This is a genomic window from Polyangium sp. 6x1, from assembly GCF_029946515.1.
Classification (GTDB): domain Bacteria; phylum Myxococcota_A; class Polyangia; order Polyangiales; family Polyangiaceae; genus Polyangium.
Genome location: NZ_JARZHH010000056.1, coordinates 1 through 56,065 on the forward strand (window position 1 = coordinate 1; position 56,065 = coordinate 56,065).

At 68.3% G+C, this 56,065-nt stretch carries 51 protein-coding genes (1 of these 51 cut by a window edge); 25 read left to right on the forward strand and 26 right to left on the reverse strand.

The genetic code is table 11. The annotated features are described in order from the left end of the window. The coding region (locus QHF85_RS36575; protein WP_281332041.1) for a hypothetical protein at positions 1–1,812 on the forward strand (1,812 nt) is incomplete at its 5' end. Positions 1,813–1,857: 45 nt separating this feature from the next. Further along, complete coding sequence (locus tag QHF85_RS36580; RefSeq protein ID WP_281332042.1) at positions 1,858–3,036, forward strand: hypothetical protein; 1,179 nt, start codon at positions 1,858–1,860, stop codon at positions 3,034–3,036. Between the two features lie 4 nt (positions 3,037–3,040). Here QHF85_RS36580 and QHF85_RS36585 read toward each other — a convergent pair whose 3' ends face one another. After that, positions 3,041–3,715, reverse strand: a complete 675-nt coding sequence (locus QHF85_RS36585) for a hypothetical protein (protein WP_281332043.1) — start codon at positions 3,713–3,715, stop codon at positions 3,041–3,043. A gap of 87 nt (positions 3,716–3,802) precedes the next feature. Between QHF85_RS36585 and QHF85_RS36590 the strand changes: the two genes are divergently transcribed. The 4 genes from QHF85_RS36590 to QHF85_RS36605 all read left to right on the forward strand — a co-directional run bounded on the left by QHF85_RS36590 (position 3,803) and on the right by QHF85_RS36605 (position 8,362). Then, the gene (locus QHF85_RS36590) at positions 3,803–4,291 is read left to right on the forward strand and encodes an MYXO-CTERM sorting domain-containing protein (RefSeq protein ID WP_281332044.1); all 489 of its coding nucleotides are present in this window, start codon (positions 3,803–3,805) and stop codon (positions 4,289–4,291) included. Between the two features lie 32 nt (positions 4,292–4,323). Further along, positions 4,324–6,009 carry an amidase gene (locus tag QHF85_RS36595; protein ID WP_281332045.1) on the forward strand — a complete coding sequence of 562 codons (1,686 nt, stop codon included), beginning with the start codon at positions 4,324–4,326 and terminating at the stop codon, positions 6,007–6,009. Between the two features lie 479 nt (positions 6,010–6,488). Then, entirely contained in the window at positions 6,489–7,709 is a 1,221-nt protein-coding gene (locus QHF85_RS36600) for an FtsX-like permease family protein (RefSeq protein ID WP_281332046.1), read from the forward strand. Further along, the gene (locus tag QHF85_RS36605; protein ID WP_281332047.1) at positions 7,709–8,362 is read left to right on the forward strand and encodes an ABC transporter ATP-binding protein; all 654 of its coding nucleotides are present in this window, start codon (positions 7,709–7,711) and stop codon (positions 8,360–8,362) included. Before QHF85_RS36600 ends, QHF85_RS36605 begins: the two co-directional genes overlap by 1 nt. Here the strand turns inward: QHF85_RS36605 and QHF85_RS36610 are convergent. Together QHF85_RS36610 and QHF85_RS36615 are read right to left on the reverse strand one after the other, a co-directional pair. After that, positions 8,295–9,395 carry an acyltransferase gene (locus QHF85_RS36610; protein WP_281332048.1) on the reverse strand — a complete coding sequence of 367 codons (1,101 nt, stop codon included), beginning with the start codon at positions 9,393–9,395 and terminating at the stop codon, positions 8,295–8,297. The two genes, QHF85_RS36605 and QHF85_RS36610, sit on opposite strands and share 68 nt — an antisense overlap. After that, on the reverse strand, positions 9,395–10,369 hold the full coding sequence (locus QHF85_RS36615; RefSeq protein ID WP_281332049.1) for a hypothetical protein: 975 nt from the start codon (positions 10,367–10,369) through the stop codon (positions 9,395–9,397). Before QHF85_RS36615 ends, QHF85_RS36610 begins: the two co-directional genes overlap by 1 nt. A 214-nt stretch (positions 10,370–10,583) precedes the next feature. Between QHF85_RS36615 and QHF85_RS36620 the strand changes: the two genes are divergently transcribed. Next, positions 10,584–10,928, forward strand: coding sequence for a BPSL0067 family protein (locus tag QHF85_RS36620; RefSeq protein WP_281332050.1), 345 nt, complete (start codon positions 10,584–10,586; stop codon positions 10,926–10,928). A gap of 78 nt (positions 10,929–11,006) precedes the next feature. Here the strand turns inward: QHF85_RS36620 and QHF85_RS36625 are convergent, their stop codons facing one another. Then, complete coding sequence (locus QHF85_RS36625; RefSeq protein WP_281332051.1) at positions 11,007–12,479, reverse strand: FAD-dependent oxidoreductase; 1,473 nt, start codon at positions 12,477–12,479, stop codon at positions 11,007–11,009. Between the two features lie 239 nt (positions 12,480–12,718). Here QHF85_RS36625 and QHF85_RS36630 point away from each other — a divergent pair, with 239 nt between their 5' ends. Then, complete coding sequence (locus QHF85_RS36630; RefSeq protein WP_281332052.1) at positions 12,719–13,081, forward strand: cupin domain-containing protein; 363 nt, start codon at positions 12,719–12,721, stop codon at positions 13,079–13,081. A gap of 3 nt (positions 13,082–13,084) precedes the next feature. Here QHF85_RS36630 and QHF85_RS36635 read toward each other — a convergent pair whose 3' ends face one another. Together QHF85_RS36635 and QHF85_RS36640 are read right to left on the reverse strand one after the other, a co-directional pair. Further along, positions 13,085–13,780, reverse strand: a complete 696-nt coding sequence (locus QHF85_RS36635; RefSeq protein WP_281332053.1) for a DNA-binding protein — start codon at positions 13,778–13,780, stop codon at positions 13,085–13,087. Positions 13,781–13,839: 59 nt separating this feature from the next. Continuing rightward, the gene (locus tag QHF85_RS36640; protein WP_281332054.1) at positions 13,840–14,487 is read right to left on the reverse strand and encodes a hypothetical protein; all 648 of its coding nucleotides are present in this window, start codon (positions 14,485–14,487) and stop codon (positions 13,840–13,842) included. A 250-nt stretch (positions 14,488–14,737) separates the two neighbouring features. On the opposite strand from QHF85_RS36640, the gene QHF85_RS36645 reads away from it, so the two are divergent. Further along, on the forward strand, positions 14,738–15,730 hold the full coding sequence (locus QHF85_RS36645) for a hypothetical protein (RefSeq protein ID WP_281332055.1): 993 nt from the start codon (positions 14,738–14,740) through the stop codon (positions 15,728–15,730). Between the two features lie 333 nt (positions 15,731–16,063). Here the strand turns inward: QHF85_RS36645 and msrB are convergent, their stop codons facing one another. After that, positions 16,064–16,456 (reverse strand): peptide-methionine (R)-S-oxide reductase MsrB, encoded by a 393-nt coding sequence (gene msrB, locus QHF85_RS36650; RefSeq protein ID WP_281332056.1) that lies wholly within the window; start codon positions 16,454–16,456, stop codon positions 16,064–16,066. A gap of 142 nt (positions 16,457–16,598) precedes the next feature. Here msrB and QHF85_RS36655 point away from each other — a divergent pair, with 142 nt between their 5' ends. Beyond that, positions 16,599–17,192: a Uma2 family endonuclease gene (locus QHF85_RS36655; RefSeq protein ID WP_281332057.1), complete on the forward strand. Its 594-nt coding sequence runs from the start codon at positions 16,599–16,601 to the stop codon at positions 17,190–17,192. A 17-nt stretch (positions 17,193–17,209) separates the two neighbouring features. On the opposite strand, the gene QHF85_RS36660 is transcribed toward QHF85_RS36655, so the two are convergent. The 5 genes from QHF85_RS36660 to QHF85_RS36680 form a co-directional block, all read right to left on the reverse strand. Then, positions 17,210–18,370: a homogentisate 1,2-dioxygenase gene (locus QHF85_RS36660; protein WP_281332058.1), complete on the reverse strand. Its 1,161-nt coding sequence runs from the start codon at positions 18,368–18,370 to the stop codon at positions 17,210–17,212. Further along, positions 18,367–19,521: a VOC family protein gene (locus tag QHF85_RS36665; RefSeq protein ID WP_281332059.1), complete on the reverse strand. Its 1,155-nt coding sequence runs from the start codon at positions 19,519–19,521 to the stop codon at positions 18,367–18,369. The genes QHF85_RS36660 and QHF85_RS36665 overlap by 4 nt, the downstream gene beginning before the upstream one ends. A gap of 16 nt (positions 19,522–19,537) precedes the next feature. Beyond that, a complete protein-coding gene (maiA, locus tag QHF85_RS36670; protein ID WP_281332060.1) occupies positions 19,538–20,188 on the reverse strand; it encodes a maleylacetoacetate isomerase in 651 nt (216 codons plus the stop codon). Then, positions 20,185–21,162 carry a fumarylacetoacetate hydrolase family protein gene (locus tag QHF85_RS36675; RefSeq protein ID WP_281332061.1) on the reverse strand — a complete coding sequence of 326 codons (978 nt, stop codon included), beginning with the start codon at positions 21,160–21,162 and terminating at the stop codon, positions 20,185–20,187. The genes maiA and QHF85_RS36675 overlap by 4 nt, the downstream gene beginning before the upstream one ends. 135 nt (positions 21,163–21,297) lie before the next feature. Next, positions 21,298–21,969, reverse strand: coding sequence for a hypothetical protein (locus QHF85_RS36680; RefSeq protein ID WP_281332062.1), 672 nt, complete (start codon positions 21,967–21,969; stop codon positions 21,298–21,300). A gap of 227 nt (positions 21,970–22,196) precedes the next feature. Here QHF85_RS36680 and QHF85_RS36685 point away from each other — a divergent pair, with 227 nt between their 5' ends. Continuing rightward, entirely contained in the window at positions 22,197–22,682 is a 486-nt protein-coding gene (locus QHF85_RS36685) for a hypothetical protein (RefSeq protein ID WP_281332063.1), read from the forward strand. 449 nt (positions 22,683–23,131) lie between these two features. On the opposite strand, the gene QHF85_RS36690 is transcribed toward QHF85_RS36685, so the two are convergent. Then, entirely contained in the window at positions 23,132–25,369 is a 2,238-nt protein-coding gene (locus tag QHF85_RS36690) for a DUF3160 domain-containing protein (RefSeq protein ID WP_281332064.1), read from the reverse strand. Between the two features lie 519 nt (positions 25,370–25,888). On the opposite strand from QHF85_RS36690, the gene QHF85_RS36695 reads away from it, so the two are divergent. From QHF85_RS36695 to QHF85_RS36705, 3 genes are read left to right on the forward strand one after another with little or no spacing between them, the layout of a single operon-like run. After that, a complete protein-coding gene (locus QHF85_RS36695; RefSeq protein ID WP_281332065.1) occupies positions 25,889–27,451 on the forward strand; it encodes an HNH endonuclease in 1,563 nt (520 codons plus the stop codon). Position 27,452: 1 nt separating this feature from the next. Further along, entirely contained in the window at positions 27,453–27,968 is a 516-nt protein-coding gene (locus tag QHF85_RS36700) for an SMI1/KNR4 family protein (RefSeq protein WP_281332066.1), read from the forward strand. 16 nt (positions 27,969–27,984) lie between these two features. After that, complete coding sequence (locus tag QHF85_RS36705) at positions 27,985–28,668, forward strand: hypothetical protein (RefSeq protein WP_281332067.1); 684 nt, start codon at positions 27,985–27,987, stop codon at positions 28,666–28,668. Between the two features lie 12 nt (positions 28,669–28,680). Here QHF85_RS36705 and QHF85_RS36710 read toward each other — a convergent pair whose 3' ends face one another. Further along, positions 28,681–30,015, reverse strand: a complete 1,335-nt coding sequence (locus QHF85_RS36710) for a cytochrome P450 (protein ID WP_281332068.1) — start codon at positions 30,013–30,015, stop codon at positions 28,681–28,683. 102 nt (positions 30,016–30,117) lie between these two features. Between QHF85_RS36710 and QHF85_RS36715 the strand changes: the two genes are divergently transcribed. The 5 genes from QHF85_RS36715 (at position 30,118) to QHF85_RS36735 (ending at position 36,004) form a co-directional block, all read left to right on the forward strand. Next, positions 30,118–31,131, forward strand: coding sequence for an NADP-dependent oxidoreductase (locus QHF85_RS36715; RefSeq protein WP_281332069.1), 1,014 nt, complete (start codon positions 30,118–30,120; stop codon positions 31,129–31,131). Between the two features lie 93 nt (positions 31,132–31,224). Then, positions 31,225–32,538, forward strand: a complete 1,314-nt coding sequence (locus tag QHF85_RS36720) for an efflux RND transporter periplasmic adaptor subunit (RefSeq protein ID WP_281332070.1) — start codon at positions 31,225–31,227, stop codon at positions 32,536–32,538. Between the two features lies 1 nt (position 32,539). After that, complete coding sequence (locus QHF85_RS36725; protein ID WP_348652791.1) at positions 32,540–33,265, forward strand: ABC transporter ATP-binding protein; 726 nt, start codon at positions 32,540–32,542, stop codon at positions 33,263–33,265. Further along, positions 33,265–34,470 (forward strand): ABC transporter permease, encoded by a 1,206-nt coding sequence (locus tag QHF85_RS36730; protein WP_281332072.1) that lies wholly within the window; start codon positions 33,265–33,267, stop codon positions 34,468–34,470. The genes QHF85_RS36725 and QHF85_RS36730 overlap by 1 nt, the downstream gene beginning before the upstream one ends. Then, positions 34,463–36,004, forward strand: coding sequence for a TolC family protein (locus tag QHF85_RS36735; protein WP_281332073.1), 1,542 nt, complete (start codon positions 34,463–34,465; stop codon positions 36,002–36,004). The genes QHF85_RS36730 and QHF85_RS36735 overlap by 8 nt, the downstream gene beginning before the upstream one ends. A gap of 3 nt (positions 36,005–36,007) precedes the next feature. Here the strand turns inward: QHF85_RS36735 and QHF85_RS36740 are convergent, their stop codons facing one another. Beyond that, positions 36,008–37,054 (reverse strand): hypothetical protein, encoded by a 1,047-nt coding sequence (locus QHF85_RS36740; protein ID WP_281332074.1) that lies wholly within the window; start codon positions 37,052–37,054, stop codon positions 36,008–36,010. Between the two features lie 315 nt (positions 37,055–37,369). On the opposite strand from QHF85_RS36740, the gene QHF85_RS36745 reads away from it, so the two are divergent. Genes QHF85_RS36745 through eutB form a run of 3 tightly spaced genes read left to right on the forward strand, consistent with a single transcriptional unit; the run spans position 37,370 to position 42,250 of the window. Continuing rightward, entirely contained in the window at positions 37,370–38,572 is a 1,203-nt protein-coding gene (locus QHF85_RS36745) for a hypothetical protein (protein ID WP_281332075.1), read from the forward strand. A gap of 37 nt (positions 38,573–38,609) precedes the next feature. Further along, complete coding sequence (locus QHF85_RS36750) at positions 38,610–40,037, forward strand: ethanolamine ammonia-lyase reactivating factor EutA (RefSeq protein ID WP_281332076.1); 1,428 nt, start codon at positions 38,610–38,612, stop codon at positions 40,035–40,037. Between the two features lie 14 nt (positions 40,038–40,051). Then, positions 40,052–42,250 (forward strand): ethanolamine ammonia-lyase subunit EutB, encoded by a 2,199-nt coding sequence (gene eutB / locus QHF85_RS36755; protein ID WP_281332077.1) that lies wholly within the window; start codon positions 40,052–40,054, stop codon positions 42,248–42,250. A gap of 6 nt (positions 42,251–42,256) precedes the next feature. Here the strand turns inward: eutB and QHF85_RS36760 are convergent, their stop codons facing one another. The 7 genes from QHF85_RS36760 to QHF85_RS36790 all read right to left on the reverse strand — a co-directional run bounded on the left by QHF85_RS36760 (position 42,257) and on the right by QHF85_RS36790 (position 49,013). Beyond that, positions 42,257–42,832 (reverse strand): hypothetical protein, encoded by a 576-nt coding sequence (locus tag QHF85_RS36760; protein WP_281332078.1) that lies wholly within the window; start codon positions 42,830–42,832, stop codon positions 42,257–42,259. Positions 42,833–42,911: 79 nt separating this feature from the next. After that, positions 42,912–44,564: a WGR domain-containing protein gene (locus tag QHF85_RS36765; protein ID WP_281332079.1), complete on the reverse strand. Its 1,653-nt coding sequence runs from the start codon at positions 44,562–44,564 to the stop codon at positions 42,912–42,914. 89 nt (positions 44,565–44,653) lie between these two features. Then, positions 44,654–45,925: an AarF/ABC1/UbiB kinase family protein gene (locus QHF85_RS36770; protein WP_281332080.1), complete on the reverse strand. Its 1,272-nt coding sequence runs from the start codon at positions 45,923–45,925 to the stop codon at positions 44,654–44,656. A 45-nt stretch (positions 45,926–45,970) separates the two neighbouring features. Next, positions 45,971–46,828 (reverse strand): DUF2470 domain-containing protein, encoded by an 858-nt coding sequence (locus QHF85_RS36775; RefSeq protein WP_348652789.1) that lies wholly within the window; start codon positions 46,826–46,828, stop codon positions 45,971–45,973. A gap of 47 nt (positions 46,829–46,875) precedes the next feature. After that, a complete protein-coding gene (locus tag QHF85_RS36780) occupies positions 46,876–47,475 on the reverse strand; it encodes a hypothetical protein (protein ID WP_281332081.1) in 600 nt (199 codons plus the stop codon). Between the two features lie 127 nt (positions 47,476–47,602). Beyond that, positions 47,603–48,208, reverse strand: coding sequence for a sigma-70 family RNA polymerase sigma factor (locus QHF85_RS36785; protein WP_281332082.1), 606 nt, complete (start codon positions 48,206–48,208; stop codon positions 47,603–47,605). A gap of 376 nt (positions 48,209–48,584) precedes the next feature. Continuing rightward, a complete protein-coding gene (locus tag QHF85_RS36790) occupies positions 48,585–49,013 on the reverse strand; it encodes a hypothetical protein (RefSeq protein ID WP_281332083.1) in 429 nt (142 codons plus the stop codon). A 322-nt stretch (positions 49,014–49,335) separates the two neighbouring features. Between QHF85_RS36790 and QHF85_RS36795 the strand changes: the two genes are divergently transcribed. The 3 genes from QHF85_RS36795 to QHF85_RS36805 all read left to right on the forward strand — a co-directional run bounded on the left by QHF85_RS36795 (position 49,336) and on the right by QHF85_RS36805 (position 53,385). Continuing rightward, on the forward strand, positions 49,336–50,412 hold the full coding sequence (locus QHF85_RS36795; protein WP_281332084.1) for a S1 family peptidase: 1,077 nt from the start codon (positions 49,336–49,338) through the stop codon (positions 50,410–50,412). Between the two features lie 108 nt (positions 50,413–50,520). Next, a complete protein-coding gene (locus QHF85_RS36800) occupies positions 50,521–51,258 on the forward strand; it encodes a sigma factor (protein WP_281332085.1) in 738 nt (245 codons plus the stop codon). A 60-nt stretch (positions 51,259–51,318) separates the two neighbouring features. Next, positions 51,319–53,385: a serine/threonine protein kinase gene (locus tag QHF85_RS36805; protein ID WP_281332086.1), complete on the forward strand. Its 2,067-nt coding sequence runs from the start codon at positions 51,319–51,321 to the stop codon at positions 53,383–53,385. Positions 53,386–53,415: 30 nt separating this feature from the next. On the opposite strand, the gene QHF85_RS36810 is transcribed toward QHF85_RS36805, so the two are convergent. The 4 genes in view from QHF85_RS36810 to QHF85_RS36825 are tightly spaced (at most 47 nt apart) and all read right to left on the reverse strand, a layout consistent with a single transcriptional unit that may run on beyond the window. Further along, positions 53,416–54,036, reverse strand: coding sequence for a hypothetical protein (locus QHF85_RS36810; RefSeq protein WP_281332087.1), 621 nt, complete (start codon positions 54,034–54,036; stop codon positions 53,416–53,418). A 16-nt stretch (positions 54,037–54,052) separates the two neighbouring features. Beyond that, positions 54,053–54,775, reverse strand: a complete 723-nt coding sequence (locus tag QHF85_RS36815) for a hypothetical protein (protein ID WP_281332088.1) — start codon at positions 54,773–54,775, stop codon at positions 54,053–54,055. After that, positions 54,772–55,962, reverse strand: a complete 1,191-nt coding sequence (locus tag QHF85_RS36820) for an AAA family ATPase (RefSeq protein ID WP_281332089.1) — start codon at positions 55,960–55,962, stop codon at positions 54,772–54,774. The genes QHF85_RS36815 and QHF85_RS36820 overlap by 4 nt, the downstream gene beginning before the upstream one ends. 47 nt (positions 55,963–56,009) lie before the next feature. Beyond that, a protein-coding gene (locus QHF85_RS36825; RefSeq protein ID WP_281332090.1) for a hypothetical protein crosses the window boundary here: on the reverse strand, positions 56,010–56,065 show its 3' end. The gene runs 1,183 nt beyond the window's last position; only the last 56 of its 1,239 coding nucleotides appear in the window; its start codon lies beyond the right edge, outside the window; it ends in the stop codon at positions 56,010–56,012.

The window sequence follows — 56,065 nt, forward strand, 5'->3', positions numbered from 1 at the left end:
GGCGGCGGCGGCAGCGGCGGCGGCGGCAGCGGCGGCGGCGGCAGCGGCGGCAGCGGCGGCGGCGGCGGAGACGGCGGTGGTGGCGGGACAGAGCCCGTCTGCACCAACCTCATCGAGGATCTCGGCAACGCGAATGTCGACATCCCCGCGATCACGCTGAGCGGCGCGATCACGGTCAACGGCCAGGTGCCGGCGGCGGGGAACAAGACGAGCTCCGTGCGGCTCCGGAACCTGAAGACCGGCGACAGCGTGATGCTGGGGAGGCCCGGCGACGCAACGTATCCGGCCAAGCTGGTCGTGCCCGGGACCTACGACCTCTATTATCACTGGGACCAGACGGATTCGCAGGCGCTACCTCGGAACGAGGGCGTCCGGCTGAAGAGCGGTATCGAGCTCACGAGCTCGCAGACGTTCGACGTCGATATCCCCGCGATCACGCTGAGCGGCGCGATCACGGTCAACGGCCAGGTGCCGGCGGCGGGGAACAAGACGAGCGCGGTGCGGCTCCGGAACGTGCAGACCGGCGACAGCGTGATGCTGGGGAGGCCCGGCGACGCGACGTATCCGGCCAAGCTGATCGTGGCCGGGACCTACGACGTCTATTATCACTGGAGCCAAACGGATTCGCAGACGCTGCCGCGGAACGAGGGCGTCCTGCTGAAGAGCGGTGTCGCGCTCACGAGCTCGCAGACCTTCAACGTCGACATCCCCGCGATCACGCTGAGCGGCGCCGTCACGGTCAATGGCAGCGTGCCGCCGGTGGGGAACAAGACGAGCGCGGTGCGGCTCCGGAACCCGAAGACGGGCGACAGCGTGATGCTGGGGAGGCCCGGCGACGCAAGTTATCCGGCCAAGCTGATCGTGGCCGGGACCTACGACGTTCATTATCACTGGAGCCAAACGGATTCGCAGGCGCTGCCTCGGAACGAGGGCGTGCGGCTGAAGACCGGCGTCGCGCTCACGAGCTCGCAGACGTTCAACGTCGATATCCCCACGATCTCGCTGAGCGGCGCCATCACGGTCAATGGGAGCGTGCCGGCGGCGGGGAACAAGACGAGCGCGGTGCGGCTCCGGAACGTGGAGACCGGAGACAGCGTGATGCTGGGGAGGCCCGGCGACGCGACGTATCCGGCCAAGCTGCTCGTGGCCGGGACCTACGACGTTTATTATCACTTCGACACCACGGATTCGCAGGCGCTGCCGCGGAACGAGGGCGTTCGGCTGAAGAGCGGTGTCGCGCTCACGAGCTCGCAGACGTTTGATGTCGATATCCCCGCGATCACGGTGAGCGGCGCGATCACGGTCAACGGCCAGGTGCCGGCGGTGGGGAACAAGACGAGCGCCGTGCGGCTCCGGAACGTGGAGACCGGAGACAGCGTGATGCTGGGGAGGCCGGGCGACGCGACGTATGCGGCCAAGCTGATCGTGGCCGGGACGTACGACGTCTATTATCACTTCGACACCACGGATTCGCAGGCGCTGCCGCGGAACGAGGGCGTTCGGCTGAAGAGCGGTGTCGCGCTCACGAGCTCGCAGACGTTGGATGTCGACATCCCCGCGGTCACGCTGACCGGCGCGATCACGGTCAACGGCCAGGTGCCGCCGGTGGGGAACAAGACGAGCGCCGTGCGGCTCTGGAACCTGAAAACCGGAGACAGCGTGATGCTGGGGAGGCTCGGCGACGCAACGTATACGGCCAAGCTGATGGTGGCCGGGACCTACGACGTCTATTATCACTTCGACACCACGGATTCGCAGGCGCTGCCGCGCAATGAACGGGCCCACCTCGGCTGCGTGGTGATCGCGCCCTGAACGCACGGGCGGCGCGCGCGCGCCGGATCCCGTACACTGGCCCGCATGGGGTTCGTCGAGGAGCTCGGGCAAGGACGGCGCGGCGTTCGTTTCGCCGTCCCGCAAGGGTTCGAGGTCTCGGAGGAGACCGACCGGTCCGTCCTGCTCGTCGACAAGGCGCGCGGCTTTTCGCTCTCGCTCGGGGCTTTCGCGCACCGGCTCGACCTCCTGCCCGCGCACGAAGCGCTCCTCCGCCGCGACATCGAGCGCCACGCGCGTGAGCTCTTCGAGACGTGCTTCCGAGAGGCCTCGCCCGCGGACGCGAAGGCGCGGTCGCGCACGGCGGATGCGTCCTGGTCGCCGGTCGTCGAGGTCACGCCCGTCCGCCTCGGCGCGGCGCGCGCGCTCTGCATGGTGCATCGCCTGTGGTACGAGCCGGGCCGCGAGACGTTGATGGGGCACCTGCTCGTGCCGCTCGCGCGGGGCCTCTTCGAATGCCGCGTCCTTCCGCCGACGTCGCGGCTGACCGGCGTTCGCGAGGCGGCCGTTGCCGATCGCGCGACCGCAGCCCTCGCCGGCACCGATCCCGCGGCCTTCTTGCGCGGCATCGATCAACGCGCGTCGGACGATCCCGCGCTCGACGCCTCGTTCCCGCGGCATCCGCTCAGCGTGGCGCGGAAGGGTCTTCGTTTCCTGCTCGAAGAGGCTGCGATCGAGGTCCTCGAGCCCGACGCGCAGACGCCCCCCGGCGAGGTCGTGATCACGGCGGCCGGGTTTTCCGTGACGCCGCCGCCTCGTTATCGGCTCGTCGAGAAGGATCCGCCTTCGCGGAAGCTCGCGTCGTGGAGCCGCGTTTCGTTCTCGGGGACGGACGGGATCCAGCTCCTCACGGTCTCACGGACGGGGACCCGCCTCGCCGAGCGCAATGGTCGAAAGCTCGCGCGGATCGCGGAGGATCTCACCCGAAAGGCCGTGCCCGAGGGCGCGGAGGCCGTGCGCGTGAGCGCGGTCGCGCTGCCGGACGAGCGCGGGCGGTCGCATGCGGAGACGTATCACGCGTATGCGATGGGCGCGTCGCGGCAGCAATCGGTCTTTCGCTGGTTCATCGAGCCGGACGGCGAGGTCGTGATGATCGCGCTCGGCGCGGCGATGTGCGTGCCCGTGGACGAGCTCGCGGAGGACGCGGAGGCCGTGGTGCGATCGTTCCGGCGGCTCGGCGAGAAGAAATGGTGGCAGATTTTCTGAAGGGTCAATCCGAGCTGGGACACGAGAGGAAGAGGTTCCCGTCCGCGTCCTGCATGCAGCCGGAGCACGTCGCCACGTCTTTCCAGCACGTGCAGTCCTTGGGCATTCCTTGCGGCTGGCATTCGGCCGGCAGCGTCATGCACCAATACGAGAAATAGATGGGATCGTGCGCGCAGGCCTCCTGTCCGACGTCGCAGAAGCTCTCCCCGCAGGCGAACATCCCCGCGGGCGGCACGCAGCCGACCATCGCGCCGACATCCACGCCCGCGGCGAACGCGGCGCACCGATCGGGATACACGTTCCCGTCGCACCCGCAAACGGGGTTCGCGTCCGGCGTGCACGTGGGCACGGCTTTGCATTCGCTCTTCTCGCCCTCGGTCCCGCAGGTCCCGAAGCCGCTGTACGCGCAATAAGATCCATCGGAGCAAGGCGCATTCGGCCCGCATTGCTGTCCGCCGGGATTGCCAGGGTCGAACCCTCCGGCGTCCCCCATGCCGCCCGTGCCACCGGCGCCGCCGGTGGATGCGGTCGTCCCGGAAGTCGCTCCCGATCCACCCGCCGCGACGCCCCCTGCGACCGCGGGCTCTTCGCCCGACCCACAAGCCACGAGCGTCGCCGTGCTCCCCACGAGCGAAAGCAGCCACGTCACCCCGATGGATCCCACGTATCGTCTCGTCATGGCACCGTCCTCTCGCCAGACAAACTAGCGCGGATCCCTTCGACCCCAGCGGCAATTCGGAGATACGATGGCGAGCCGGAGATCCCCATGCGCCGCACGTTCGATTTCCTCTGCTGTCCCGTCGCCTGGTCCCTCGCCGTGCTCCTGATCGTCGGTTGTGGGCAGCGCGAGCGGGCGCCGGATTCCGGTTGGTTCGGGCCCTTCCTGGAGCCGCAAGCCGCCGGCGGGAGCGGAGGCAGCAGCGGGAGCGGAGGCACCGCGGGGAGCGGCGGAAGCGGCGGCGATGCAGGCAGCGGCGGCACCGCGGGGAGCGGCGGAAGCGGCGGAAGCGGCGGCGACGCAGGCAGCGGCGGCACCGTCGCCGACGCGGGGACGGACGTCGACGGCGGGACGGGCGGCACGATCTACAGGTCCGCCGGCGGCGGATGCGCGTGCCATGTCGGCGCGTCCCCCGAGGCGTCCCAGGGCCTCGGCCTGCTCGGCTTCGTGCCGCTCCTTGCCATCCGGCGGCGGAGGCGCCTCCGCGCGGCGCGGAGAAATGGGATCGCTACTGCAAAGCCGAGCCCCATGGCCTAGGATTCGCCCTCCTCGTCCCGGAGCGTTCCGCCATGACATACGATCTCAAGACCGCCAATGCCCCCCGCATGACGGGCCTCGCGCTCGAAGCCGCTGCGCTCGCCCTCGAAAACCCGGCGACGGGGCACGTCATCGGGCAGAAGCTCCTGAAGGACCTCGGCATCCTGGATCTCCGGTACTCCGATCTGCGCGACGCACCCTCCGTCGCGCCCATCTTGCCCCGCCCCGCGAGCTTCACAGCCTCGGCCGCGCCGCCGCTCGACCTCGGAGGCCTCGCGCGCACGGCCCAGAAAACCCCGGGGTTCGCCTTCGAGTCGGCCGCAGACTTCGTCGCCGCATACCGCGAGGGTCGCAGCGATCCGGTGAAGGTCGCCGAGCGATTCCTCGCGGCCGCGCAGCGCCTCGACACGGGCAACCGCGCGCTCCGCGTGTTCATCGAGCGAAACACCGATCGCCTGCTCGCCGCGGCCCGCGAGAGCCGCGAGCGATACGCCAAAGGCGCGCCCCTCGGCCCACTCGACGGCGTGCCCGTGTCCGTCAAGGATGAGCTCGACGCGGAAGGGTATGCCACCACCGTCGGCACGCGGTTCTTGAAGCTGCGGCCCTCCGAGGACGCCACCACGGTCCGCCGCCTTCGCGAGGCCGGCGCGTTGATCCTCGGCAAGGTCAACATGCACGAGATCGGCATCGATACCTCGGGCTTCAACGCCCACCACGGCACCCCGACGAACCCCTACGCGCCAGGGCATTACACGGGCGGCTCGTCGAGCGGATCAGCAGCCAGCGTCGCGGCCGGGTTCTGTCCGATTTCCATCGGCGCAGACGGCGGCGGCTCGATCCGCATCCCAGCCGCGCTCTGCGGCATCGTCGGGCTCAAAGCGACGTGGAGCCGCATCAGCGAGCACGGCGCATTTCCGCTCTGCGCCAGCGTCGGCCACGTCGGCCCGCTCGGCGCCACAGTGCGAGACGTCGCCCTCGCCTATGCCCTCATGGCCGGCCCCGATCCAAAAGACCCAAACTCGCTGCACCAGCCGCCGCACCACCTCGACGGCCTCGGCCGGGAGGACCTCGAAGGCGTGCGAATCGGCGTCTATCGCCCCTGGTTCGAGCACGCCACACCCGAGATCGTCCGCGCCGCCGAGGGAGCACTCGACATCTTCCGCGCCCGAGGCGCACGCATCGTCGAGGTCGAGATCCCCGAGCTCGAGCGCGCACGCGTCGCGCAGGGCGTGACCATTCTCTGCGAAATGGCCTCAGCCATGGCGCGGCTCGACGCGGAGCACCGAAAATCATTCGGGCTCGGCGTGCGGATCAACCTGGCCATGGGGCGAGCGCTCGCAGGCATCGATTACGTGCAAGCCCAGAAGGTACGCACGCGCTTCTCCGAGCACCTCGCCCGGGTATTCCAGGCCGTCGACGTCATCGTCACGCCGACGACCGCACTCACAGCCCCGCGCATCGCAGACGACGTGTTCCCACGCGGCGAGAGCAACCTGGAAGTCACGAGCGGGCTCATGCGATTCGTCTATCCAGCAAACCTCACAGGCAACCCCGCCCTCAGCGTGCCCGGCGGGTATGGCGCAAGCGGGCACCCGATCGGCATTCAGCTCCTCGGCCGCCCCTGGGAAGAGCACCTCCTGTTGCAGATGGGCGAGGTGCTGGAGCAAAACGTGACGCGGAAAGCGCCAGCCATTCACGTGCGTCTGCTCGACGCCTGACGCAGGGGGCGCCGCGCCGGGGCTCTGCCCCGGGCCCCGCGGGGGCTGTTCGCCCCTCGACCCGAACCAGGGCCAGCCCTGGACCATTTGGGGAAGAACTGCGCGGAGCGCAGTTCTTCCCACAGGCTGGTGGAACCGCGTTGCCGGTGGAACCGTCGGCGTCGCCGTCTTGTTTGGCAGGGTCGTTCGTGGTCTTGAATCGGCCGTTCGAAGAACTGCGTGCTGCGCAGTTCTTCCCACAGGCCGGTGGAACCGCGTTGCCGGTAGAACCGTCAGCGCTGCTGTTCTGGTTGGCAGGATCGCCCGTGGTCTTGACCCGGCTGTTCGATGAACTGCGCATCGCGCAGTTCATCGACCCTCAGTCCAGCGCGGGCGCTGGTCCGGGTCCCGGGGCGGACAGCCCCGGGTGGGGCCTGGGGCAAAGCCCCAGCGAAGCGCCATTGACAACGCGCCCGCGCCCCGGACAGGATGCCCCTCGCATGGAGCCAGCTCCGCTCCCGCGCTCGCGCCCTCGGCTCGGGCTGCTCCTCTTCCTTGCCCGAAGGAGCTTGCTCGGGAGCCGCTTCACGTTTGCGCTGCTCGTCGCCTCGGTTGCTGCGGGGGCGGGGTTTCAGATTCCGAATACCTCGAACCTTGCTGGGTTCTCCGAGGCCTTGCTTGAAGAGGAGCTCCGCCATGGGGCTGGCGACGTGCGCGTCGAGCCGCGGGACACGCGCCAGTTCGATGATGGGGCTGCTGCGGCCGCGCGCATCGCCGAGGCTGCGGATGCTCCTGTCCGCGCTGCTGTCCCTGTCCTCGTCCTGCCTGGCGCCGTCGGGCGGGGCGGGCGATTCCGGAATGCGCTCGTCTATGGCTACGACTTCCCCGGGGATCCTGCGCTTCGGCCGTTTCACCTGACGGATGGGGCGCTCCCTGCGCGTGGCGATTCGAACGGCGTCCTCATGGGCACCTCGCTCGCCAATCGGATCGGCGTGAAGGTTGGCGACGCCGTCGACCTGCGCGTCATCCTCGGCGGGCCGCCTGGCGCTGCTGGCGAGCCTGTGGGCGCGTCTGTCATGACTGTGCGAGGCCTCGTCGCGGGCAGCGCGGGCGCCTACCGTAGCGTCTTCCTCGACCGCGCCGCGCTCGCCGAGACGACTGGCGCTCCGGCGGCTGCCTCTGCCGTCCATGTTCACCTCGACGACCACTTCGCCGCCTCGGCCCTTGCCGCTCGCCTCGAGGCCCGCCTCCCCGAGGCCCGCGCCGTCGGCTGGCGAGAGGACGACCCTTACGTCACGAACTACCTCGCTGCGAACCGCACCGTGAATGCCGTCTCCTACGCCATGGTCGTCGCGGCGATCAGCATTCCGGTCTGGGCCCTCTTCCACATCCACGTCCTCGGCCGCCGCCGGGAGATTGGCATCCTCGCTGCGCTTGGCTTCTCTCGCCGCGAGATCTTTGGCCTCTTCCTCCTCCAGGCCCTCGTCGTCGCGCTCGTCGGGCTCAGCGCCGGCTTGGCCCTCGGTTACGGCATGCTGCTCTACTTCCAGGCCCACCCCATCTTTTCGTGGGAGGCGCTCGTGGTTCGACCCGTCATCACGGCCGCCGTTCTCGCCGGCCCTTGCCTCGCCGTCCTTGCCACCACCTTGCTCGCCGGCAGCGTCCCCGCTTGGCGCGCGGCCCGGACCGACCCGGCGCCCGTCTTGCGCAGGATCGACTGATGCCGAAGGTCCTCCGCTGCGAGAGCCTCGCGCGCCGCTTCGGCGAGCGTGACGTCGTTCGCGGCGCCTCGCTCGACCTCGACGAGGCCGAGTCCATCGCGCTCGTCGGGCCGAGTGGCTGCGGCAAGACGACCTTGCTCCAGATGATCGGCTTGCTCGACCGACCCACTGCGGGCCGCGTCGTCCTCGCCGGCCACGATGCCTGGTCCCTCTCCGATGCCGTGCGCGCCGAGCTGCGCCTCGCGTGGATTGGCTTCGTGTTTCAACAGAACAACCTCGTCGGGTCGCTCCGCGCGCGGGAAAACGTGGCGCTGCCGGCGTGGCGGCTCGGGGGTTCGCGCCGGGAGGCCGAGCGCTCGGCGGACGCGCTGCTCGAACGGTTTGGCCTCGCCGCGCGCCGCGACGCGCCTGCCTCCGAGCTCTCCGTGGGCGAGGCGCAGCGCGTGGCCATCGCCCGCGCGCTCGTGAATCGCCCGCGGCTCGTGCTCGCGGATGAGCCGACGGGCAGCCTCGACAGCGCCTCGGCCGACGTCGTGATGGATGCGCTCGCTGCGGCTTCGGCCCTCGGCGCGGCGCTGCTCGTGGTCACGCACGATCTGCGGGTTGCGGCGCGAGCGGGGAGGACCGTGGAAATGCGCGACGGGCGGCTCTGAGGAGCAGGAACGCGCCGAGACAAACGCCCACCGTCACCGCCACGACGCCCGCGTATTTCAAGGGCCCCGGCCACGCGAGGCGCGACGCGACGATCTGGAGGAGGACCACGATCGGCATGTGCACGACGTACACGAAGTACGACGCGTCTCCGAGCAAGCGGACGAGCGGATGCTCGCGGGTCAGGAGGCGCGCGCATGCGCCGAGGACCACGGAGACCATGACGCACGAGAACGCCGCGCTCGTGACGAGCGCCCACGCGGGCGCGCGCAGCGGTGCGCCCGGCGCCGTGCTCGCGACGAGCGCTGGCACGAGCGCGGCGAGCAGCACGAGCGCGAGCCCTGCGATCCACGGGAGCTTCCGCGCGTATGCCGCGAGGCCCGCGGGATCGAGCAGCCACCCCCACGCGAAAAATGCCGCGAAATAGGCTGCGATCAGGGGCTCGACGACGAACGAGAGTGGCGTGTCGAGCTGGAGTTTTCCCGCGACGAGGAGCAGCGCCGACACGGGGGCGATTGCGATCGCGGGCAAGGCGAGGGCCGATCGAACGGGGCGCCGCGGCAGGATGGCGGCGAGCGTCGAGAGCAGGAGCAGGTAGTACAGGAACCAGAGATGCGCGAGCGTGACGGGCAGCTCCGAGGCGCGCAGCGCGGGCACCTGGCTGCCCACGGCGGCGCGCCCTTCGAGGGTTCGTCCGTGGTCCCAGAGCGCGTTCATCGCCGCCGAGACCGGCACGAGCGCGACGAGCAGCGGCGCGAGCACGCGCGCGGCCCGCTCGCGCGCGAACCCGAGGAGGCCCCGGCGCGTGACGAGGCCGCGCGAGACCATCCCCGACAGGAGGAAAAACAGCGGCATCAGGAACGCGCGGCCCACCCACACCACGAAGTCCGCGGCGAGGTGCGTCGATCGATCCTTGATCGCCCAGCCGATCGGCGTCTCCAGGAACGAAAGCAGGCCGTGCACGAGGACGACGAGCGCCATCGCGAAGGCCCGCGCGCCGTCGAGCGCGTGGATGCGCGCCCCCTCGCGCTCCATCAGCCGCCTCGCCCCACGGGGCGCTCGGCGTGCTCGCAGAGCAGCCCCCCGAGCAGGTGAAACTCGAGGTAGGCGCGCGCGACGTCGATCGCGCCGTCCATCTTCGCGCTCTTGCCGCCGAGCCCGATCTCGCCTTCGCCCTTCTGGAAACGGAACGCGAGCGTCTCGCCTGCGCCGAGCCCGCGCGTCATCACGGGCTCGAGCAGCGGCTCGCGATCGAGCCCGAACAGGAACAGATCGCGCTGCACGACCGACGAGAGTTTGTCCGAGAGCGCCGTGAGCGAGAGCTCCCACGCGCCCTCGCGCAGCATCGCGGCGACGGAACCTTGACGGATGAGCTCGGCGTTCGCCCCGTCGAGCGATCGCAGCTCCGGCCGCACGAGCATCCAGGCGAGCCCGAGCGCGCCGAAGCCGAGCGAGAGATCCGCGACGCGATAGCCTTTCCGGCTCGGATCCTGCGACGAGCCGCGCGTGTTGTCGCGCATCGCCATGAGCGCCTTCACCACGCGGTGCGCGAACGACGGCTCTCGCACGAGCGCGAGCGCGCGCGCTCTCGTGTAGACCGTCTCGGGCCGCGGCCCTCCCTCGACGATCACGTCGAACGGCTCGAAATCGGCGTCCGCGAGCGGCTCTTGCGTGCGCAGGTGCCGGTGCAGATCGAGCGACAGCGCGTCGCCTTTCTTGAAGATCTCGAGATGGATCGCGAGCGGCGAGCGCGCGCCCGTCGTGGTCGTCCCGTCGGCGAGGAACTCGAGATCCGCGAGCAGCGTCTTTTCCGGGTACGAGCGCGTGTTTTTCACCGTGATGCGCTGCGCGCGCCGATCGATCGTCACCTCGGTGTCGTCGTTCTCCAGCGCGAGCCGGTTGCTCTCGGTCGCGCCGCGGCTGCCGACGCCCGCGAGCGGGCAAACGATGCGGCCGGGAAAATATCGTACGCCGCGTTTCCGATGGGTCTCGATGTCAGCAAGCATCATCGATGGTCTCGCTGGAATCATGCCGCGGGCGTGTCGGGTGGGTGTCAAAAAGCATAACGCACCTTGTCGAAATCGCTGTGTGTAAGGAACTCAACGAAGAAATCGGCGAGAGGCCGAGCGCGAGCGGCTTGTGGGCTGGCTGAGATCGCTTGTACCCTTTTCCGGTTCCGTGGCGCCATGTAGCGCCACCACAAACTCGAGAGAGGAGCCCTTCATGGCGTATCGCACGAACACCCCGGAGCTTTACGAAGGCAGGCATTACGGCGAGAGCGAGCAGTGCGTCGCGCTCGTGAAGTACGCCTGCCACGCGCCGCACACGTCGGCGTGGAGGAAGGGCGCGCTCGTGATCGGCAACGCGGCGATCCTGCCCGGTACGGCGATCGCGTGCGGCTGGGTCGATGACCGCTACATGAGCTTCTCGCGCGGCAACCACGCGGCGATCTACCTCGGCCAGTACGGCAATCAGATCGAGGTCGTCGACCAGTGGTCCGGCAACACGGCGAAGCGTCGCTACAAGACGCACAAGCCGGAGAAGGCGTACTACGTCATCGAAGGCTGAAAACCAGCCCGCTCGAAACACGAAAGCCCGCCCGTGCCTCCTGGCGCGAGCGGGCTTCGTGTTTTCCGGGCCGGACGATCAGCCCTTCTTCACGATCTCGTCCACGACGCGCTTGGCGCTCTCGATGGCGCCCTGCATCCAGCCGGCCCAGATCGAGGTGTGCTCGCCGGCGAAATGGATCCGGCCCTCGGGTCGCGGGATGACGGCCATCATCCACCACTGATTCGGCAGGATCTCCGTCCACGCCCCCTGCGACCACGGGTCCTCGGCCCAGACCTTCATCTGGAACGACAGCTTCTCGGCCTCGATGTCCGGGAAGAACTTCGCCACCTCGGCCTGGATGTACGCCTCGCGCTCGGGCGCGGCGATGGCCGCGAAGTCGTCGGCATTCTCGTATTGCAGGTACGCGAGCAGGATGCCCGTGTCGCCGGTCTGGGTCGCGGTCAGATCCCAGATGCGCTCGGCCTTCGTGTCCGTCTTCGCGAGCTTGAGCCCGCCGAGCTCGCCGAGCGGATCGTTCTTCCAGAATCGCGTCTTCGTCTGGAACATCGCGCGCGACGCGGTCATCATGTAGACCTCGTCCATCACCTTCTTCTTGTCGTCCGGCAGCGCGGGCGAGAACGCGACGTCGCGGAGCGGCTTGAGCGGGATCGTGCAGACGAGGTAATCGGCCTCGTAGGTCTCCGACGTGCCCTTCGCGTCGACGGTGACCGTGACCTTCGTGTCGTCCTGGGTGATCGATTTCACGACCCGCTCGAACAGCACCTTGCCCTCGAGCTTCTCCACGAGCTTCTGCGCAATCTGATCGTTGCCACCCTGGACGTGGTAGGTGAGGTCCCAGTCCTGGTCCGCGACCTCGAGCGCCATCCACGCGAGAGCGCCGATCTTGAAGACCTCCGTGCCGTTGTCCGACACGTAGAGCGGCATCCACGCGTCGGTCGCGCCCTTGGTCTTGAGGTAATCGGTCCAGATCATTCCGTCGTATTTCTCGACGATGCCCGCGAGCGGGAAGGTCCCCTCCCGGGGACTGCCGAACTCCTCGAAATTGGCCGCGATGTACGTCGACCACATCCCGAGGCCCTCCAAAGCCTCCTCGGGCGAGAGGCCCGGGATCGGCCAGGGCATGCCCTCGGTGTGGACGAATCGATTGCCACCCAGGTAATACAGCGGCGTCCCGCCCGGGAACTCCTCGAGCTTCAGGCCGAGCTCCTCGACGTAGGCGATCGTGTGATCGTGCACGTCGGGAATGCGCGTCGCCCCGAGCTCGGCATACTGGCCGTTCTCGAAGCCCTCGCGCTGGGTGTGGACGCGGCCGCCGGCGCGGGCCTGCGCCTCGAGCACGGTGACGTCCCACCCCTTCTTCTGGAGCTCGTAGGCCGCCGAGAGCCCGGCGAGACCTCCGCCGAGGATGAGCGCCTTTTTCGTCGATGCAGGCGGATTCGTCGGCGGGTTCCCCTCGTCCGGACCGCAGCCCGGCAGGTACACGGCGACGCCGGCGACAGACAGGAGCTCGAGGAAGCGACGGCGATCGAACCTGGTCTTGCTTTTCATGAGGACCTCTTTGCGCTGCGCCTCATCCGCGCCGGGCGCCGCGCGACCTCCCCCATGCCCCAATCCCGTCCCTGCGGCAATCGGGCTCGCACGGTAACGGCGTGTCCTCTCGTGTCCCTATGTGTTCAATTTTACTAGCTAATTGTACTGCGCCAAACCGCTGACGTGAGAATGGTTCCCCCTCTCACGTGGTCGCGAAAGGATTGACGCGGACGTGCGTCTCGGTTTACGCCCCTCGCATGCCGACCTTCATCGAAAAGCCGACCCGTATCGAGGCCGCCGGGAACAAGCCGAAGCTCATCGACGAGTACGTGGGGCGCGTCAACACGGGGACCGAGAGCCCGAGCGTGGCCCACATGCGGAGCCCCGGAGGATGGGTGGAGCCGGGCCAGCGGCCGGCGTTCGACGAATTTACCGTCGTGCTGCGCGGGACGCTGCGCGTCGAATTCGAAGGAGGCGCGTTCGACGTGCGCGCCGGTCAGGCGATCATCGCGCACAAGGGAGAATGGGTCCGATACAGCACGCCCGGGGAGGACGGCGCGGAGTACATCGCGGTCTGCCTGCCGGCGTTCTCGCCCGCGACGGTGAACCGCGACGGCTGAGCCTCAAGGATTGGGCGGCGCGGGGAGCACGAGGTCCGTCGCGCCGCGCGGGAACACCTCGTACTTGTCGAGGTATTGCTGGGCGAGGCCCGTGATCTCGACGGCGGTGCCCACCTTGAGCTTCGTCGTGTCGATGAGGGTCGCGTCGCCCCTGAGGCACACGTAAATCTCGACCTCGCCGGAGCCGTCGTCCACGTACGCTTTGATGCCGTACGAGCCATCTTTGACGATGGCCTTCGACACCGTGCCCTTGACGCGGACGAGCAGGCCCTCGGTCGACTCGTCGATGTCGCCGGTCGCGACGTCCTTCGGCAGGACCTCCTCGATGCCTGGCAGGACGTCGGGCCCGCTCGCGTTCGTGAGGAGCACGGTCTGCTTGGAGACCTCTGCGAGCTGGCCGATGACGCGGATCTTGGCGCCGATGAGGATCTTGAGCTCGTCGTAGGTGCTGACGTACATCCCGCCGGTATCGTCCTGGATCGCGAATCCGAAGTCGCCGGTGGCGGAGAAGAAGGTGCCCGCCGGAACGGAGACGAACCCTTCGATCTGCGTGTATTCCTTTTCAGGCAGGGCGCGGGCTTCGGCGATGGTGACGACGTCCGGCACGGGGAGCGGTTCGCTCGGGGGAGGGAGATCGTCGGAGCAGCCGAGGAGGGCGACCGCAGCGAGGGGGATCACGAGGAGAGCGCGGTGAGGCATCCGTTTCCTCTACCGCGCCCGGGTCGTGCCGCGCAAGGCGGAGGCCAGGATCGAGCGCTTCAGGGAGCCGAGGGGCAGCGCGGCGCGACGTATTCGCCGTTGGGATTGGTGCTGAAGAACGCGCCGCCCGTGACCTCGATCCGGAAACGGACCTCGGTGTCGTCGATCGAAAGGATTTCCAGCGTGCCCGAGCCGATCGTGCCGCCGCCCCACGGGCAATCCTCGGGGTCCGGCGAGTTCTGGTCGCCGGTCTCGTTCATGTAGCTGTACGCGGTGAGCTCCGGGCTATCGAGGTTGTAGACGCCCACCTGCTGGAGCGCCGGGGGAAGCGCGACGCTGAACTGCCAATGGCCGCCGCAGGTGAGGTCCGTGCTGGGAGAATCGCAGGAGGCGCCGAGATCCGAGACGCGCAGGAAGAGATCGTCGGGATTCAGGTCATCGCCGCCGCCCGAGGAGGAGCTGCCGCCGACCGGGTGGTTGGCCCAGTATTCGTCCCACAGGACGTCCTGCTGCGCGCGGGTGACGGCGACGGCGACGAGCGCCGGATTGCTCGGGCCCATGCCGGTGCCGTTGCTATTGCCGGTGTTGCCACCTCCGCCGCTGAGGCCCGCATTCGCGGTGTCATCGCTGCCACCCTCGACGACGTAGTTGCCGCACGCGGCGAGGAGGACGGGGAGGAGCAACAAGGGAAGACGCTTGAGGTTCATGCCCACCCTATGAGCAGGTTCCGTACCAAGCCATCTGGCCTGTGATTTCAATAGGTTGTGGATATGTGTGCCAGATGTGTCGGCACATTGTGTCCACATGTGCCGATGTTGGCACATGGTACGGCACAGAGGCACGAATGGGCGACTCTGTGGTAAGCTCGGTTTCGCCATGGCGCTCACGAGGCTCCGCATGCATCGCTTTCCTGGCCTCGCGCCAGGGACCGAGCTTCGCCTCGCCGGACCGCGAACCGTGCTTCGTGGACCTCGCAGCGCAGAGACGAGGGCGCTGCTCGGCGTCGCGGCGATGGCGGCAGCGTTCGATTTCACCGGCCTCGAAGGAGAGGCATTCGAGCTCGAGTACGACCTCACGCTCGGGCGCGCGGACATGCAGGTGCGGCTCGAGAACGCACCCGGCACGCTCGCCGGTTGGTGCTGCGAGGTGCAGGTCGGGCTGCGCACGGAGTCACTCGTGGTCCGGCTGAGCTTCCTCGCCGATCCGCGCGGCGCCCGCGCCTTCGGCGCCGAGGGCGTGTTTTACGCGACAACCAAGCCGCCTTTCTCGCCCTTCGAGGGCAGCTTCCTCGAGCCGCTCCTCCAAGCGCTCCGGGGGCGCGGCTCTCCCGCAGCGCAAGACAGGCGTGTCCTCGGCGCGATGCTGGCGATCCGCGAGCTCGCCTTTCTCAGCGGGAGCAACGGATGGCTCGACGAGGGGCTCGGCGCATTCGACGTCCTGACCGGCAGAGCGCCGTCGCCGCGCACAGGAGCCAGCCTGGACCCACCGCGCCTCATCCTCGAAAAACGCAGCGACGGCTCCCTCGGCGTGGCTCGTGCCCGCGGCCTGCGAATCACGAGCCACGTCGTGCTCGCGGCGCAATCGGACGATCCGACCGAGGGAGCCCATTTCGACGAAAAAGGATTGTGGCTCGACGGCGAAGCACCAGCCTTCCTGCGCAGGTTCGTCGCGCTCACCGGGTTCGACGCGGCGGCCATGCTGATCCGTCGCGATCCGACGAACGAGCTCGCATTCGGGCCACTCGCATTCCGGTTCCGGAGGGGCCGCGAGACCATGGGGCACGAGGCGCTCGGCTTCGGCGAGAAGCGGCTGCTCGCGATTCTGCATTACCTGGAGGTACCGCGGCTGCTCGTAATCGCGAACGACCTCGGCAGCGGGCTCACGCCCGCGTGGCGACGGGCCTGCGAGGAGGCGCTCGGGTCGCGCCGAGCGCTCCTCGGGGAGCCTTGAGGTCTCATCTCGAAGGCGTTTCGCTGGGGCTTTGCCCCAGGCCCCACCAGGAGCTGTCCGCTCCTGGACCTGGACCAGCGGCGCGCTGGACCGAAAGTCGATGAACTGCGCTCCGCGCAGTTCATCGAACGGGCCGAGTCAAGACCACGAGCGACCCTGCCAGCCAAGACGGCAGCGCTGCCGTTTCAACCGGCAACGCGGTCCCACCGGCCTGTGGAAGAACTGCGCATCGCGCAGTTCTTCCATCAAAGGTCCAGGGCTGGCCCTGGTCCGGGTCGAGGGGCGGATAGCCCCCGCGGGGTCCGGGGCAGCGCCCCGGCGCGACGGCTCCTTCTACCGCGCCTTGAAATCGAGCGACGCCGAGTTGATGCAATAGCGCATGCCCGTCGGTTGCGGGCCGTCTGGGAAGACGTGACCGAGGTGGGCGTCGCATTTGGCGCAGCGGACTTCGGTGCGGAACATGCCGTGGCTCGTGTCTTCGATCTCCTTGACGGTGTCCTTCGAGATGGGGGCCCAGTAGCTCGGCCATCCGCTGCCGGAGTCGTATTTCGTGGTGGAATCGAAGAGCGGCTCGCCGCAGCAGACGCAGGTGTAGCGCCCGTCGGCTTTGTGGTTCCAGAACTTGCCTGTGAAGGCCCGCTCGGTGCCGCCGCACCGGCTGACGCGGTATTGCTCGGGGGAGAGGCGCTCGCGGTAGGGATCCTCGCGCTCGGGTTGGCTCGACATGGAAGGTCCTCCGCGGCGCATCCTAGCGCGAGGCGTGCCGCGGTTCGAGCCCTGGCGCGCGAGCACGGCAGGGGCGGCGCTTGACGGGCCTCGGGGGAGGCGGTAGCGGCTAGGAGGGCCCTACCGATGGAGGAGCGACGCCGTGGCTGCCAAGATGCCCCTCGTGACCGAGGACGACTACATCGAGCTCGAGCGCAAGAGCCTGGACAAGCACGAGTTCTGCCGCGGCGTGATCACGGCGATGGCCGGCGCATCGGCGCGGCACAACGCGCTCTGTGCGAACATGATCATTTCGCTCGGCGTCGCCCTTCGTGGCGGTCCTTGCGCCGTCCTGACGAGTGATCAACGCGTCTACGTCGAGGCGACGGGGCTCTACACCTACCCCGACGTGGTCGTCGTCTGCGGCGCGCCGCAGTTTCACGCGAAGTACCGCGAGAACCTCCTGAACCCCCGGGTCATCGTGGAGGTCCTTTCGCCCACGACGGCGCGGCACGACCAGACCTCCAAGTTCTCCCATTATCGCATGATCCCGTCGCTCGACGAGTACGTCCTCGTGTACCAGGACGAACGGCGGATCGAGCATTACAGGAAGCTCCCCACGGGGCAATGGTTGCTCACCGAGGGCACAGGGGACGAGGGGAGCGTGGAGCTACCCGCGCTCGGCTGTACCCTCCGGCTTGCTGACGTGTACGCAGGTGTCGACAGGTTCGCCCCGGAGCCCGAGGCGGCGACGTAGAGCCGAACGAATCCGGCTCAGCCTTCGACGAAGCTGTCCTGATAACCCGGATCCTCGGCGCCGAGGGCGGCCTCGGTCGGAAGGAGGGGCTCGAACGTGTCGAGCATGACCGCGAGCTCGCTCGTCTCCTTCGTGCCGATGCTGGCCTCGTAGGAGCCCGGGTGCGGGCCGTGCGGGATGCCCGCGGGGTGGTGGGAGATGCTGCCCGGACCGACGCCGCGGCGGGACGTGAAGTTGCCGCGGCAATAGAAGATGAACTCGTCGCAGTCGTATGACGAATGCGGGTACGGGCAGGGGATCGCTTGCGGGTGGAAATCGACGACGCGCGGGACGAAGCTGCAGACGAGCGCGCCGCGCGCGGCGAACGTGCCGTGCCAGTCGGGCGGCAGGTGCACGAGGCCCGCGCGCGGCTGGAAGTTCAGGATCGGGAAGACGAACGGATAGACCGTGCCGTCCCAGCCGACGACGTCGAGCGGCGAATGCGCCATCGAGAAGCCGTGGAAGCCGCCGTCGCGCTTGACGATGAGCTTGCGGATCCCCTCGTCCATCGGCCCGACGAACGTGGGCTTCTTGAAGTCGCGGTGGCAGTACGGCGCGTCCATGCGGAGCTGCCCGACGTCGTTGCGCCACTGGCGAGGGAGGTGGATCCCGCCCATCGCCTCGAGGCAGAGCCACGATTGCAGGCCCGCGTCGGGGATGAAGCGATAGAACAGGCCCCGCGGCACGTAGATGTAATCGTCCTTCTCGTACCGCAGATCGCCGAGCATCGTGCGCAGCAGGCCGCTGCCCTCGAAGACGTAAAAGAGCTCGTCGGCGTCGGCGTTCGAGAAATAGACCGGATCGGGCGCGTCCGGGCGGGCGATGCCGAGGACGACATCGCCGTTGTAGAGCAGAGGGACGCGCCCGTCGATCTGCGGGCCGCTCGGGGTCGGGACCGAGGTCGAACGATAATGGCGCTTCGCCAGGGGGCGCTGCGGGGCCGGCGTGGGCAATGCGAACCCGTGCTCGGCGGGCGCGACGCGGTGCTCGTGCGGGCGCCGCTCGTGATACGCAATGGTGTAGGGCCCGTCGAACCCGCGACGCGTCAGGCACTCCTCCCAGCGGAGCGTGCCCTTCGCGTCGCGGAGCACCGTGTGGTGCTTCGGCGCGAGCTCCCCGAAGGCGAGGCGCTCGATCATGCGACCTTGCCTTCCGTCTTCTGCTGCCGCTCGATGCTCTCGAAGAGCGCGCGGAAGTTGCCGCCGCCGAAGCCCCGATCGCCCTTGCGCTGGATGATCTCGTAGAAGAACGGCCCGGCCTTCGGATCCGCGTGCGTCCCCGACGACTCCTTGAGGAAGATCTGGAGCAGGTATTTGCCCTCCGCCTCGCCGTCGACGAGGATCTCGAGGTCGCGCAGCACGTTCACGTCCTCCTCGATCTGCTGGACGCCGAGCGACTTCAGGCGCGCCGGCAGCGCGTCGTAATACGAGCCCGGCGTGGGCATGAACTCGATGCCGCGCTCGCGCATGTGCTTCACGCACGGCAGGATGTCCTTCACCGCGATCGCCGCGTGCTGCACGCCGTCGCCGCGGTGCTCCTCGTTGAAGATGTTGATCTGCGAGCTCTTGAAGTACGGCCGGTACGGCTCGTTGTTCGCGAACTTCACGCCCGAGCGCGGATCCCACATGACGGCCGAGCGCAGCCCGGAGCCGTGATCGCCGCCCTTCTTGACGTCCTCGGTGTGGAACTGGATCTCCCAGAACCGCTCGAAGCCGAGCACGTGCTCCATCCAGAGCAGCGCGGGCGCCATCGTCTGGAAGTTCGTCGTGATGTGATCGAAATGCGTGAAGCCGAGCGAGTTCTTGCCCCCGCGCGGGATGTCGTAATGCACCGCGCCCGGGAAGAGCTTGCGATAGTTCTTGCGCTCGACGAAGCGGAACGTCGTGTCGCCGAACGGCGACGTGATCGAGAACGAGGCGAACTCGCCGCCGTCCTCCTTCACGCGCGTGATCTCGTCGATCGGCGTGCCCCCGCGCCCGTCGAGCAGGCGGAACGCGCGCTCGATGTCCTCGACCTCGAAGATCAGCGTGCCGACGCCGTCCGGGTGCTTGCGGAGGTAACGCCACGCCCGCCCGCCCTCGCCGAGCGGCTGCGAGCACATGACGATGCAATCGCCGGCGCGGAAGACGACCGAGCGCTGCTTGGACGCCTCCTCGAGCTCGGGGCTCGAATGGGCGATCTCCTCGAAATCGAGCTTCTCCGTGTAGAACTTGCGGCTCCGCTCGAGGTCGCCGACGTAATAGTGAAGCGCCTCGATGCGCTTGATCCCGATGGATTCCACCTTCGACATGATTTCGATCACTCCTTCAACCCCCGACCACGGCATCAATCTGCTTGTCCGGATGAGCGGCCTGGAAGGCCGGTAGCGACGCGCATTGCTCCTCGATGCGCACGAGCAAGGGGAACGGGGCGAGGTCCACGCCGAAGCGTCGCGCCGCATAAAGTTGGGGCACGAGGCACGCGTCGGCCACCGTGGGCGCGTCGCCCACCGAGAATCGGCCGTGGACGGGCTCGGCGAGCGCCTGGAACGCGGCGAGGCCCTTCTCGATGAAGCGGCGCGCGAACGCCTGCTCGTCGCCGCCGAGCTCGCTCTTCACGAGCTTGAGCACCGAGAGGTTCTGGAACGGCTGGATGCCCGCGTTGATCGTCTCGGCGAGCTGCCGCGTCCGCGCGCGCAGGAACGAATCGGCCGGCAGGAGCCGCGGCTCCGGATATCGCTCCTCCAGCCATTCGATGATCGCGAGCGATTGCCCGAGCTCGTGGACCACGCCGGCTTCTTCGACGATGAGCGTGGGCACCTGAGCCATCGGGTTTTTCGCGCGATAATCGTCCTTGAACTGCTCGCCGCCGTCCTTGACGAGGTGGACGGGGACGTTCTCGAAGGGGATGCCCTTGAGGTGCAGCGCGATCCGCGCGCGATAGCTGCAGGAGCTGCGCCAGTATCCGTAAAGCTTCATGGGGAGACCACCTTCTGCTCGATGCGTCCGAAAATGTCGTGCCCGTCCTCCCCGCGCATCTCGATCGCGATGGTGTCGCCGGGCTTCATGAAGGGCGTCTTCGGCGCGCCCTCGTCGATGGTCTCGATCATGCGACGCTCGGCGAGGCAGCTCACGCCGCGCGCGCGGTCGACGTTGGAGACCGTGCCGCTGCCGAGGATCGTCCCGGCGCCGAACGCGCGGGTCTTCGCGATGTGCTCGACGAGTTCGAAGAACGAGAAGTGCATCTCCGGTCCCGCCTCGGGATCACCGATGAGCGCGCCGTTGTAGGTGGAGCAGAGCCGGAGGTGCACGCGTCCGTCGCGGAACGCGCCGCCGAGCTCGTCGGGCGTGACCGCGAAGGGCGAGAAGGCCGTGGCGGGCTTCGATTGAAAAAAGCCGAATCCCTTGGCGAGCTCGGCAGGGACGAGGTTTCGCAGGGTGATGTCGTTCGCGAGGCAAAGGAGGCGCACGTGCTTCTGCGCATCTTCCTTTTTGGTGCCGAGCGGGACGTCGCCGAGGACGACGCAGATCTCGGCCTCGAAATCGAGGCCCCAGCGCGCGTCGTGGAGGACGATGTCCTCGCGTGGGCCGAGGAGCACGGAGGATCCGCCCTGATAGACGAGCGGATCGGTGCGCAGCGTCTCGGGCGGCTCGGCGCCGCGGGCCTTGCGGACGAGGACGATGTGATTGATGTACGCCGAGCCGTCGACCCACTCGGAGGCGCGCGGCAGGGGCGGCGCGAGCTTCGTGGGATCGAGGGGCTCGCCGGCGATCTCGCCGCGCTCGAGGCGCGAGGCGAGGTCCCGCAGGCGCCCTTCGCTCTCGTCCCAGCGATCGAGCGCGGCCTGCATCGTGGGGATGTCGGCCGGCGCCGGGGTGAACCTTGCGCCGTCGCGCCGGACGACGATGAGCGTGCCGTCTCTTCCCGGTCCTCGTAGGCTCGCGAGCTTCATGCGTTCCGTTCTCTCCGCCGTGCTTGGCGAGGCGTCGGGTAGCACGAAGGGGGAGGGGGGTTCAACCCCGGAGGCAGGAACGAGGGCGGGGGCGGAGGCGGGAAGAGGGCGAGCGCTCGTGAACGAGATCGCGGTTCACGGACCTCTGGGGGGGCACGGGTCCCCCTCGCACCCGACGGAGGCGCCGAGCGCGAGGAGCGCGGCGTACTGTTCGAGGAGCTGGGTTTTGCAGGTCTGCGCCTGGGCCTGCGTGATCGTCAGGTCGCGGCTCTCGACGCTGCCCTCGGTGCCGTCGGTGGAGAAGTAGCTGCATACGGGGGCGGTCCATGCCGGGATCTCGACCAGCGCGATCTGAAAAGCGTCCACGGATACGCCCGTGCCGACCTCGTAGAGCGCGGTGAGCGACCAATCGACGGCGGTTTGCGAGATGAGCTCCGCCGTGCTCGGCGTCCACGTCGCGCCAATCGCGGCGATCTCCGCGGCGGACCAGCAAGGGCATACGTCGCTGTCGATGCAGGGCATCGCGGGGGCCGTCGTGCCCTCGCGCAGCTTCTCGTAGTCCGCGAGGATCTGGACCCCGGCCGTTTCGCACGAATCATGGGCCTCGGCTGGATGGTCGCAGTCGAGGGCCTCGCAGTAGGTCAAGCAGAGGCCGTGGAGCCCCGGCGTGACGCTCGGATCCTGGAGCGCGTCGCACACCCCGGCCTGCGTGCTCGCCGAATGCGATTCGCCCCGCGCAAGGCGCGGCGCCGCGCAAACCAGAAGGACGCCCAGCGAAAGCGCACGAAGAGTCTGCCGCGTCTGCATGGTTTTCTCCCTCGGTCCTCGCTGGCCATGATTGCAGAGAAACGAATCTCTGCAACGAGCTCGAACAATTTGAATTCGATGGATACGAGAATTCAGTCCGGGCGGGGCTGCGTCCCGATCGGAGTCGACCGAAGGATTTGCGTTTTTCGCCCACGTCGGGTAGGCGTCGCCCGCGCATGCCCCGGGGGGAGGTCCCCGAGGCGAGGCATCAGGAAAGACCTACGCACATGAAGAAGCTCGTTTTTGCATTCGCGGCGCTGGCGCTCTTTGGTTGTGGCAAGGAGGAGGCGGCCCCGAGCCCCGCCGGCGGTTCGTCCGCGAAGGCCGCCGCCGCCCCGGCTGGCTCCACCAAGCCCGCGACGGCCGAAGCCAAGCCGGAAGCGAAGCCCGAGGCCAAGGAGGAGGCCAAGCCCGCCGCGCAGAAGGGCCTGGCGTCGGGGGAGGTCATCATCGGTTACCTCCGCGATCCGAAGGACGAGGGGCAGTGTGCGGCCCTCGTGGCGCCCGAGGCCGAGAAGGCGAAGTTCGACGACGCCAAGATCGCCGATCTCGCAAAGACGCTGAAGCTCGACGTCGCCAAGTCCTGCCCGAGCGAGGGCGTCGTGGGCGTGTGCAACGCGATGGGGATGCTCGTGAATTACACCGGGCCGAAGTACACGAAGGAGTCGGCCCAGGCGGATTGCACGAAGGGCCGCGGCAAGTTCATCGAGTGATTCTCGACGCTCGGGGGCTACGCTCGGACGAGCCGAGCTACGCCCCCGAACCCCCTGTGCCGGCGTGTGCCGCCCGGGCCTCGATCCGGGCGGCCACGTCAGGGCAGGCGGGGTGGGTCTCTTCTTGGGGCCGCCGCGCCGGGGCGCTGCCCCGAACCCCGCGGGGGCTATCCGCCCCTCGACCCGGACCAGGGCCAGCCCTGGACCATTTAGGGAAGAACTGCGCGGAGCGCAGTTCTTCCCACAGGCCGGTGGGACCGCCCCGCCCGTTGAACCGTCAGCGCTGCCGTCTCGGCTGGCAGGATCGCTCGTGGTCTTGACCCCGGCTGTTCGATGAACTGCGCGGAGCGCAGTTCATCGACCCTCAGTCCAGCGCGGGCGCTGGTCCGGGTCCCGGGGCGGACAGCCCCGGGTGGGGCCTGGGGCAAAGCCCCAGCGAAGCGCCACGCTCAGCGCGAAACGAGATCCGTCATCCACGGCACGTCGGCGGGCGTCGCGGCCCCGAGGCCCTGCGCCCACTCCTCGTCGGTCATTCGCTCGAAGTTCGACGTGATCTGCTCGAAATAGGACGAGGCCAGGCCCACGAAGGCCCGCGGCGTGCCGCACGGGTCCGCCGTCACGACCATGAGGCGCGGCAGGCCCGTCCCCACGTGCAGGACGCGGCCCACGGGGGTGCCGAATTCGTCGGTCGGCTGCGTGTGCACGTCGGCGATCGTCGGATCCTGCTGGACGCTCTGGAAGTTGTCGAAGAACAGATTCGCGTACCAGCCCGTCGAGCCCTCCGGATCGCCGCAGCCCATCTGCACCTTCACGGCCTGGTTGATGAAATCGAGGTGCGCCTGCGTGAGCGGTACACCGTCGCGCTCGTTCTTCGCCATCTCGCCGAGCTTCTGCGCCACGTCGCGCAGGGTGGCGAAGTACTCCGGGAGCCGCTGCGCGAGGTAAGCGTTGTTCGATAGATCCAGGGTCCCGACCATTGCGGAGCCGTGCTCGGCGAGCTCGGCGATGCGGGCATAAAACGCCGGGTACGGGTCCACGAACGCGTCGGGGAACTGGCACGAGGCGCCGCCCGTGTACGATTGCTTCGCGTAGAGCAGCGTGTCGTGGCGGAGCTCGGCCCAGGACGCGAGCTGCGTGTTCATGAGCCTGCGTCCCCAGGCCTCGGTCTTCGCGACCCCGGGCAGGCCCGACGTGTCGCCGGCGAGCGTCTTGTTCGGCGAGAGCTCGCGCAGCGAGACGAGCCAGCGGTTGTAGAGGTTGTCGTTCCAGAACGACGCCGGGTGCGCGTCGACGAGGACGCGCATCATGTGCAGGTCCGGCGCGTAGTGGTACTGCTCGACCTCGGGCCCGAGGAGCTGCCCGGCCTGATCGTTGCCGAGCGCGGCGAAGCCGACGTCGAGCGGGTTCGGCATCATGCGGAACACATTGCCCTTCTGCACGCGGTCGTAGACCACGTTCGAGAAGACGTGCGAGTCGACCACGTAGCGCTGGCCGAAGAATGCGAAGCTCGACGAGAGCGGCAGCGTGCCCTGGCCGAGGCCGTTGATCATGATGTGGCTCGAGATCCGCTGCGTGCCGTAGCCCTTTTGCAGCACGACCTCCGCGATCTTCGTGTCCTCGATCCCCGCGAGCCCGGCGGCGTCGGCGACGCCGAGATCGGAGAGCAGGCCGTCGAGCTCGGGCAGGGTCATGTAATCGCTTTCGCCCACGAAGGAGCGGATCGCGTCGTCGATGCGGGTATACCGCTTCTGCTGCTCGCCCTGCGCGAGGGCGTGGAGGACGTAGGCGCCTTCGAGTTGCCTGCGCTGGAAGACCTGGGAGCCGTCGCTTTGCGTCTCGACAATGCGGAAATCGATGCGGCCGAGCCACATCATCGCGCGGAAGTAACGCTGGAGCTCGGGTGAATCCGTGTAGTGTCCGCGCGGCTCGAACTGCGAGAAATCCACGGTCCGATTGCTGCCGAAGAGGCGCGCCTCGCCCATTCCCTGGTGGGCGTTGGCGCCGTCGACGAGCTTGACGATGTCGGCCTCCTTGGCGCCCGCGACGGGCGAGACGGCCTGCTCGGTGAGCAGCGAGAGCGCGACGGCCGTGAAGAGATCCGCGTCCGCGCGCGCGTCGGCGCCGAGCGCGGAGCCGCCGCCGGCCGCGAGCTCGGCGCGCATCGATTCGAGCAGCGTTTTGAGCTCGGGCCCGAGCGATGCCATCTCCACGGCCTTCAGGATCGCGTCGTAGGAGCGGTGGACGGCGAAGAGGATCGAGTCCGCCGACACGTAGAGCGGCAGATCGAGCGCATAAATGCTCTCGTAGCCGTACACGAACGTGGGGAATCGTTTCTTCTCCGAGATGACGAAGCCATTCTTCTGGAGCTTCTGCATCTCGTCGGCGTCGAGGCCGAGCGAGGAGGCCTGGATCAGCGGGAGGCCGTCGGCCTGCGTGGGATCGTAGGAGAGGCCATTCGTGAAGGAGACCGCATACTGGCTCGCGAAGTCGGCGGCGGTCATGTTCGCCGATTTCTGCGCTTCGGCGAGGAGCGCATCGAGCTCGGCCTTCTGATCCGGCGCCATCGGCGTGGGCGGCAGAACCGTTCCTTGGGGCTTGTCGGGCTGCTCCTCGAACGTCGTGAAGCAGGCGGTTCCGAGGACCGCGAGGAGCGGGACGGAGCACAAGCGAAGCAGCGGCGTGCGCATGATGAATTCCCCTTCCGCGGCGGCTCGAATCGCCGCGCGCGCCGTGGGCCTAGCAAGGCGCGTGCCCCATGGGCTCGCTCGGGCAAGGGCGGGGGACGCTCGGCGAACCGATTCGAGGGCATGTCTCGACCGTCGGGGTGGGTCCTGGGGACCACGCCCCTCGCATCGCGCATGCTCGCCGGGCGGTCGGGGGAAGCGTCGACGGCGCACGCCGGAGCGCAGGCGAAGCGCTGGGGATGCGCTGGGTAGGCTCTGTCCGAGGCGTTCGAGCGGTCCCCGGAAGCGGACCGAGCGGTCGCCGGGAGGGATCCTTCGGGTCGCGGGAGCGTTCGGAGGGCTCCGTGGTGCGCGGGGAGCGGTCTCGCCGAGGTCAACCATGCGGCGAGGAGACGGGGAGAAGGTCGGCGGCGCAGGGTGGAGAGCCCTGCCTATCGCCGATGACCTCATGGACACAGCCGCCGCGCTCTGGTGCAATTCCGGCCAAACGCACGGGGGGCTCGTGCACGGAGGGGGCTCGTCATGCGCGGGGTCATGCAGATTGTCACCGGGGCCGCCCTGATGCTCGTGGGTGCTGCTCTGCGGTTCCTGCGGCTTGGGATGCCGCTGCTCTTCGTTTCTTGCGTCTCGGCATGGCTCTTCGGGTGCGGCGCGGCGCGCGTGCCTACGGAGGGGTGGGCGCAGGAGCTGCACGGCAAGAGCGTGTTTCGCGTCTGCCGGCGTCATCCCCGCGTCGGCCCGAATGCACGCTACTGGTACGAGCTCGGGGATGGAGTGCATCGACCGGCGTTCGAACCGCTCGATAAGCTCCTGGAAAACGCTTCGGTCAAGGGCGTCTTCGTCTATGACCCCCACGCGCCGCCCGAGAGCCGGAAGCTTTTGGGGCTCGCGTATCAGGATCTGCCCTGCGACGAACCGCCGCCGCCGCCACCACCACCACCGCCGCCGGAGAAGATTGCGGCGGAAGAGCCGGACGCCGCGCCGGCCAAGCGCACGACCGTCCAAATTGCGACGCGGACGTCTGCGATGAGGCCCTGCGACAGGCCGCGGAATAGGCCTCCGGATCAGCGTTTCCTCGGGCAAACGGCTCCGACGCCCGCTCCCGCGCCTGGGATGAGCGTGCCGTGTCCGCCGCCTCCTCCTGGGAAGACATTTGAGGAACAGAAAGTCAACCTGGCGCGGAGGGACGCCGAGGAGGAGGCGAGGCGCACGGGGGAGCGGATCGGGCGCGAGTGGGGGGCGACGCTCGGCGGGGCGGCGGAAGCAGCGAGCTCGCTCAACCGCAGTGTCGGCGGGGGGCGCCCCTTCGACGTAGCGCTTTGGAACAACCCCGCAGGCGCCGACAAGATGCGGGCCGATGTGGCCAGACAACTGAATGCAATCCCGGATCTGCCGACGTACGACGACGAGCAGCTCGCAAAGATCGCCTGGGAGGGCTTCCTCAAGGGGTATGGAAAAGGCTGGGCGGATGCCGAGGCCAAGTACGCCATCGTGAACGCCCTGGCGGATACCCTTTTGACGCTTGCCACGGCGGGAGCGGGGGCCCTGGAGACCGCAGGGACGAGGGCGCTGCGGGCGGCTCAGCAGAGGCTACGGAGCATGCCGGTGTTCCTGCCGGCCGGTGCGGGCGGACCGGGCGGGTTCTTGCGGCGGCCGAAGCTGCCGGGCCCGCCGGCCGCGACCCCGCCGAAGGCAGCGGCGCCGCCCAGCGGGACGACCGTCACGACGACGACGAAGCCCGTGTCAAGTCCGAACGGCGCGGCGGCGGGGCAGGCGAGGGCGGCAAGACCCCGGAACGCGCACCTCGCGGGCAAGAAGCATCCCGAGACCGGCGTGCCCTTCGACGCCGAGGGGTATCCGGATTTCAAGGCTGCTGGCGTCGTGAAAAAGGAGGTAAAGATCAACCAGACAGGGAACCGGCCTCGTGATTTCCAGCTCGCGAACGAGGCAGCGGGACTCGAAGCGACGCCGAAAGACCATACGTGGCACCATCATCAGGACGGGAAGACGATGCAGCTCGTGCCCAAAGACATTCACAAGGCTACGGGGCATACCGGGGGAGTCGCAAACCACGGGAGACCATGACATGCAAATCCACGACCGCGGAGAACCCCTGAGCGAGCAGTCCCTCCAAGAGCTGGAGGAGAAACTCGGCGTGCGCCTGCCCGAGCCTTATCGCCGGTTCCTGCAAGAGTACAACGGCGGCCGGCCGGAGCCGGACATCCTCGACATCGCCGGAGCCCCCTTCGTGGGCGCGGACGTCCACGAGCTCTTCAGCGTCGGAAGCGAGTGCAAATCCGGGGATCTACTGTGGAACAAGGAGATTTTTTCCGATCGCATCGCCGATCATCTGCTCCCAATTGGCGACGATTCGGGCGGAAGCCTCTACGGCATCGTCACCAAGGGGGAGGAGCGAGGCTACGTGTACTACTTCGACTACTATGCGAGCTGGGAACCCTACTTCGTCGCCAGCGACTTCGACTCGTTCCTCCAGCAACTGCGCTCATTTACGCCCAAAGAGCTCGCGGAGATCAAGGAACTCGCGGCGGCAAACGCGGCGGCGAACGCGGAGGTCATTGACCCCGACAAACCTGTCGAGTAGGGTGCGCGGCAGAGACATGGTCGACAAACTCGACATCGGCCGGACGTACGCGCCGCCCGCCGCGTCGCCGCCCGCCGCGCCCGTCCCCGACGTGATCTCGCCCTACGACAGGATCGTGAGGTTGTCTTTTCCGGTCGGCGCCGGGATCGGGCTGGTTCTCGGCAGTGTGGTGTATCTCCGGTCCGCCTACGCGCTGGGCTTCTTCAATGCGCAGAAGAACACCCCGTGGATCACATGCGTCATCGTGCTCCGCGAGATGGGCCCCGCCTGCGCCATGCTCGCCGCATCCCTCACGGCGGTCCTCGTCCTCCATCGGGCAGGGCGCAGGGCGAGCGGACCCATCAAGATCGATCACGCGCGCGTGTACCTCGTCCTGGGGACGCTCCCACCCCTCACGGTCGTCACGGCTCCGTTCTGCATCCTTGGCGCCCTGCTGGTGTGGCTGGCACAATCGTCGGGGACGACGAGCGAATTTTTTACATCCATTCCTGAATCGGGGGTGAGATGGATGGATCCCGTTTACGGCCTGGCCCAGGCCGCAGGCTGCGGGGTTTTTCTCACGTGCCTGCTCCGCATCGGGGCAAACTGGCTCACGACGAAGAAGCACGGCCTCGCCCTGAAGCTCTTTGTCGCGTACGCCTCGCTCGCCGTCCCCAATGCTGTGCTACGAGCTATCTTCGCGATCGTGGATCCGGTCTGAGTCGCTCCCACTTCATGACGCCCGGCGCTCCATGACGAGCGGCATCCCGCGGGAAGGCGCAATCGTCACCCCGCGACGCACCTCGCGCACCTTGCCGAACAGCGGCAGCCGCAGCTCCGCGCGCGCGAGGATCGTAGCGAGGATCATCTTCATTTCATAGAGCGCGAAGGCCATGCCGATGCAGCGGCGGATGCCGCCGCCGAACGGGAGCCACTCGTGCGGCGCGAATCGCTGGCGCAGGAAACGATCCGGATCGAAGCGCGTGGGATCCGGGTAGAGATCGGGCCTGCGGTGAATGAGGTAAATCGAGACGAGGACGGGCGTGCCGCGGTCGAGGTCATAACCGCCGATGCGCGCGGGCCGCTGGAGGACGCGGCCGACCATCGGGACCACGGGTTGCAGCCGCAAGGCCTCCCGCACCGTCGCGTCGAGCAGCGCGCAGCGGGCAATACGCTCGGGCGCGAGGCCCGGCAGCGCGCCCTCCGTTTCGAGCTCGCGGACGAGGCGCGCGCCGAGGCTCTTCGAGGCGAGGATCCACCGAAGCCCCCAGGAGAGCGCGGTCGCCGTGGTCTCGTGGCCCGCCGCGAGCAGGGTCATGAGCTCGTCGCGCAGCTCGCTGTCGGTCATGGGCTCGCCTTGCTCGTCGCGTGCGTCGAGCAGGAGCGAGAGAATGTCGTCCCCCCGCTCGCCCGAGGCCCGGCGGCGCCGGATTTCCCCATAAAGCATTTCGTCGGCCTCGCGGAGGGCCCGCGCCAGGGTGTTCCAGCGCGTGAGCGGGCCGAGGTCTCTCTGGAACCACGGCAAAAGGAACATCGGGTTCGTCGCGAGCTCGAGGATCCCCACGAGGCGCTCACGCAATCGGTGGAAGAGCTCGCCCTCGTCGATGCCGAAGACGACCCGCAAGATGACGTCGAGCGTGATCGCCTGGAGGCGGTCGTGCACCGGGAAACGCTCGCGCTCGGGCCAGGTGGCGATCGAGGCCTCGGTGAGGGCGATCATGCGCGCGCCGTAGGACGACATGCGCTCGCCGTGCAGGGGAGGCATGAGCAGCTTTCGCTGGCGCAGGTGCTCTTTGCCGTCGAGCAGGAGGAGCGAGGTTTTCCCGAGGATCGGGCCGAGCACCGCGTTGATCTGCCCCGCATGCGCGTCGTCCGCGCCAAGCGCAAAGATTTCCTTCGCGGCGTCGGGGTGGTGAAAGACCACCGCGGGCGTCGGCATGGCCGGAAACCGGAGGGTGAAGCCCTCCGGATACCGCTTGCCCATGGCGTCGAGGAAGGGGAACGGGCGGTAGAGGTAAGGCAGGAGGGTGAGGGCCGGGGGCAGGGGGAGTCCGGGTAAGCGGCGCATGAGGCGCAGCATAGGGGGGATCGCGGCGGAGGGAAGGGGGGCGCGTGGGCCGTTGCTCGAGGCCCGCCGGCCGGATAGGGTGCGCCGCGAGAGGAGCAGACGATGACCGAAGTGAACCGTTCCTGGCGGCTCGCCGCGCGGCCCGCGGGGATGATCAAGGATAGCGATTTCACCTGGCACGAGGAGGCGTTGCCCGCGGAGCTCGGGCCGGGGCAGATCCTCGTCGAGACGCTTTATCTTTCGGTGGATCCGACGCAGCGGATCTGGATCGAGCGCGACTCGTACCTGCCGGCCGTGGCGATCGGCGAGGTCGTGCGCGCGGGCGGCGTCGCGCGCGTGCTTCGATCGAGCCTGGCCGGGTTTTCGCCGGGGGATCTCGTGTACGGGATGACGGGGTGGCAAACACACGCCGTGATCGAGCCGTCGATCCGCGGGCCGCGGAAGCTGCCGGACGGCGTGGCGCCGACGATGGCGGTTTCGCTCCTCGGGCTCACGGGGCTCACCGCGTATTTCGGGCTGCTCGACGTGGGGCAGGCGAAGGAAGGGGAGACGGTCGTCGTCTCGGGCGCCGCAGGCGCGACGGGCAATGCGGCGGGGCAGATCGCCAAGGTGAAGGGTTGTCGGGTCGTTGGGATCGCGGGCGGCGCGCAGAAGTGCGCGTGGATCAAGGACGAGCTCGGGTTCGACGCGGCGATCGATTACAAATCCGAGGACGTCTCCAAGCGGCTGGGCGAGCTCTGCCCGAACGGCATCGACGTCTATTTCGACAACGTCGGCGGCTCCATCCTGGAGGCCGCGCTCTCGCACCTCGCCATGCGCGGTCGGGTCGTGCTCTGCGGCTCGATCGGCGATTACAACAACGCCGCGGGCTCGGCCGGGCCGCGCAACTTGATGAACCTCATCATGAAGCGCGGCCGTCTGGAGGGCTTCCTCGTGACCGACTACGCGGCCCGGTTCGGCGAGGCCATCGGCGATCTCGCGCGGTGGGCGGCCGAGGGCCGCATCAAGGATCGCGTCGACGTCGTGGAGGGCCTCGAGAACGCGCCCGGCGCGCTCCGGCGCCTCTTCACCGGGGCGAACACGGGCAAACAGCTCGTCAAGGTGGCGGCCGGCTGAGCCCATCCGCGGGGACGCGCGCCCTGCCTCGCAGGGTTTCGGCGCGTCCCCGCGTAGGGAGCCCGGCTCGGGCTCCGTCCAAGGGGAACGATCATGACATCTCCTCGAACCAACGAGCCGGCCGGCGGGGATCCCGAGGTCCTCCGGGTCGTCGCGCGGGGCAAACGGCGAACGCTCCCGTGGGTGCTGCTCGCCGCCGTCCTCGTCGCCGGCGGCGGTGGCGGTTTTTACGCCTGGAAGAAGAAGACCACCGCCGCCGCGGAGGGCACGAAGTACCAGTCGCAGAAGGTCGAGCGCGGCGACCTCCGGGTGACCGTCACGGCCACCGGCACGCTGAAGGCGCGGAACACCGTCGAGGTCGGCGCGGAGATCACGGGCCGCGTCCTCGAGGTCCACGTCAATTTCAACGACAAGGTGACGAAGGGCCAGATCCTCGCCGAGATCGACACCGAGCAATACACGGCGCGTGTCGAGGAGGTGTCGGCGCAGGTCAACTCGGCGAGCGCCTCGCTCGTCAACGCGCGCGCCACGGCCAACGAGGCCAAGCAGAAACTCACGCGGGCCGAGGCGATGCTGGCCCAGGGGCTCGCGCCGGCGCAGGACGTGGAGACGGCGCAAGCGAACTACAAGCGCGCCGAGGCGCAGGTGGCGTCGGCGTCCTCGCAGGTGACGCTCGCCCAGGCGTCGATGAAGGTGGCCAAGACGAACCTTTCGAAGGCGGTCATTCGCTCGCCGATCGACGGGATCGTGCTGAACCGCGCGGTCGAGCCGGGCCAGACCGTGACGTCGGGCCTGCAGACGCCGGTGCTCTTCGTGCTCGCGGCGGACCTCGGTCAGCTCCAGCTCAACGTGCAGGTCGACGAGGCCGACGTGGGCGCGGTGAAGGAAGGGCAGGAGGCGAGCTTCACGGTCGACGCGTACGCGCAGCAGTCGTTCGCGTCGAAGGTGCTCGCCGTGAAGAACATGCCGACGACGGGGACGACGGTCGTCACGTACGAGGCGTGGCTCTCGGTCGACAATGCAAAGGGATTGCTCCGGCCCGGCATGACGGCGACGGCGACGGTCGTGGTCGACGAGCGCAAGAGCGTGCTGCTCGTCTCGAATGCGGCCTTGCGGTTCAATCCGAACCGGAAGTCGAGCTCGCAGCAGCAGCAGGGCATCTCGGTCAATCAATTCCTTCCCATGGGCGGCCGGCCGGGCGGGATGGGGGGGCAGCAGCAAAAGCGTCCGGGCGGCACGGGCGCGCCGGCGCGTGAGCCTGCGCTCTGGCTGCCGACGGGCGGCGAGCCCCGCCGCGTGAAGGTGGAGGTCGGCGCGACGGACGGCATTCGCACGGAGGTTCGCTCGGACGAGATCAACGAGGGGACCGACATCGTGGTGAGCATGACCGAGGCGCCGCGTGGCTGAGCTGCCCCGCGCGGACGGCGGCGCCGGCGATGGCCCCGATCATCGCACCCCCATCGTCGAGTTCCGGCGCGTCGAGAAGATCTATGGCGAGGGCGAGTCCGAGGTGCGCGCGCTCGACGGCGTCGACATGCGCATCGAGCGCGGGGAGTTCGTCAGCATCATGGGGTCGTCCGGCTCGGGCAAATCGACCGCCATGAACATGATTGGTTGTCTCGACGTACCGACGTCCGGCGCGTACCTCTTTCGCGGCGTCAACGTCTGCGACCTCGACCAGGACCAGCGCGCGCTCTTGCGGCGCCATTTCATCGGGTTCGTCTTCCAGGGGTTCAACCTGCTCGCGCGGACGACGGCGCTCGAGAACGTCGAATTGCCGCTCATCTACCGGCGCGTGCCGGCCGAGGAGCGGAAGAGGCGGGCGCTCAAGGCGCTCGATCTCGTGGGGCTCTCGTCGCGCGCGGGGCATACGAGCGCCAAGCTCTCGGGTGGCCAGCAGCAGCGCGTCGCCATTGCGCGCGCGCTCGTGACGGAGCCGTCCTTGCTCCTCGCCGACGAGCCGACCGGCAACCTCGATTCCGCGCGGAAGGTCGAGATCATGGAGCTCATGGTGCAGCTGAACCGCGAGCACGGCATCACCGTGGTGATGGTGACGCACGAGCCGGACATGGCCGAGTACGGGACGCGGACCATCGTGTTTCGTGACGGCAAGATCATCTCGGGGAATCGCTGATGCTGTGGGCCACCTTGATCATGTCCCTGCGCGAGGTGCGGAAAAACGCGCTTCGTTCGTTCTTGACGATGCTCGGCATCATGATCGGTGTCGGCGCGGTCATCGCGATGGTGACGATCGGCGAGGGCGCGACGCAGAAGGTACGCAGCGACGTTGGCGCGCTCGGCGAGAACATGCTCGTCGTCTCGCCCGGCGCGGCGCGGCGCGGGCCGGAGCGCACGGCGGGCAATCCCTTCCAGAAGGACGACGTCGAGGCGATCGAGCGCGAGGTGACCGGGATCAAGGCCCTGTCGCCGACGGCGCAATCGAACACCACGGTCGTGGTCGGCAACCAGAACTGGCCGACGAGCGTGATCGGCGTCGACGAGGGGTATTTCGAGGTCCGCGGCTACAAGATCGAAATGGGGCGGAGTTTTTCCGAGGTCGAGGCCGCCTCGGGCACCCCGGTGTGCATCATCGGAAAGACGGTCCGGGACAACCTGTTTCCCGGGGCGATGCCGATGGGCCAGCGCATCCGCGTGAAGCAGGTCTCCTGCCTCGTCGTCGGCTTGCTCGCGTCGAAGGGGCAGGCGGCGATGGGCGGCGATCAGGACGACGTGGTCTTGATGCCGCTCCGCGCGTTCCAGCGGCGCATCGCGGGCAACAACAACATCAGCTCGGTGTATCTGCAGGTGGAGGACGCGCAGGCGACGTCCTCGGTGCAGGCGCAGGTGGAGGACCTTCTGCGCGAGCGGCGGCGCATCCAGCCCGGCGCCGTCGACGATTTCAACGTGCGCAACATGCAGGAGATCGCCGATACGATGAGCAGCGTCACGGCGTCGATGACGGGCCTGCTCGGCGGCATCGCGGCCGTGAGCCTGCTCGTCGGCGGCATCGGCATCATGAACATCATGCTCGTGAGCGTCACCGAGCGGACGCGCGAGGTCGGGACGCGGCTCGCGATCGGGGCGCTCGCGAGCGAGGTGCTCTTGCAGTTCCTCGTGGAGGCGGTGGTGCTCGCGCTCCTCGGCGGGATCCTCGGGATCCTCTTCGGGCTCTCGCTCTCGTATGCGGCGACGCAGAGTTTGTCGCTCCCGTTCGTCATCTCGCCGGGCACGGTGGCCGGGGCCTTCGCGTTCTCCGCGGCCGTCGGCGTCATCTTCGGGTATCTGCCGGCGCGCAAGGCGGCGCGCCTCAACCCCATCGAGGCATTGCGTCATGAATAGAACGTCGAAATGGTGCGTCGCCGCGTGCTCGTTCGCGCTCGCCTTCTCCGCCGTGGACGCGTCCGCCCAGCAAACACAGGCGAACGCGACGAGCCGTCCGGGCTCGCCCATCATCCACGAGATCAGGGAGAACGACGTGGTCACGCTCGTGCTCCGGTACAACCCCGACGTCGCGTCGGCGATCCTCTCGGAGAAGCAGGCGGCGGCCCTGGTGCGGGCGCAGGAGGTGCGGTATCCGTTCGTGCTCTCGGCGAACGGGGGATACACGCACAGCGCGTCGCCCGCGCTCGGGCGTGATGGTCAGGTCGCGGTCGGCGAGCGTGACGTCTTCTCGCTGAACGCGGCGCTGCGGAAGGACTTCGCGACCGGCACGGTGGTGTCGCTCTCGGTCCAGAGCAGCCGGAGCTCGACGTCGAACCCCGTCGGTGAGCTCGTCACGGCGGGCGCGGCGGGCGTCGGGTATTCCATGTCGACGCGGCTCTCGCTCACGCAGCCCATTCTCCGCGGCGCCGGGACGCGGATCGGCGAGGCTGGGCTGCGGGCCGCGGAGCTCGATCGGACCGCGGCGCAACAGGGGCGCGAGCGCGTGGCGAGCGAGGTCGTGCGCGACGCGCTCACGTCGTACTGGGAGCTCTGGTATGCGTCGCGCGCGCTCACCATCGAGCTCGCCGCGCGGGACCTCGCGAAGGCCGAGCGCGACGCGGCCGATCAGCGGCGCGAGAAAGGCGCGCTTTCGGCCGTCGACGTCCTCTCGTACGACACGCGCGTCGCGACGCTCGGCGAGTCGGTCACGTCGGCGGAGCTCACCGAGTATCAGCGCGGGCTCGAGCTCTCCCAGCTGCTCGCCAACATCGATCCGAACGTGCGCCTGCGCGCGGCCGGCAGCCCCGAGGATCCGCCGGTGCCGACCGTCGCGGAGGTCGAGAAGGCGCTCGGCGCGATGTCGCCGGAGCTCAAGGAGCTCGAGGCGCGCGTCGCCTCGGCCGAGTCGCGCGCGCAGGTGGCGGGCGACGCGTATCGACCGCGGTTCGACGTCGAGGGATACGTGGAGCTGCGTGGCCTCGGCAATGGCAGCATCGCCCCGGCGTTCGCGCAGATCGGGACGTTCGGCGCCGTCGGCGGGTATGTGGGGTTCCTGTTCGAGACGCCGCTCACGACCGCGCGGGAATCGGCGGAGGTCGAGAATGCGCGCATCAACGCGCAGATGTCGAAGAACCAGCTCGAATCCGCGCGCACCCGGGTCCGCATCGTCGCGATTCGACTCGTCGCGCAGCTCGAAGCCGCGGAGGCCCGGCGCGCGGCGGCGGCGCAGACGGTGGTCATCGCCGAGAAGCAGCTCGAAGCCGAGCGCGCGCGCTTCGCGCTCGGCGCGTCCACGCCGCTCCAGGTGCAGCAAGCCGAGGACACGGTGCGCACCTCGCGCTTGCGCGTCGCGCGCGCGACGGTGGATCGGGTCGAGGCCGCGCTCCAGCTCGATCATGCGATCGGCCGCATCGCGGCGCGGGTCGGCGGCGGAACCACGCCGGAGAAGTGAACGTCACAAGGGGGGCCGGGACGAGAATGGGCGTCGCGGCCTCACGCGGCCGGTGCGCGCGAGCCACTCCGCGGCGCTGATGGGCTCCTCGAAGAGCGAGGCGTCGCTCCCGTGCAATCGGAACAGCTCCACGATGAAGCGCATGCGATCGGCGAGCGCGTCCCAGCGCTCGGCGCGGCTGCCGCACGTCGATGCGATGTCGGCGTCGAAGCGCAGGACGAACGAGACGAGCTCCGGATCTTCGAGCGCTTCGAGGTGCTCGGCAAAAGGCCCATCCGGCAGATCCGCGCCGAGGCGATGGGTGGCCGTGCCGCCGCCGAGCTCGAGCTCGAGCAGCGCCTTCGTGACGAGGACGCGCGTGGTGGGGCCGCCGGGCATCGCGGCCGCGATCCGGTTTTGCAGGCGCGTCTGCTCCTGCAGCGCGACGTACAGGTTCGCCGCGTAGAGCAGCTCCGCTTTGCGTTTGCCCGCGGGCACGCGGGCCGCTTCGAGGTAACACTCGAAGGCGAGGCGCAGGATGTCCTGTCCGCCTCGATCCGGCGGGCCCTTCGTGAACGAGGCGAAGAAGGCGGCGAGGGCCTCGTCGCCGGCGCGGTACGCGCGCGCGAAGCCGGCGAAGGCCGGGGCGACTTCCATGAAGACCTCACGATTGCCTTCGCCGACCTCCCGCGAGACGTCCCGCATGGTATGGGCGAGGAACCGCGCGCCCGGGACGCGCGCCGCGGCGCGGGCGACGTAGCGTTGTCCCGGGAGATCCTCGCCGCGAATGGATTGTCCGGCGCGGCGGGAGGCCCAGGCGGCCATCGTGCACCAGTTGATGCCCGCGCCGCTGCCGAGCAAATCGGCGATTTCGAGGGAGAGATCCCCGTAGGCCTGGGTGATGAGCAGGTTGCGCGCAGCGGCGTCCTTCATCGCCACGATCCGCGCGATGTAGTCCTCCGTCACGACGCGCTCGACGCGCTCACCAGCCTCGACGAGACGCGGGGAACCCTGGAGAGCGGGCCGGCGGGGGAGGACGTCCCATGCGAAATCGAGGAGAAGCGCGAGCATGCCGTTTCTCAAAGCACGCAGCGGGCCAGCCGACCTCGACTCGCCGGCGCGCGGTTTTTCCGCGTATCGATTCGCCAGGGCGGTCTTTCAGCGCAGAAAAGGTGCTGCCCTGCGGGCCCGAGCCTGCAGCATCGCAGGCTCCAGGGAGCAGGCAGGATTTCGTCGAGTGGCAGGTATTCGACGGGAGGGCATCTTTTCGGCGTCTTCCCGCCTCTCCAAGCTCCGCCCGCGTTCCAGGGTCCTCGTTCGCCGAGCCGGCGCCCAAGCTCCGCGCTTGCCGTGCCGTCCAAGCCCGGCCATGACAAAAGGAACCCTGTGAAACGCGCGCCCGAGACGACGGCTCTTTTGCTCGCCCTGACGCTTCTCCCCGGCTGCGGCCGCTCGCTCTCCCACCACCTGCTCGACGCCAGCATGTCGAGCGCCCACAGGCCGGCCCCGCCCGCCGTCCCCGCGGCGGTTCTGCCCGAAGCGAAGAGCCCTTATCAGATCCTCGGCGGGGACATGCATTGCCACGTGAGCCCGCCCGACTCGCCCGGGCACGTGAGCCGCGGCATGGAGGAGACGGTGGAGCTCGCCCGCGCCGAGGGGCTCGATTTCGTCGTGCTCACGCCGCACGTGCCGTCGCAGTTCTTCCAGAGCGAGTCCTTGCGGCAGAGGGTGCAAAGCGAGCTCGCGGCGCTCGAGCGATCCGTGCCGCGGGGGGAGGGGGACCCGATCTTCGTCGTCGGGTTCGAGTACACCGATTACCATTATGGCCACGTCGGCGCGGCGTTCGCGGATCTCGGCGCCGTGTACGCGGAGGTCCCGGCGCGCGCGGCGCTCACCGATCCGACGAAGTTTTTCCGAGCGTTCCTGCGGCACGGGGGGCTGCTCGTGGTCAATCATCCTCTGCTCACGCCGGTCGATTCGATCATCCGTATCGCGCGGGCAAACCTCTCCTGGCGCCCGTTCACGGAGCCGGGGCCCTATCCGGAGGAGATCGTCGATCTCGATCGAACCGCGCAGGCGTTCGAGGTGTACAACCTCGCGGTGACGGAGCTTCGGGATCGCTTCCTGCTCGGGGACACGTCGGCCACGCTGGAGGCGACGCTCGCGCGGCTCGATCGGGAGATCCCGCTGCGCGCGCGGCCCCTCGTGCCGGTCGGGGGCTCGGACAGCCATAGCGGCCATCTGCGGGCGACGACGTTCGTGCTCGCGGAGGCGCGCTCGGCGAAGGGCGTGCGCGACGGCATCGTCGCGGGGCGCGTCTGCGTGCGGGATCCGGCGGCGTGCTCGTTCGAGGTGCGCGCCTCGGGCGGCGCTTGGCTTCCGCCGGGGAGCGTGATCCGCGACGCGACGATGGTGGAGATGCGGGCGCGGGGCGAGGCGATCCGCTTCTACGCGAATGGCGTGGTCCTCGCGCCGGAGGAGCCGGGGCATACCGTGTTCGTCCCGGTCACGCCGGGCAAGTGCAGCGTCCTCCGCGCGCGGGTCGACGCGGGGTATTCGGGGCCGGTGTACGTGAATTGCCCCTTTTAGCTGTGCGCGAGCCTGAATCCGTGTTGTATTTCCCCGGGTGAGCGGTACCGTCAGCCTGCTCGGGCTCGACTTCGGCAGCACCACCAGCAGTGCGATGGTCGCGTCCGCCGCGATGGTGCGCAATTGCGTGACCGGCCGGGTGGAATTGAGCCGGCTCGCCGAGGAATACCGTTCCGTCCCGGTCTTCACGCCCCTCCGTGAGGGACGCATCGACGAGGCCGCCGTCGCGGCGCTCCTCGAACGGTGGCTCGCCGAAGGGCATTTGCAGGGCAAAGAGGTCTTCGGCGGCGGCGCGCTCATCACCGGGCTCTCGGCGGAGCGGCAGAACGCGGCGGCGCTCGCGTCGCTCCTCCGCGCGCGGCTCGGCGACGCCATCCTCGTCGCGAGCGGCGATGCGAACCTCGAATCCTGGATGGCGTTCCTCGGCAGCTGCGCGAGGCTGTCGCGACGGCATCCGGAGGTCGAAGTCCTCAACCTCGACATCGGCGGCGGGACGACGAACCTCGCGCTCGGCATCGACGGAGAAGTCCGCCGGACGGGTTGTTTGTTCGTGGGGGCGAGGCATTTGCAGGTCGAGCCCGGGACCTACCGGATCGTCGCGGTATCGAGGTACGCTCGGGCGCTGCTCGATCACCTGGGGATCGCCCGGGGCCCCGGGGATACGTTGTCCGCCGAGGACGTCGACGCGGTGCTCTCGTTTTACGTCGCGCTGCTCGAAGCTGCGGTCACCGGGCGCGCCGAGGTGTTCGCGGCGCCCATCGCGCGTCTGCATCGGCACACGGAGCTCGAAATCGAGCCGCCTGCGAGCGTCGCGCCTGCGGCCCGCGTGGTCACGCTCTCGGGCGGCGTGGGCGCGCTCGTGTACGAACATCTGCGGGGCGCGCCGTGGCCCTCGACGACGTTCTTCGGGGATCTCGGCGTCGATCTCGCCGAGCGCATTCTATCGTCCGACGTCCTCGCGCGGGACCTCGCGGCGTTTGTCCCCGACCATTTCGGCCGCGCGACGGTCTTCGGAATGATGCGGCACAGCATGGACATCTCCGGCGCGACCGTCTTTCTCTCGTCGCCGGACGTTTTGCCCCTGCGCGACCTGCCCATCCTCGGCCGCCTGGGGAGCGACGCGGAGCCGGGCCGTGTGCAAGCGCTCCTCCGTCTCGTGCGGGAGAGCCCGTCCGGCGGCTGCCTGCGCATCGAATGGACCGGCCCCACGCTCGCTGCCGTTCGTCGGCTCGGCGCTTGGCTCGGCGACGAATTGAAGGCGCGGCCCCTCCGGCCGGAACAGGCGCTCGTCTTGTTCGTGGCCGAGAACGTGGGCAAGACCCTCGGCCAGTACGTCAGCGATTGGGGCAAGAGCCCCGTCAAGCTCGTCGTCGTCGACGAGGTCGTCGTCAAGGACGCGCGTTTCGCGCAGATCGGGCGCATGAAGGATCACGTCGTCCCCGTCTGGGTTCACGGTCAGGATTGAGAATCGAGGAAGCGATGGAGAAGGTCACACAGGCGCTCGTGCCACTGTCGGACATCGTCGTTCCCCCGCCGCGGCCGTCGGAATGGTATCGGACGACCGTCCTCGACGAAGAAGTCGCGTTCCACGGCCTGAAAGCCCTCCTCGGCGCCGCCGACGAGAGCAAGGCGGGGGACCGCCATGCGGGGCTCGCGGCGAAGAGCGCCCGGCAGCGCGAGGCCGCGCGGACCCTCCTGTCGTCGCTCTCGCTGCGGCACCTCTACGACCATCCGCTCACCGACGACGACGGGAACGTCGATTCCGTCATGCGGGTCAATTACGGGATCGATCACGCGGTCTTCGCCGAGATCGCGTCCATGACCGTGGGCGGGTTGAAGAACCATCTTTTGCGCTCGCCGGGCGCGGAGAGCGCGCGCGTGGGCAAGGCCTTGACCGGCGTGATGGCGGCCGCGCTGGCCAAGATCTGCGACGTGCACGAGCTCATCTTCCTCGCGCGGCGCATCCCGCGGCCCACGAAGGCGCGGACGACCCTGGGTTTGCCCGGGACCTTGTCCTCGCGCTTGCAGCCGAACCACCCGACCGACGACCTGCGCGGGATCACGCTCCTCTTTTATTGGGGGCTCTCGGTGGGCGCGGGGGACGCGCTGCTCGGCATCAATCCCGCGATCGACACCGTCGAAAACGTGTCGGGGCTCCTGCGCCACCTCGACAAACTCCGCCGGAAGACCGGCGTGCCCTCGCAGATCTGCGTCCTCGGGCACATCAAGACGCAGCTCGCTTGCCTCGAACGAGGCGCGCCGGTCGAGATCCTGTTCCAGAGCCTGGCCGGCACCGAGAAGACGCTGACCGCCGAATTCGACGTCACCGTGGAGCTGCTCGATCATGGCTATCGGACCATGCGCGAAAAGGGGACGCTCGGGCCGAGCGCCCGACAGTTCATGTATTTCGAGACCGGCCAGGGGAGCGAGTTCACCTACGGCAAGCACCACGGCATCGACATGACGACGACGGAGGCCCTCTGCTATGGCCTCGCTCGTCGTTACGATCCTTTCATGGTGAACAACGTCACGGGCTTCATCGGGCCGGAGACACACCTCGACAACTTCGAGATGATCGTGTCGAACCTGCAGGATCACTTCATGGGCAAGCTGCTCGGTTTGCCCATGGGCATGGCGCCGTGCTTCACGCTGCACTCGCACATCACGCTCGAAGGCCAGCAGATGGCCACGCAGATGCTCACGGCGGCGGGCGCGAATTACTACATGGATGTCGCGCTCAATACCGATCGAATGCTCGCCTATTTCGATACGAGCGGCCACGACGACCAGACCTTGCGCGAGCTGTATGGAAAGCGGGTGACGCCGGAGTACGAGGCGTGGGCGATCGAGCAGGGGATCTTCCGCAAAGAGGAGGACGGGAGCCTCGCCCGCGGCCCGAACTGGGGAGATCTGCGCCCGTTCGTTTCGTCGGACGCGGAGCTGAAAGGGCTCATCGCGACGACGCCGGCCCTGCATGGATTCGAGACCGCCGGTCCGCGGCCCGCCGACGAGGTCAGCCGTCAGGTCCGGCTCCATCAAGCGGTGGGCCGGGAGGCGACGCAGAGCGCGCTCCGTATCGACGAGATGCGAGAGATCCTCGATTTCCGGGTGATCGCCACGGAAGCCCCTTCCAAGGAAGCGCACCTGCATTCACCGTCGCTGGGCGCGCGGGTCGCCGCGGCCCACCGCGCCGCGCTCGTCCCCGAGCATCGTCAGGTCCAGATCCTCGTCTCCGACGGGCTCAGCGCCGAGGCCGTCCACCACAATGCCGGCGACCTGCTCCCCGTCCTCGAGGACGGCCTGAACGCCCGCGGCATCACGATGGGCAAACCCATCCTGGCGCCGAACGGGCGGGTGAAGCTCGCCGAGGACGTCGCCGATCTCGTCCAATGCGATCTCGTGATCTGCCTCATCGGCGAGCGCCCCGGCGGCGACGCCCTCGCGTCGCGCAGCCTTTCTGCCTACCTCGTGTATTGCGTGCGTGACGACGAAACGAGGCGGAGAGCCGCGGCGTTCAGCGGCAACGAAAGCGTGCGCTTCGAATACACGGTGCTCTCGAACATCTACGCGGGGGGGCTCCCGCCGCTCGAAGCGGGCGGCGTCATCGCGGGCAAGGTATTCGAGGTGCTGGAGCGGCGCGCGGCCGGCAATCGCCTGGAGGCGTTGCTCTCGTCTTGAGGCGGATCAGGGCACGCGCTTGGCCGTGGCCTTCACGGTGATCGGGCCTGCGCCGGGCGTGGGGCACCCGCACTTCGAATACACGAGCGTGCCCATCGCGTCGTCGCCCGCGAGCTGCAGCGTGATCTCGCGCTTCTCGCATTGATCCTCGCCCGAGAAGCAATACGACGTATCGCTCTTCAAGGTGAGCGTGCACCCGTCCGCCGAGACCGACCCGGTCGCCGTGTACGAGGCGGGCATGGGGGGCTCAGGGTTACAGCTATGCATGGGCGCCGTGTCATCGCCCTCGAAGGTGACGCTGATCGAGGCGTCGGACGCATTGGGCGTGACCGTCAAGAGATCACCCATGGGGGCGCAGCCGTTCATGTCTTGCTCGTACGTGATCTGCCATTGGCCCGCAGCGGAGCAGGCATCGGGGTTTCCGCCGCCGGAGCCGCCGGTCCCGCCGGAGCCACCGGAGCCGCCGGAGCCGCCCGCGCCGCCATTGCCGGTGTTGTCGCCACCGTCACTGCAGGCAGGGATCGCGAAGAGAGCGAGGGTTACCGCGAGGAATGCCGAAGGGAGCGCAAGAGAAGGTCGCATGGGCCGAGGATAGCCGCCGGGGACGGGGCTCGCCAGGCCACAAAAGTGCTCTCGATCGGGAGGGAAAAGGGCTCTTCGTCTACTGCGCGAGGCGACGAATCTCGCCGAGCACGCGGTAGAACCCGCCGCCCTCGACCTCGCGCACCTCGTCGACGACGTACTTCGCGCCCTCGACGCGGATGTTGCGCGGGAACTGGCAATTGTACGTCGACTTGAAGCCAGGCGAGACGACCCGCACGCGGAGCTTGCCGCCCTGCTTGACGCATTCGACGATCACACCCTTCGACGTGTCGCGCGTGGTCTCGAGCTGCGTCGAGGGGATCTCCTCGATCTTCGCCGGCGCCTTGATGTCGCGCGCGACCGGGACGTCGCCCGCCTGCGCCTTCTGGATCGCCTCCTCGCTCGCGTCGATGCAGGCGAGCGAGCCGTCGGTCGTGACGATGTAGAGCCGCTCGTCGCGATATTGCATCGAGTACGCCGAGCCGCACCCGGTCGCGAGCTTCCAGAGGCGCTTGCCGGTCGCGTCGAAGCAATAAATGGTGGAGCTCGAATCCCCGCCGAAGATGTACTTGCCGCCGGGCGAGGCCGCGCACGAGTAGACCATGTCGTCGCAATCGCAGACGACGCCGGGCTTGCCGTCCTTCGTGAAGACGTAGACCTTGTCGTCGGTGGTGCCGGCATAGACGTCCGAGGCCTCCTGCCAGCCGAAGAGCACCGAGCCGTCCGTCTTCGCCTCCCAGACCGCCTTGCCGTCCTTCCAGGCGTACTTCGTCACGCCCCCGGAGTGGCCGTGGTAGACGCCCTTTTCGTCGGCGCGCACCATCCAGCCGCTGGACCCCTTGCTCTTCTTGCGCCAGTTCGTCTCGTTCTCGTGATCGAAGATCGCGATGTTGCCGTCGGCATCGGAGACGCAGAGCTTGCCGCGGTAAATGTCGAGCCAGAAGATGTCGACGTTCTCCTCGACCTCGTACGCGAGGCGAGGGACATGGCCGCCGAGGTCGTAGACGTTGCCGTCGTCGCAGCCGGCATAACGCCAGTCGTCGTCGGCGATGATGCATTTCACGCCGTCCGGGAGCTTGTATTGCTGCTCGATCGTGCCGTCGGCCGTCACGGCGAACACGGCGCCGCTCTGGTTGCCGACCCAGAAGAGCTTCGTGTCGATGTAGATGCCGAGCGCAGCGGCGCCGGACGCGAACTTCCAGAGGACAGGCGCGCGCTTCGCCGTCGAGGGCTTGCTCTGGATCGTTCGTCGCGTGACAGCGCGCTTCTGCCGCACGCCCATCACGGCCGACTCGTACCCCTTCTTCTTTTTCTCGTTGATCTTCTTCTGCGCGAACGCAATCGCCTCGGCCGCCGTGCGAAACTTCTGCTCCTGCTTCTGCCCGCCGTCACCGATGCGGCCATACCGGATCGAGACCTTCGTCCCGTCGATCAGCACCTCGTAAAACTTGTGCGAACCACCGCCGTCCTCGGAGAGCTCGAGGTAGGTCCGGTTCGCGTCCGCGGCAGCAGCAGCGGGAGCAGGCGCGGGAGCGGCAGCGGGCGCGGGCGCGGCAGCGGCGGCCGTCGTGGTCCGGCCAGAGGAGGAAGCAGCGCGGCTGCGTTTCGCGGCCGGGGCGGGGGCGCGCGCAGCGCTCGTCCGCGGGGCCGAGGTGGTGCGGGTCGACGCAGCGCTCGGAGACGCTTTGCGCGCGCTTTTCTTCGTTGTGCTCGGTGTGCGTTTGGTGGCCATGGCGTGCTCTCCTCCGGGTTTCCGGCAAGCCGATGAGAGCACGACGCACGGGGGCCCGTCACCAGGGATCAGGCCCGTTCGAGGCGGATCTACGCCATGAACGAGCGTTCTTCTTCGGCGTAATCGACCTCGACGTCGAGGCGAGCCAGGACCGAATAGAAGCCGAACTGGAGGCGGTTCATGAAGAGCATGCCCTCGGGCATGGGCACGAAGGACTTGTCGCCGGACTTGAGCGTCTCCTTGCCCGCATCCCTCATGTGGTGCACGAGGCTCGCCACATAGTCGCGCGTGATCCGGAACGGAGAGGAGAACTGCGGCTCGAACGCGCGGCGGATGTACGAAAGTACGCGCTTTTCGTGGTCGCCGCCGCGGGTCTCCAGCATGATCTTCGCGGCTTCGGTGAACGTCGCCTCGTCGCGCTCGACGGCCGCGCGGTGGAGCTTCCGCGCGACGCCGCGGCGCTTCTCGGGAATGGGCTGCACGCAGCCGAAGTCGAGGAATGCCACGCGGCCGTCGTCCTGGAAGAAATAATTGCCCGGGTGCGGGTCGGCGTTGAACATCTCCCCGACGAGCGTGCCCTTGTAGACGAACCGCCAGAGCGTGCGGCAAAGCGCGACACGATCCCGCTCGGGCAGGGCGCTCGCTTCGTCCAGGGTCCGGCCGCGAACGAACTCGGTCGTGAGCACGCGGCGCGACGAACGATCACGGTCGACCGTGGGAACCAGGATCTTCGGGTCGCCTTCGAAGATGCGGGCAAACTCGATCTGGTTCTGGGCCTCGATCGTGTAATCGAGCTCCTCGCGGAAGCGGGCGCGGACCTCCTCGAGCATCTTGGCCGAGCCAACCTTGCGCGTGCCCATCATCGAGAGCGCGCCCTCGAGCAAGCCGGCATTTTTCAGGTCGCTCTCGACGGCCTCGGCCACGCCGGGGTGCTGGACCTTCACCGCGACCTCGGCGCCTTCGAGGGTGCGAGCGCGGTGCACCTGGCCGATCGAGGCGCTCGCGACGGCCGTCTCGTCCCATTCGGCGAAGAGGCGATCGAGCGGGGCGCCGAGCTCTTCCTCGACGAGGCGGCGAATGGCCTCGGGCGAGGAGCGGGGCGCGCCGGCGAGCAGGGTCTTCATCGAGCGCTGGTAAGCGTCGCGGTGCTCCTCGGGGACGAGGCCGTCGATGTAGCCGGCCATCTGGCCGACCTTGGCCGCGACGCCGCGGAGGTTGCCGAGGACCTCGGCCGCGCGCTTGGCGGCCCCGTCGTCGCCCTCGCGGCGAAGGAGCAGGCTCGTCCCCGTACGCGCGCCGATCTCGGCGAGCCGGACGAGGCGGCCGAGGCGGCCCGAAGGAAGCTTGGTTTCGTCCGACATGTAGCCGCGGAGATAGCAGTCGGACGATGCGGGGTAAAGGGGCCCTTACCCCTCCTCGGCCCGCCCGGCCATCTCGATGAGGGCTTTGCGGGCCTCCTCCCGGGTCACGATCTCCGCGTCGAAGGCGAGCCGCACGCGCCGCTCGCCTGCGGGGGTCGTGACGGCCATTTCGATGCCATATCGATCCACGGCGGTCATCTGCGCGTCCGTGGCGTCGCCGATGCCGGCGAGCTTGCGGGCATACGCGAGGATCGACTCCGCGTGGTCGTCGTTCATGTGGCCGAGGATGCGGGGGGCGAATTCGGCGAGGGGGTCGGGTTCGGCGCGGGCGTAGGCGGCGGCGTCGACCCAGGACATGCGGCCGAAGCCGCCGACGTAGCGGAGGGAGCGGGGCTCGATGCGGTAATGGGTGAAGTCTGGGAAATCGGCGTAGGTCGCGGCGTCTGGGTGGGCGGCGAGGAAGAGTGCGCGGCATTCGGGCGCCTCCTCCGGGGGGACGGCGGTGCAGGGGCCGAGGAGCGTGACGCGCCCTTTTTCGAGGAGTTTTTCTCCGACGATGGGGGATTCGAGGAGGAGGACGGAGGCCTCGGGGCGGGCGAGCAGGTTTTGTGTGTGCTCGGCGAGGCGGGAGAGAAACAAGACGGCGCGACCGCGTGCGTCCGTGGCGAGCGCTACGAGCGAGGCATAAGGGTATCCCTCGGGATCGCGTGCCATGGTGGCGAGGGAGCCGAATTGGGCGGCGCGGGCGAGCGTGCGTGCGCGTTCGGCGTGGCTTGGTGCGCGCGGGGGGGCTCCGGACGGACCCGTCCCTGCGGCTGTGGACTGAGCGTCCATGCCTTCGTTACGGCTATCGTTCCCGGCGGCGTTCGGCTCGCGGCCCTTCGTCATGATGAGGGCCGTCATAACACGGCTCGCCGGCTCTTTCGATGCGGGCTTTGCGGACGATCGAATCAGGGGGCGGCTTTTTTCTCCTCCGCTTCCTCTGGCGGGCGCTCGCCTTCTCCCTTCCGGACCTGGACTTTGACCCGACGGTCGCCTTTTCCGTCGCCTTCCACCTCGACCTTCACCTGTCCCTCGACGCCTTGCGCGGCCAGGTGGGCGAGGATCTTTTGCCGGACGACCTCGACGTCGTCGTCGTCCGTGATGTCGAGGTCGAACAGATCGTGGCCGAGCTTCTTGCCGAGCGTGCTCTCGACCTTCCCGGAGAGCGGCGTCTCCGTGATCTTCGCGGAGGCGAGCGCGGGCAGGGACTTCTGCAGCTTGCCGGCGAGCGGCTCGCCGAGCGCCTCGCCCCAGACTTCGACCTGGACCGTGACCTCGTTGCCGAGTCGGTGGGCGCGCACGTCGATTGTGTCGAGCTTCGTCGAACTCTCGATCGTCTGCGCGATGGCGTGCGGGTCGGGCATCGCTTCCGAGGCCTGGTACGTGACGGTGAGGCTGCGGCCGACCTCGACGTCGACGTCCACGGGCGCCGCGCAGGCCGCGACGCCGAGCACGGCGGCGATTGCCGCGCCAAAAGCCACCTTTCGCAAGACGTGTCTCTTCTTCATCGGTTTCCTCCTTTGTTCCGGGGCTGTCGAATCGAATGCGGCGAGGAGCGACGTTTCGAGCGCTGCGCGGTGCTCGGGGCGGGGCGCGCTCGCGGGCTCGAAGACGTTTTCGAGTTCCTTTTCTCGATCAGAACCGAACATCGACCACCTCACCTTCCTGGAGCACTTCGCGGAGCGACCGCTGGGCGCGCGAGAGCCGCTGCTTGACGGCGGCCGTGGATTCTCCGAGCAACGCTGCGATCTCGGCGTGCTCGAGGCCGTCGCCGTATCGGAGCGCGAGCACCTCCTGCACGTGATCGGGCAGGGCTGCGACGGCGGCGCGCAGGGCGCGGATGCGCTCCTTCTGCACGAGCGAGTCGAGGGGCGTGGCGCGATCGTCGGCGAGGATCGGGGCGACGTCGTCGATGGGCGTCCCTTCGCGGCGGGCGCGGGCGTGATCGATGACCGCGTTCCGGGCGATGGAGAGGACGTACATGCGCACGGAGCCGCGGCGGAGATCGACGTCGCCGAGGTGCTCGAGCAGTTTGTGAAAGACGCGGCCGACGAGGTCCTCGACGTCTTCCCGTCGGCGCACGCGCCGGCCGACGAAGCGGCTGACCGGGTCGTAGAGGTCCTGGTAGAGGGACCGGAATGCTTCGCGGTCGCCCGCTTGGGCGCGTGCGAGCAGAGCGCGGTGGCGATCGTCGGGGTCCGCCCAGGGCCAGGGGAAGAGGCGCATGAGGTGCTCGCCCATGGTCTACGGGGACGGCGGGGGGAGGTGACGAGAAAAGATGCGGGGGCGGGGGAGGTGTGAGGTGGCGTGCCTGAAATCGTGGACAGCGGGGGTTGATCCGGATCAACCGTGGATGAACACGATGACGAGCGCGGGTTGAGGAGCGTCAAGCGGCTCTGTCCAGGATGACCGGCGGGGGTTGAGGAGCGTCAAGCGGTTCTGTCCAGGATGGGCAGAGGGGGGTTCGGGCGGATCAACCGCGACTGATCACGATGACCCGAGGGGGTTGATTGCGGATCAACACCCTCGGACCACGATGAGCGGCGGGGGTTGAGGAGCGTCAGCCAGCTCTGTCCAGGAGGACCGACGGGGCTTGATGCGAGGGGAGGGGCGTCGGCTAGCGCCGCGCCTTCCACGTCAGCACGAAATCACACGCGCCCCGCTCCAGATCGAGCCCCTCGACCTCGACCTTCCCGTCCACGCCGACGAAATCGAGCCCGGCCTCCCAGCACCCGCCGAGGAGCTGCACCACCGCGCCGCTGCGGAAATGCTCGACGGGATACTCGCGCAGCCCGATCGCGCCCTCGTGTTCGCCCCGGCGCTCGTAGACCATGTGGCCTGCATCCACCGTGACCGCCTGATCCACCTTCGCGCGCTCGATCTTCCTCGTATCCGCTTCCACCGCGACGCGCACCTTCACGCTGCCGCCGAGCCCCACGCGCGCCACGCCTTTCAGGAGCTCGCCGATGAGCCCGTCCACGTGCGCGCCCACCGCCGAGGCGCCGAGCTCCGAGCAGGGGACCGCGCCGTCGAGCGTCATCTTCACCCGCGCGGCTAGACTTTCGAGACGCGCATCTCCCCGAGCTTCGGCGTGAGCTTGATGGGGGGGCGCGGCTGCGTCGTCCGGGGCCACCGGGAACCAGCACCGGCACGAAGAGGATTCTTTCGTAACTTTTGTCGGCGGCGGCCCAAGGACAGAACAAGCCAAGCGACGCAACCGACCGAATTGGTTTTCCGCGCCGGCGGGGTTGTCCACGCGCATCCCACGAGGAGGCCGCGGCGTCATCCCCATCCGCATGGCCACCCGTGCCGCGGGTGAACCTTTCGGCAGGCCTCCCTCGCGCCGCTCGGCCTTGGAGACAACGAACATGAACACGACCCGTATTTCATTGCGAACGGCCTTCTTCTTCCTCCTCGCCGCCGGAACGGTGACGCTCGCAGGCTGCGTGGTGGCCACGGAATCGGACGAGAACGTGTTCGAGGAGGACACGTCGTCGAGCAGCGATGCGATCCTCAATGGGACGAGTGTCACCGAGAAGTACCCCGAGGGGGCGACGATCGATATTGGGACGAGTCCACTCTGCAGCGGGACGCTCATCGCGCCCATGGTCGTCCTCACCGCCGGCCACTGTATCATGGGGCCGACGACGTTGACCGTGAAGGTTGGGGCGGAATCGCGCACGACGACGGGCAGCGCGGTCTACGATTGGACAGCCGGCAGCTCGAAAAATCCCGCGCAGCACGACGTCGCGCTGCTGTTCCTGAACAAGCCCATCTGGCTCAGGTGGTATCCGACGATCGAGCAAACGGCGGTTCCCGCGAACACGCCGGTGACGAACGTGGGCCGCATGCACAACGGCCCGACTTCGACGCTTTGGGGGGCGGATGTGTACGATCTCAACTACGGGACCATGATCAACGCAGCGCCACCCTATTCCGGCACCTTCGCGTTCGACTACTGGGCCAGCAACGTGCTCGAGCCGGGTGACTCCGGCGGACCGGTCTTCATCAAGGACACGCACCGAATCATCGCCGTCAACTCCGCCTTTGGGACGCTGGGCAACGGAAAGCAAATCGGGCTCTTCGCGCGGGTCGATCTGCTCCACGCGTGGATCACCCAGCAGATCGCCACCCACCCCGCACCGGCTCCGACGAACGCGCAGATCTCCTGCGTGTTCAACTGGGCGGAGGTCGCGTATTCGAACCTGTTCGCGCCGGCCGTGCAGCAACCGCTGCAAAGCTCGCCGCCGTTCGTGTATCGCTACTATCCGGGGACGAACAGCTATCTGGGCGCCGCGTGGGCGAGCGCGAGCGCCCCCCACCAGGGCGTCGCATCGCCGAGCAGCACCTACCCGGTGAAGCACGTCTTTTTCATGGATTCGACGGGCATCCCCCAGGATCAGGGCACCGTCGGTTACTGGATGAAGCAGGCGAACTGCCTCTGACCGCGAGACCCGGTCACCTCCCCTCCAGGGACGCGCGTTCGACGCGCGTCCCTTTCTCCCTCCTCTATCTCTATCGCTCCTGTTCCTGTAGGATGACGTACCTGTCTCATGCCAAAAGAAAGCTTTCCAAAGACGTCGTGGACCGTCGTCCTGAACGCGCGGGACGACACCCCGGAAGGGCGCAAGGCGCTCGCGGTTCTCTGTGACGCGTACTGGTTCCCCGTCTACGCTTTCCTCCGACGCCGCGGCGCCTCGGCCGAACAAGCGAGCGACCAAACCCAGGGCTTCTTCGCTCATTTGATCGAGAAAAACGCGCTCGCATCCCTCGATCGCGCGCGCGGCACGAAGTTCCGTTCATGGCTGCTCGGGTGCGTCAAGCACCATCTCCAGGACGAATACGCGCACGCCCGCAGCGCAGCCGCGGGCGGGAACGTCCACTTCGAAAGCCTCGACGCAGAGCGCGCAGAGGGGCGTTATCAGGCCGAGCCTTCGCACGACCTCACGCCGGAGCGCCTGTACGACCGCGCCTTCGCCGAGAACTTGCTCCATCGCGTGCTCGAACGGGTCCGCGAGAAATACGCCGCCGCGGGGAAGAGCGCGCTGTTCGATGCGCTCAAGGGAACGCTGACCGCGAGCGCATCTCGGGATCGCTACGAGGAGCTCGCTGCGCGCCTCGGCAGGAGCGAGGGGGACGTGCGCAAGGCGGCATTCGACCTGCGCGGCGTGTACAAAAAGATGCTGCTCGCGGAGGTGGAAAGCCTCGTGGACCCGCCGCCCGACGCGGCCCTCGCCAAACGCGCGGTGGACGACGAGATCGGGTACCTCCTCCGCGCGTTCGCAGGGTGAGCACGTTTTTGCCTCGCCGGCTCGTAACGTTCGGCCGCCACGGCCTCAGGAGATGCCGAGATGAGCACTGCGACCGACCCGACCGAGCCTGTCCCCGCTGGATGCCCTCTTCACGGGGCCATCGGCCCTCGCGCGCCCGAGGGGTTGTGCCCGCACTGCCTGCTCGATTTCGATGGGGGGGACGACGACGCCCCGGAGAGCCTGCCCGTGCAGTTCGGGCCTTATGAGCTCCTGGCCAGGCTCGGCGAGGGGGGCATGGGCGTGGTCTACAAGGCCCGGCAGGTGAGCGTCGATCGCGTCGTCGCGCTGAAGCGGATCCGCGACGGCGAGCTCGCCGACGCAAAGGCGAGGCGCCGCTTTTATCGCGAGGCGAGGGACGCAGCCAAGCTCGACCACGCGCGCATCGTGCCCCTTTACGACGTGGGCGAGCACGGCGGACAACCCTATTTCACCATGAAGCTCATGCCTGGCGGGACGCTCGAGGTGGCACGCGACCGCTTCGCCGAGCCACGGCGCGCCGCAGCGCTGATCGCCACCCTGGCCCGCGCGGTCCATGCCGGCCATCGCCAGCATGTCATCCACCGGGATCTCAAACCCGAGAACATCCTCTTCGACGATCACGGCGAGCCGTACATCGCCGACTTCGGCATCGCCAAGCGCCTCGACCACAACACCCGCACCATGACCGGCACCATCCTGGGAACGGTCGGCTACATGGCGCCCGAGCAGACGACCCGTGGTCACCCCATGCGCGACAGCGCATCGGCCGATATCTGGAGCCTGGGCGTGATCCTTTACGAGTTGCTCGCGGGGCGGCGTCCGTTCGACGGTCCCACGCTGCTCGAGGTCATGCGCCGCACCCACGAGGAGGAGCCCGTACCGCTCGAACGGCTGCGCCGGGACGTGAGCCGAGATCTGTCGACGGTCTGTCTCACGTGTCTCCACAAGGACCCGGCGCGGAGGTACATCTCCGCCGAGGCCCTCGCGGACGATCTCGATCGATATCTGAGTGGCAAGCCGACCCGGGTGCGCCGGCCAAGCCCCGGCAGGCGCGCGCTCGCCTGGTGCCGCCGCCATCCCTTCACCGCCGTTCTCCTCGGCGTCGCAGCGCTGGCGCTCGTCACCCTCACGCTCTGGTCGCTCGCGGGCACCCGCGCCCAGGAGCAGGCCCGCCGCGCGGAAGTGCTCGCCGCCAACCGGTATGCCGCCCGCGCCGTGGCCGGGACCGTGCTGGCCCTGCTCGACGAGTACGCGACGACCGTTGCAAAGGAGGCGCAGGCGCCGCAGCTCACCACGGCGATGGCGCTTCACGATGGGGAGGCTCTCCAGGGTCTCAGCGAGGGGATTCGCGCGCGCCATGCCGGTTTTGCCTACTGGTTCATCATCGACGCGGGAGGCACGCTTCAGGCGCTCGTCCCTTCCGAGCAGAGCGGCAAGCCCAGCGTGACCAATTTCGCGTTTCGGGACTACTTCCGCGGTGCCATGTCGCTCGCCGTGGACCGCCCCGCCTACATCTCGCGTGCCTTTCGCTCGGCGACGGACAACCGATACAAGATCGCCATTGCGGCGCCTATCCGTGGCGCGGACGGGCGGCCGCTGGGCTTGCTTGCCGCCGAGATCGCAACGGATCGACGCCTGGGCGCCATCGAGTTGAGCGACGACCATCGCGTTGCCGTGCTCACGGTACGCCGTGACCGCGAATCGTCCGCCGAGCCATTGCCCAAGGAGCACATCTTATGGGTGCACGGCGGCGTCGAGCATGGGGAGGGGGTCGTCGTGAAGAGTGATGCGCTGCGCCGACTCACGGCACGGCGTGATACGGCGGGAGATGCGGGGAGCGACCAGCTCCGCCTGCCGCCGCCGGACTGGGTCGAGCTCGACGAAGCGTATCGTGATCCGCTCGATCAGCGGGGGACGCGCGAGGCCGGAGGGCCCTGGCTGGTCGGCGTAGCGGCCGTCGGCCGCACGGAGCTTGCGGTGATGGTGCAGACGCGCGTGGAGGATGCCACGGCGCTCGATCGTACCCCGCTCCGCGTCTACGCGGCTTGGTCCGTGGGGGGCGTGCTCCTCTTGCTCGCGAGTCTTTTCGCGACCCTGCGCGGCACACGGCGGCGCGCGAACGCTTAGCACGCTGACCAGCGGGGGTCGCCGCGGCCTCTAGCGCCGCGCCTTCCACGTCAGCACGAAATCACACGCGCCCCGCTCCAGATCGAGCCCCTCGACCTCGACCTTCCCGTCCACGCCGACGAAATCGAGCCCGGCCTCCCAGCACCCGCCGAGGAGCTGCACCACCGCGCCGCTGCGGAAATGCTCGACGGGATACTCGCGCAGCCAGATCGCGCCCTCGTGTTCGCCCCGGAGCTCGTAGACCATGTGGCCTGCATTCTCGGCGATGAGCGCGCGGCCGAAGGGGACGAACCGCATCAAGGCTTGCGGCGACATGCCCGTGCGCCGCAGGAAGCCATCGATGAGCGCCCGGAAGAGCGGGTTCTCGAAATGACGATTCATGCTGCGGCGGTAGAGCGCGCGCGTGCCCGCTTCGCCGAGCTCCGCGTAGAGCGCTTCCAGCAGGTCGTAACAAGGCTCGGGCGGCAGCCATTGCACGCCGAGCGCGCCGCGGATCGCCGCGAGGGACGTGGGGCCCGTTCGCTCGAGGATTCGATCCCGCACGGAGGGCTCGAGCGCCTCGACCTCGCGGAGCGCGGCCTGGACGAAGCTCGCCCGGTTCCGTTGCGGGGCGATGCGGGAAGGACGAGCGGAGGAGGGGTCGTCGCGCACGCGTGGGGCCCCGGCATCAGGCGAGTCGTTGGAGGAGCTGGGCGATCGAGAGGAGATCGGGCACGCGGCCGAGGAGCCGGTCGAGGGCGGTGCGCGAGGCCTCGTCGAGCGCATCGTCGCGCGGCACGCTGCCCTTGCGATGTTGCGCGGAGCCTCCGGCTTCGAGCATTTTTTCGAGGCAGCCCTGGGGCTTGCGGAACTGCTCGACGAACATCTCCGGTGGGACGCTTCCGGGGATGGGATCACAGGTGCGGAGGAAGGCAGCAAGGCCTTCTCGGTTGCGGCACTGGAGCTTCTGGAGCGCGGGCTCGACGTCGTGTGCGGCGATGAGGAGGGATTCGGAGTTCCAGCGGAGGAAGTGGCCGTGGATGCGATCGGGGAAGGTCGCCGAGGTGCGGAGCTTCGTCGTCCAGGCATTGCTCGCGCGTATCACCCAGTTGTCGGTGCGCGCGGGGGCTTTCGGCGGATCCTCGATGGTGCAGCACGTCGTGGCTTTGTCGGCATCGGCGATGCAGACGAGATGATCGATGGGGCCGCTGCTGCGGAGGAACCCCCTGCGGGCCGCGATGGGCCAATCGGCGCGGATGAAGGGGTCGAACCCGCCGCGCCCGTTGACGCCGAACGCTGTGATTTCCGCGCCGCTCGTGCCGGCCTCGCGCGTGGTACGAAGAGCGCGCCGCAAGCAGGTGTCCAGCTTCTGGAAGAACTTGTCCTCCCAGAGGACGAGGATACGCGTCACAGCTCGATCTCCGCCGAGTTCTCCGGGTCGAGTTGTCCGCGCTCGCGTAGGGCCGACAGCGAGTACAGCGTGCGCCACTCGTCGAGCGCCTCCCGATTGAGCATGCGCAGCTTCACACCTTCGGCCGTGGGCTCACAGATGTGGATGCTTTCCGCGGGATCCGAGAGGTAGTCGAGGAACCGATCGGAGTGCGTCGCGACGAAGACGGCCGTGCGCTCGGAAATGCGTTCGAGCAAGTAAACGATACGACGCAATGCCGAGGGGTGGAGGTGGCGGTCGGGCTCGTCGAAGGCGAGGGCGGTGGCGGGCTCGGGGGAGAGGATGGCGGCGAGCAGGCAGAGGTAGGTGGCCATGCCTTCGGACATCTGGCTGCCGCGCAATCGCTCGCCTGGATATCGCTTGTCCCGGAACGTGAGCGCGATGCTTCCGCCGGCCCGGTCCGCGGGAAACTCCAGGCGCTGAACGAAGGGGAACTCGGCGCAGAACGCATCCATGAGTTCGTCCCACACGTCCCCGTGGTTCTGCTGGATGTAATAGAGAGCGTTGGTGAGATCCAACCCGCGGCGGTTGACTCTCGCGACGGGCTCGATGGTCACGCTCTCGAATGGCGAGAGCTTGCCTTCCCGCACATCGCGCGACCAGAGAGGGGTCGTCAAGAAGCCGTCGTAGACCACCATGGAGCGCATGAGGTGCCCCAGATTGCCGAGCGCTGGGTAGAACCTGGGATGCTTCAAATTCTCGAACGAGAGCGCATCGGAGCCCGAGAATTCGTCTTTCGAGTCCGTTGTCTCGTTCCGTAGCCAGAGCGAGTCCCCTTGCCGTTCGAGGACCGGGACGAGCTCTGACGTGGGTTGCGATCGTTTCGCGAGGTATTCTTTCAGGATACCGTTCGGAGCGCCGCTGATGAAATCGACGCTGTAATCCAGCGTCGCGAGGTTTCGGAGGCCGGTCGTCGCACCCAGCTCGATGGTCGCGCACCCCTGCCCGGCCGTAACGACGTCACCGAGCGCCCGACACCCCGCCTCGAACCCCTCCTCCGCCCACCTCGACAAGAGATCCAGCACCTGAATCACGCTGCTCTTGCCCGATCCGTTCGGGCCGATCAGCACGATGGGCTTGCCCGGCTCGACGTCGATCGTCACGTCGCGCAGCAGGCGGAAATTCTTGACGGACAGCTTGCGGAGCATCGCGACGCGCAGCCTACCTGAAAGCAGGCTGCGTCGCACAGTTCAGCTCACCTGAGCCCGCACCCCACCGTGACCGCCTGATCCACCGTCGCGCGCTCGATCT

Excerpts from the sequence above, each read along its gene's own strand:
- QHF85_RS36580 (WP_281332042.1), top strand. The coding sequence starts at position 1,858 with ATGGGGTTCGTCGAGGAGCTCGGGCAAGGACGGCGCGGCGTTCGTTTC.
- QHF85_RS36585 (WP_281332043.1), bottom strand. The coding sequence starts at position 3,715 with ATGACGAGACGATACGTGGGATCCATCGGGGTGACGTGGCTGCTTTCG.
- QHF85_RS36590 (WP_281332044.1), top strand. The coding sequence starts at position 3,803 with ATGCGCCGCACGTTCGATTTCCTCTGCTGTCCCGTCGCCTGGTCCCTC.
- QHF85_RS36595 (WP_281332045.1), top strand. The coding sequence starts at position 4,324 with ATGACATACGATCTCAAGACCGCCAATGCCCCCCGCATGACGGGCCTC.
- QHF85_RS36600 (WP_281332046.1), top strand. The coding sequence starts at position 6,489 with ATGGAGCCAGCTCCGCTCCCGCGCTCGCGCCCTCGGCTCGGGCTGCTC.
- QHF85_RS36605 (WP_281332047.1), top strand. The coding sequence starts at position 7,709 with ATGCCGAAGGTCCTCCGCTGCGAGAGCCTCGCGCGCCGCTTCGGCGAG.
- QHF85_RS36610 (WP_281332048.1), bottom strand. The coding sequence starts at position 9,395 with ATGGAGCGCGAGGGGGCGCGCATCCACGCGCTCGACGGCGCGCGGGCC.
- QHF85_RS36615 (WP_281332049.1), bottom strand. The coding sequence starts at position 10,369 with ATGATGCTTGCTGACATCGAGACCCATCGGAAACGCGGCGTACGATAT.
- QHF85_RS36620 (WP_281332050.1), top strand. The coding sequence starts at position 10,584 with ATGGCGTATCGCACGAACACCCCGGAGCTTTACGAAGGCAGGCATTAC.
- QHF85_RS36625 (WP_281332051.1), bottom strand. The coding sequence starts at position 12,479 with ATGAAAAGCAAGACCAGGTTCGATCGCCGTCGCTTCCTCGAGCTCCTG.
- QHF85_RS36630 (WP_281332052.1), top strand. The coding sequence starts at position 12,719 with ATGCCGACCTTCATCGAAAAGCCGACCCGTATCGAGGCCGCCGGGAAC.
- QHF85_RS36635 (WP_281332053.1), bottom strand. The coding sequence starts at position 13,780 with ATGCCTCACCGCGCTCTCCTCGTGATCCCCCTCGCTGCGGTCGCCCTC.
- QHF85_RS36640 (WP_281332054.1), bottom strand. The coding sequence starts at position 14,487 with ATGAACCTCAAGCGTCTTCCCTTGTTGCTCCTCCCCGTCCTCCTCGCC.
- msrB (WP_281332056.1), bottom strand. The coding sequence starts at position 16,456 with ATGTCGAGCCAACCCGAGCGCGAGGATCCCTACCGCGAGCGCCTCTCC.
- QHF85_RS36660 (WP_281332058.1), bottom strand. The coding sequence starts at position 18,370 with ATGATCGAGCGCCTCGCCTTCGGGGAGCTCGCGCCGAAGCACCACACG.
- QHF85_RS36665 (WP_281332059.1), bottom strand. The coding sequence starts at position 19,521 with ATGTCGAAGGTGGAATCCATCGGGATCAAGCGCATCGAGGCGCTTCAC.
- maiA (WP_281332060.1), bottom strand. The coding sequence starts at position 20,188 with ATGAAGCTTTACGGATACTGGCGCAGCTCCTGCAGCTATCGCGCGCGG.
- QHF85_RS36675 (WP_281332061.1), bottom strand. The coding sequence starts at position 21,162 with ATGAAGCTCGCGAGCCTACGAGGACCGGGAAGAGACGGCACGCTCATC.
- QHF85_RS36680 (WP_281332062.1), bottom strand. The coding sequence starts at position 21,969 with ATGCAGACGCGGCAGACTCTTCGTGCGCTTTCGCTGGGCGTCCTTCTG.
- QHF85_RS36685 (WP_281332063.1), top strand. The coding sequence starts at position 22,197 with ATGAAGAAGCTCGTTTTTGCATTCGCGGCGCTGGCGCTCTTTGGTTGT.
- QHF85_RS36690 (WP_281332064.1), bottom strand. The coding sequence starts at position 25,369 with ATGCGCACGCCGCTGCTTCGCTTGTGCTCCGTCCCGCTCCTCGCGGTC.
- QHF85_RS36695 (WP_281332065.1), top strand. The coding sequence starts at position 25,889 with ATGCGCGGGGTCATGCAGATTGTCACCGGGGCCGCCCTGATGCTCGTG.
- QHF85_RS36700 (WP_281332066.1), top strand. The coding sequence starts at position 27,453 with ATGCAAATCCACGACCGCGGAGAACCCCTGAGCGAGCAGTCCCTCCAA.
- QHF85_RS36705 (WP_281332067.1), top strand. The coding sequence starts at position 27,985 with ATGGTCGACAAACTCGACATCGGCCGGACGTACGCGCCGCCCGCCGCG.
- QHF85_RS36710 (WP_281332068.1), bottom strand. The coding sequence starts at position 30,015 with ATGCGCCGCTTACCCGGACTCCCCCTGCCCCCGGCCCTCACCCTCCTG.
- QHF85_RS36715 (WP_281332069.1), top strand. The coding sequence starts at position 30,118 with ATGACCGAAGTGAACCGTTCCTGGCGGCTCGCCGCGCGGCCCGCGGGG.
- QHF85_RS36720 (WP_281332070.1), top strand. The coding sequence starts at position 31,225 with ATGACATCTCCTCGAACCAACGAGCCGGCCGGCGGGGATCCCGAGGTC.
- QHF85_RS36730 (WP_281332072.1), top strand. The coding sequence starts at position 33,265 with ATGCTGTGGGCCACCTTGATCATGTCCCTGCGCGAGGTGCGGAAAAAC.
- QHF85_RS36735 (WP_281332073.1), top strand. The coding sequence starts at position 34,463 with ATGAATAGAACGTCGAAATGGTGCGTCGCCGCGTGCTCGTTCGCGCTC.
- QHF85_RS36740 (WP_281332074.1), bottom strand. The coding sequence starts at position 37,054 with ATGCTCGCGCTTCTCCTCGATTTCGCATGGGACGTCCTCCCCCGCCGG.
- eutB (WP_281332077.1), top strand. The coding sequence starts at position 40,052 with ATGGAGAAGGTCACACAGGCGCTCGTGCCACTGTCGGACATCGTCGTT.
- QHF85_RS36760 (WP_281332078.1), bottom strand. The coding sequence starts at position 42,832 with ATGCGACCTTCTCTTGCGCTCCCTTCGGCATTCCTCGCGGTAACCCTC.
- QHF85_RS36765 (WP_281332079.1), bottom strand. The coding sequence starts at position 44,564 with ATGGCCACCAAACGCACACCGAGCACAACGAAGAAAAGCGCGCGCAAA.
- QHF85_RS36770 (WP_281332080.1), bottom strand. The coding sequence starts at position 45,925 with ATGTCGGACGAAACCAAGCTTCCTTCGGGCCGCCTCGGCCGCCTCGTC.
- QHF85_RS36775 (WP_348652789.1), bottom strand. The coding sequence starts at position 46,828 with ATGACGGCCCTCATCATGACGAAGGGCCGCGAGCCGAACGCCGCCGGG.
- QHF85_RS36780 (WP_281332081.1), bottom strand. The coding sequence starts at position 47,475 with ATGAAGAAGAGACACGTCTTGCGAAAGGTGGCTTTTGGCGCGGCAATC.
- QHF85_RS36785 (WP_281332082.1), bottom strand. The coding sequence starts at position 48,208 with ATGGGCGAGCACCTCATGCGCCTCTTCCCCTGGCCCTGGGCGGACCCC.
- QHF85_RS36795 (WP_281332084.1), top strand. The coding sequence starts at position 49,336 with ATGAACACGACCCGTATTTCATTGCGAACGGCCTTCTTCTTCCTCCTC.
- QHF85_RS36800 (WP_281332085.1), top strand. The coding sequence starts at position 50,521 with ATGCCAAAAGAAAGCTTTCCAAAGACGTCGTGGACCGTCGTCCTGAAC.
- QHF85_RS36805 (WP_281332086.1), top strand. The coding sequence starts at position 51,319 with ATGAGCACTGCGACCGACCCGACCGAGCCTGTCCCCGCTGGATGCCCT.
- QHF85_RS36820 (WP_281332089.1), bottom strand. The coding sequence starts at position 55,962 with ATGCTCCGCAAGCTGTCCGTCAAGAATTTCCGCCTGCTGCGCGACGTG.